Raw genomic sequence first — 43,519 nt, forward strand, 5'->3', positions numbered from 1 at the left:
ATAAAAAAGCCCTCGAGGGTGGCCAGCAACCCAAGCAGGTGCTGGTCAAGATCGACCGGGTCACGAAAAAGTTCGACGAAACGGTAGCCGTGGACGATGTGTCCCTGGAAATCCGCAAGGGCGAGATCTTCGCTCTTCTGGGGGGCTCCGGTTCCGGCAAGTCCACCTTGCTGCGCATGCTGGCCGGCTTCGAACGCCCGACCGAAGGGCGGATCTTCCTCGATGGCGTCGACATCACCGACATGCCGCCCTACGAGCGGCCGATCAACATGATGTTCCAGTCCTACGCGCTGTTCCCGCACATGACCGTGGCGCAGAACATCGCCTTCGGCCTGCAGCAGGACAAGATGCCCAAGGCCGAGATCGACGCCCGCGTGGCCGAGATGCTCAAGCTGGTGCACATGACCCAGTACGCCAAGCGCAAGCCGCACCAGCTGTCCGGCGGCCAGCGCCAGCGCGTGGCCCTGGCCCGCTCGCTGGCCAAGCGCCCCAAGCTGCTGCTGCTCGACGAGCCGATGGGTGCACTGGACAAGAAACTGCGTTCGCAGATGCAGCTGGAACTGGTGGAGATCATCGAGCGCGTTGGCGTGACCTGCGTGATGGTGACCCACGACCAGGAAGAGGCCATGACCATGGCCCAGCGCATCGCCATCATGCACCTGGGCTGGATCGCCCAGATCGGCTCGCCCGTGGACATCTACGAGACGCCTACCAGCCGCCTGGTGTGCGAATTCATCGGCAACGTCAACCTGTTCGAAGGTGAAGTGGTCGACGACGCCGAAGGCCACGCGATCATTGCCAGCCCGGAGCTGGAGCGCAAGATCTATGTCGGCCACGGCATCACCACGTCGGTGGAAGACAAGCACATCACCTACGCCCTGCGCCCGGAAAAGATGCTGGTCACCACCCAGCAACCGACCTGCGAGCACAACTGGTCGCGCGGCAAGGTTCACGACATTGCCTACCTGGGTGGCCACTCGGTGTTCTACGTCGAGTTGCCGAGCGGCAAGGTCGTCCAGTCGTTCGTCGCCAACGCCGAGCGCCAGGGCACCCGCCCGACCTGGGGCGATGAAGTGTACGTGTGGTGGGAAGACGACAGCGGCGTGGTACTGCGGTCATGAAACTGCGCAAGCTCAAGCGAGCCTTCCAGCGTATTACCCCGGAGGGGCGGCACCTGGTGATCGGCGTGCCTTTCATCTGGCTGTTCCTGTTCTTCATGCTGCCGTTCTTCATCGTGCTGAAGATCAGCTTCGCCGAAGCCGACGTGGCGATCCCGCCGTATACCGAGATCTACAGCTACGTCGAAGACAAGGTCCAGCTGGTGCTCAACCTGGCCAACTATGGCCTGTTGACCGAGGATGAGCTGTATATCTCGGCCTACCTGGGCTCGCTGAAGATGGCCTTCTTCAGCACCCTGCTGTGCCTGCTGATCGGCTACCCGATGGCCTATGCCATTGCCAACGCCAAGAAGGAGACCCAGACGGTCCTGCTGTTGCTGATCATGATGCCGACCTGGACCGCGATCCTGATCCGCGTCTATGCCTGGATGGGCATTCTCAGCAACAACGGCCTGCTCAACGGCTTCCTGCTGTGGACCGGGTTGATCGACCAGCCGCTGCAAATCCTCAACACCAACCTGGCGGTGTACATCGGCGTGGTCTATTCGTACCTGCCGTTCATGATCCTGCCGCTGTTCGCCAACCTGGTGAAGCACGACCCGAGCTTGCTCGAGGCCGCTTCGGACCTGGGTTCGAGCACCTTCAACAGCTTCTGGAAGATCACCGTACCGCTGTCGAAGAACGGCATCATCGCCGGCTGCATGCTGGTGTTCATCCCGGTGGTGGGCGAGTTCGTGATTCCTGAACTGCTTGGCGGCCCCGAAACCCTGATGATCGGCAAGGTGCTGTGGCAAGAGTTCTTCAACAACCGTGACTGGCCGGTGGCCTCTGCGCTGGCGGTAGTGATGCTGGCGATCCTGATCGTGCCGATCCTGCTGTTCAACCGCAGCCAGGCCAAAGAAATGGAGGGCAGGGCATGAAGCGCTTCAGTTTCTCCAAGCTGATGCTGGTGCTCGGCTTGCTGTTCATCTACCTGCCGATGCTGATCCTGGTGATCTACTCGTTCAACGCCTCCAAGCTGGTGACGGTGTGGGGTGGCTGGTCGGTGAAGTGGTACGTCGGCCTGCTCGACAACACCCAGTTGATGGGTTCGGTGATGCGTTCGCTGGAAATCGCCTGCTACACGGCGGTGGCGGCGGTGGCGCTGGGTACCTTGGCGGCGTTCGTGCTGACCCGGGTTACCCGCTTCAAGGGCCGCACGCTGTTCGGTGGCCTGGTCACTGCGCCGCTGGTAATGCCCGAGGTGATCACCGGCCTGTCGCTGTTGCTGCTGTTCGTGGCCATGGCGCAGATGATCGGCTGGCCGCAGGAGCGCGGCATCGTCACCATCTGGATCGCCCATACCACGTTCTGTGCCGCGTATGTGGCAGTGGTGGTGTCGGCACGCCTGCGGGAGCTGGACCTGTCGATCGAGGAAGCGGCGATGGACCTGGGTGCCAAGCCGTGGAAGGTGTTCTTCCTGATCACCATCCCGATGATCGCGCCGTCGTTGGCGGCGGGCGGCATGATGTCGTTCGCCCTGTCGCTGGATGACCTGGTACTGGCCAGCTTCGTCTCCGGCCCTGGTTCGACCACCTTGCCGATGGAAGTGTTCTCGGCGGTGCGCCTGGGCGTGAAGCCGGAGATCAACGCCGTGGCAAGCCTGATCCTGCTGTCGGTGTCGCTGGTGACCTTCTTCGTCTGGTACTTCAGCCGCCAGGCCGAAGAGCGCCGTCGCAAGGCGATACAGCAGGCGATCGAAGAGGGCGCTGCAGCGAATGCTTCGCAGCCACAGGTCAAGCGCCCGGCGCAGGTGGCTGCGTCGGCCTGATCTGGCCTCTTCGCGGGTGAACCCGCTCCCACAGGGTCATGTGCAGTCTTCAAGACCTGCGCAGTACCTGTGGGAGCGGGTTCACCCGCGAATGCCCCAGCACACATTCAAAGCCAGACTGCGTCCCAGTGCGGATAGTCCCTGACACTTCTGACCAAGCCAGCCCGCAAGGGGTTGGCGACAATGTATCTGGCAACATGCACCATGCTCTCCTCCCGCCGCAGTGCCCGGTCCTGATACCCAGGCTGCCATACCGGATCATGCTCAACCCCCGCCTGATGCAAAACCAGACTGGACCTGGACTTGAACCTGCGCATCAAGGTGCCCAACGTCGTACCTTTCAACTCGATTAGCCAATGCAGATGGTCCGGCATCAGCACCCAGGCCAATGATCGGCAGGCATGTTCCTGGTCTGATTGTCGCAGTTGGTGAATGACCAGCCGGGCATGGTGGAAATCATGGAACAGCGGCTTGCGCTGGTGGGTGACGGTGGTCAGCAGATAGAGCTGGCCAAGTTCTGAATAGCGACCACGGCGAAGCAGGTGAGACTGGGCTCGCGACATTGGCTTCTTCCTTGAAAAGCAGGTGACTTTTCAAAGGTAGTGGCTGAGATACAGGTGCTGTGTAGATCATGGTTTCTGAATATGGCAGAAGCTTGCGGATGGCAGTACCGGCCCTTTCGCGGGTGAACCCGCTCCCACAGGTATTGCGCAGGTCCTGAAGGCTGCACATAACCCTGTGGGAGCGGGTTCACCCGCGAAGAGGCCCTGAAGGCGTACGACTTTTCATCAACTCAAACCAAAGGCTTCAGTTGGATCGGCTTGGGAATTATCCTACGAGCCGTGTGGAAGCTGCTCTGTTGTAGGGGAAATGCCCCAGGGATAACGTCGTCGAGTCGCCAATCAAGGTGACCGGGTGTGAGAAACCCGCTCGATGTTGAACAGGCTTCCTGTCATGGCGGCCTTGCGTGGGCAGGCCTCGGCCTGGCCGGGTTCAATGTCCTCGGTTTTCTCACCCCGCGTACGGCTGCCACCCCTTATCCGTGAGAAAGATGAGCTGGCGGTTCCATAAACGACATTGGATTCCGACCATGACAACGCACGTTCCAAATCACCCACAAAACAGCAGCACCGTCGGTAAAGAAACCTGCATGGACCTTTTCCGCGTCCAGGCCAATATCCCCTTCAACCATGCCTTCTCCGAACTCTCCGTCATGCTCGGGTGCATTAATCACCTGACGACCGAAGCCGAGATGGAAAATGACCGGCTGGCCGGTAGTGCCGCGAGAATTCTCAGTGGCTTTGCCAAAGCATTGATTGATGACATAGAGCTGGGGTTGAACAGGGCTTCAGTTCAACTCTGACCTGTACCGGCCTCTTCGCGGGCGCGCCCGCGAAGAGGCCCTCAAGGCGTAAGACTTTTCATCAACTCAAACCAAAGGCTTCAGTTGAATCGGCTTGGGAATTATCCTACGAGCCGTGTGGAAGCTGCTCCGTTGTGAAGTATTGGTTCGGCCACCAATCAAATTGGCAGGTTATATTTAATTGCGTCTCACAGTTTGGCTTTAAGGATGTCGGTTAGTAATTCGTATTCAGAAGCATTGGGCGTGGATTTTCGGATGCCTTTCAGAATGTTTCTTAGGTGCCTGGCTTCGCGTGCGTTTTTAATGAAGCTCAGGGTCGTTTCCGAATCTGGAGGAAGATGCCGGACATTCTGGATTATAAACTGGTAGTGCTTGTTTGCAGCGCGAAGATAAGCTCTTAGCGTATTGCTGGTGCTGTCGGAAATTTCAGTGTATCCCTCAGGTGCCACATCGATGCTTTTTACGCGGGGGCGGCCTGGGTGTGGTGAATTAGGTGATGGATCATGAAGTTGCTCCCTGAATAGTTTCGTATGTAATAGCTTGTCTGGGCTGTCATCTGAGAGGAAATTTTTGGTGGTCGCTACTCCCCAGCGAAGCTTCTTTGTTACGTTGTTTCTAGATTTTAAAGTCCAGTTTTCATCGTATTTTATTACTTTCCGACGAGTGAGGAGTGGTGACTGGCCCGAGGGGTCCGAAAGGTTTACGGGGTCATTAAAACAATAACTGTATGAGTTGATGCCACCGAGTGAAAAAGGACTCAGGCTATCGCTGGAGTGGAAACGGAAAATTCTGGGATTGTATGTTCGGATTCCAATTCCAAGAAAATATAGGCCCACAATGCTGTGTAGAAGCTCTCCGTGGAATTGTAGTAACTCGGTATGCTTGCAGGGTGGCTCTGAGTATCCATAGGGGGTGACATTATAGTTATGGGTGGCGCTGTATGAATGCGTCATGTTTAAGCCCTCCTTTTGGTCTAATTTTTTTACTGCTCCGGAATTTGGGCAACTGGCATAAATATCAGGTCCCAGTTGAGTGCATTTGTGATACGCGCGCTTTTACCTGTTGGGAATGGTCCATAACACGTTCAGGTCAGTGACGTTTATCGAACCCTGATCTACGCTAACAGTCGCATCCCACGAATCATTTGCGCGCAAGCAAGGAGCCTGCATGACGTTGATACGTCCGCTGTTGGTCGTCTGCCTGGGGCTTGTGTCCCTGCTGTCGGGCTGTAGTAAGGAAGAAACCACCGAAACACTGCCTCGCGTAGGCGTGCAACAGGTATCACCTACCGATTTCGCTGCCAGAGTCACCCTGACTGGCGATGTGCAGGCGCGGGTGCAGACAGACCTGTCGTTCCGTGTGGGCGGCAAGATCATTTCGCGCAGTGTCGATGTCGGCGACCACGTAAAGGCCAACCAGGTGTTGGCGCGGCTGGACCCGAAAGACCTGCAGAACAATGTCGACTCGGCCAAGGCCGAGGTGTTCGCCGCGCAGGCGCGGGTCACCCAGACCAGCGCTGCGTTCGTGCGCCAGCAAAAGCTGCTGCCCAAGGGCTACACCAGCCAGAGCGAATACGATTCCGCCGAAGCCGCGTTGCGTAGTAACCAGAGCGCGCTCAAGGCCGCACAGGCGCAATTGGCCAATGCCAACGAACAACTGAGCTATACCGCGCTGGTCTCCGAGGCCGATGGCGTCATTACCGAGCGCCAGGCCGAGGTCGGCCAGGTGGTGCAGGCGACCATGCCTATCTTCAGCCTGGCCACCGATGGTGACCGTGATGCCGTATTCAATGTCTACGAATCGCTGCTGGTGGCTCCGCCAAGCGACGCCGGCGTGATCGTCAGCCTGCTGGACGACCCCAAGGTCCAGGCCCGTGGCTTCGTGCGCGAAATCACCCCCACGGTGTCCGCGCAAAGCGGCACGGTACAGGTCAAGGTCGGGCTGAGGGATGTGCCGCCAGGGATGCAATTGGGTGCACCGGTGACGGCCACCACCAATGCCCAGGGCCGGCCAAGTATCGAGCTGCCATGGTCGGCACTGACCAAGGCCCTGCATGAGCCTGCCGTGTGGGTGGTGGGCGAGGGTGACAAGGTAGAGCTGCGCAAGGTCGAGGTCAGCCGTTACCTCACCGGCAGGATCGTGGTCGCCAGTGGCCTGAAAGGCGGCGAGACCGTGGTGGTCAATGGCGGGCAGTTGCTGCACCCCGGCATGCAGGTGCTGAAGATCGATGCCAAGGCCAAAGGGGGTGAGCTATGAAGCGCCTGCTGCTGATGCTGTCGGCCGGCGTGCTGTTGGCCGGCTGCAGTAGCGAGGATGAAGTGCCGGAGCCGATTCGGCCGGTGCTGTCGGTCAAGGTCGAACCCCAGGTGCAGTCGCAGCTGGGTCGCTTCGCCGGCAGTATTCAGGCCCGTTTCGAGAGCACCTTGGGCTTCCGGGTTTCCGGGCGTATTGCCCGGCGCTGGCTGGATGTGGGCGCCCAGGTGAAACCGGGTGACACCTTGGCCACCCTCGACCCGACCGACCAGCAGAACCAGTTGCGCGCCGCCGAAGGCGACCTGGCCAAGGTGCAGGCGCAGTGGATCAACGCCCAAGCCGATGCCCGCCGCCAGCAACAGCTGTACGACCGTGGCGTAGGCGCCCAGGCCCAGCTGGATATCGCCCAGACCAACCTGAAAACCACTAGCGCAGCGTTGGAGCAAGCGCGCTCTGCGCTCAGCCAGGCGCGTGACCAGCTCGACTACAGCACCCTGCGCACCGACCACGCCGCGGTAATCACTGCCTGGCAGGCCGAAGCCGGGCAAACCGTCACCGCCGGCCAGGCCGTGGTAACCCTGGCCAGGCCGGATGTGAAGGAAGCGGTGATCGACCTGCCGATCGGCCTGGCCGAGCAGTTGAGCAAAGGCCTGACCTTCACCGTTGCTTCGCAGCTGGACCCGACCATCAACACCACCGCCAGCCTGCGGGAACTGGAACCCCAGGCCGACGCCACCACGCGCACCCGCCGCGCGCGCCTGACCCTGGCCAGCACCCCGGCGGCCTTCCACCTGGGCACCGCCATCAGCGTGACCCTGAGTTCGGAGGTGTCGCCGCGCAGCGAACTGCCCTTGAGTGCCTTGCTCGAGCGCGACGGCAAGACCCAGGTATGGGTGATCGATACGCAGCAGAAGACCGTGGCCACCCGTGATGTGGCCCTGATCGGTCGAACCGCCGACAGCATCGTCCTGACCTCGGGCGTACAGCCCGGCGAGCGGGTGGTGACTGCGGGCGTGAACAGCCTCAAGCCTGGCCAGAAGGTCACCTTCGACGAGGATGCGCAATGAAAGGAAGCTTCAACCTGTCCGACTGGGCACTCAAGCATCAATCGTTCGTCTGGTACCTGATGTTCGTCGGCCTGCTGATGGGGATCTTTTCCTACTTCAACCTGGGCCGTGAGGAAGACCCGTCGTTCACCATCAAGACCATGGTCATCCAGACCCGCTGGCCCGGCGCGACCCAGGACGAAACCCTGTACCAGGTCACCGACCGTATCGAGAAGAAGCTCGAGGAACTCGACTCCCTCGACTACACCAAAAGCTACACCCGCCCCGGCGAATCCACGGTCTACGTGTACCTGCGCGACACCACCAAGGCCAAGGACATCCCGGAAATCTGGTACCAGGTGCGCAAGAAGATCCAGGACATTCGCGGTGAGTTCCCTGCAGGCATCCAGGGGCCCGGGTTCAACGATGAATTCGGCGATGTGTTCGGTTCTATCTATGCCTTCACCGCCGACGGCCTGACCCTGCGCCAGTTGCGCGACTACGTGGAACAGGCGCGGGCCGAAGTGCGCGATGTGCCCAACATCGGCAAGATCGAGCTGATCGGCACCCAGGACGAAGTGCTTTACCTGAACTTCTCTACCCGCAAGCTGGCAGCTCTGGGCATCGATCAGCGCCAGGTCATGCAGGCCCTGCAATCGCAAAACGCCGTGACCCCTGCCGGTGTGATCGAGGCCGGGCCGGAACGTATCTCGGTGCGTACCTCTGGGCAGTTCACCTCGGAAAAGGACCTGGAAACCGTCAACCTGAAGATTAACGACCGCTTCTTCCGCCTGGCAGACATCGCCGATATCGAGCGCGGCTACGTCGACCCTCCTTCGCCGATGTTCCGCTACAACGGCCAGACGGCGCTGGGCCTGGCCATCGGCATGAAGGCCGGCGGCAATATCCAGGTGTTCGGCGCGGCGCTGAAAAAGCGCATGGACCAGGTGGTCGAAGACCTGCCGGTGGGCGTCGGGGTACACACTGTTTCCGACCAGGCCGTGGTGGTCAAGCAAGCCGTCGGTGGCTTCACCAGTGCGCTGTTCGAGGCGGTGGTGATCGTGCTGGCGGTGAGCTTCGTCAGCCTCGGCGTGCGTGCCGGGCTGGTGGTGGCCTGCTCGATCCCGCTGGTGCTGGCCATGGTGTTCGTGTTCATGGAATACAGCGGTATCACCATGCAGCGGATTTCGCTGGGGGCGCTGATCATCGCCCTGGGCCTGCTGGTGGATGATGCGATGATCACTGTGGAAGTGATGGTCACACGGCTGGAAATGGGCGAAAGCAAGGAGCAGGCGGCGACTTTTGCCTATACCTCCACAGCCTTCCCCATGCTCACCGGCACCCTGGTGACTGTGGCCGGCTTCGTGCCGATCGGCCTCAACGCCAGCTCGGCGGGTGAATACACCTACACGCTGTTTGCGGTAATTGCCGTGGCACTGATGGTGTCCTGGGTGGTGGCGGTATTCTTCGCCCCGGTGTTAGGCGTGCACATCCTCAGCAGTGCCAAGCTCAAGCACCATGAAGCCGAGCCGGGGCGCGTCGGCCGGGCCTTCGAGCATGGTTTGTTGTGGTGCATGCGCAACCGCTGGCTGACCATCATCGGCACCGTGGTGCTGTTCGCCCTGGCGATCTTCTGCGAACGCTTCGTGCAGAACCAGTTCTTCCCGTCCTCTGACCGCCCGGAAATCCTCGTCGACCTCAACCTGCCGCAGAACGCCTCGATCGAGGAGACGCGCAAGGTGGTCGACCGTTTCGAGGCGCGGATCAAGGACGACCCGGACCTGGTGCACTGGAGTACCTATATCGGCCAGGGCGCGATCCGCTTCTACCTGCCCCTCGACCAGCAGTTGCAGAACCCGTACTACGCGCAGCTGGTGATCGTCAGCAAGGGCTTCGAAGAACGCCAGGCCATGATGGAGCGCCTGCAGAAGATCCTGCATGAAGAATTCGTTGGCGTCGGCACCAACGTGCAATCGCTGGAAATGGGCCCACCGGTAGGCCGACCGATCCAGTATCGGGTAAGCGGTGCCAATATCGACGAGGTTCGCAAGCACGCCATCGAGCTGGCCACCTTGCTCGACCAGAACGAACACATCGGCGAGATGATCTACGACTGGAACGAGCCGGGTAAGGTGCTGCGCGTGGAAATCGCCCAGGACAAGGCGCGCCAGCTGGGCCTGTCGTCGGAGGACGTGGCCAATGTGATGAACAGCATCGTCAGCGGCGTGCAGATCACCCAGGTCAACGACAACATCTACCTGGTCGACGTGGTCGCCCGTGCCGAGGACAGCGAGCGTGGCTCGCCGGATACCCTGCAGAACCTGCAGATCCTGACACCCAACGGCACTTCGATCCCGCTGCTGGCGTTCGCCACCGTGCGCTACGAGCTGGAGCAGCCGCTGGTGTGGCGTCGCGACCGCAAGCCGACCATCACCATCAAGGCTTCGGTCAACGGCGACATCCAGCCCACCGACCTGGTGGCCCAGCTGAAGCCGAAGATCGACGAGTTCGCCAGCAAGTTGCCGGTGGGCTTCGAAGTGGCCACCGGCGGTACGGTGGAGGAGAGCGCCAAGGCGCAGGGGCCGATCCGCAAGGTCATCCCGCTGATGCTGTTCCTGATGGCGACGTTCCTGATGATCCAGCTGCACAGCGTGCAGAAGCTGTTCCTGGTGGTCAGCGTGGCGCCGCTGGGGTTGATTGGCGTGATCATTGCGCTGGTGCCCACAGGTACGCCCATGGGCTTCGTGGCGATTCTCGGCATTCTCGCGCTGGCGGGCATCATCATTCGTAACTCGGTGATCCTGGTGACCCAGATCGATGAGTTCGAAGCCCAGGGCTTGTCGCCGTGGGATGCGGTGGTGGAGGCAACCAACCACCGGCGCCGGCCGATTCTGCTGACCGCAGCAGCGGCGAGCCTGGGCATGATCCCGATTGCCCGCGAAGTGTTCTGGGGGCCGATGGCCTACGCCATGATTGGCGGGATCATCGTGGCGACCCTGCTGACGCTGCTGTTCCTGCCGGCCTTGTATGTGGCCTGGTACAAGATCCGCGAGCCACAGAAACACAACTGAAGCCCTGCACGGGCCCTGTGGGAGCGGGTTCACCCGCGAATGCGATGGTGGAACCACCGCCGCATTCGCGGGTGAACCCGCTCCCACAGGGTCTTCCGTCGCTTTCAAAATTGTATTTTGTTTTGGTTATATAAACATTCTCAAACAGTATTTTTAAGAATAACCCCGCCTCACTACTATTGCCCTCAAGCCAGGCGCAAATCCCCTTCAAACCTCAGCCCGGCACCCTCACTCCAAGGAGAACGAGCATGAGTGCATCTCTGCGTAGCATCGACGGTCAGGACGAAGCCACCATTCTGCGTGAAATCCAGAGCGCTCTGCGCGACCTGCGATTCGGTGCGGTGGAGATTACCGTGCACAACGCTCAGGTCGTGCAGATCGAGCGCAAGGAGAAGTTCCGCCTGCAGCAGCCCGGCAACAAGACCGGCTGATCGCACCACACATTCAAAACTAGAAAAATGCCAATCGGGAGCTTCACCATGTCCATCCGCCGTTATGCGCTCGCCGCCCTGGCCAGTGCTGTTTTTGCCGGTTCCGCCATCGCCAAGGACTACGAACTGCTGAACGTGTCCTACGACCCGACCCGCGAGCTGTACCAGCAGTACAACGCCGAGTTCATCAAGCACTGGCAGCAGGCCCACCCGGGCGACAAGGTGAAGATCCAGCAATCCCACGGCGGTTCGGGCAAGCAGGCCCGTGCGGTGATCGATGGCCTGCGTGCCGATGTGGTGACCCTGGCCCTGGCCGGCGATATCGATGAAGTCGCCAAGCTCGGCAAGACCCTGCCGGACAACTGGCAGACCCGCCTGCCGGATGCCAGCACCCCGTACACCTCGACCATCGTGTTCCTGGTGCGCAAGGGCAACCCGAAAGGCATCAAGGACTGGGGCGACCTGATCAAGAAGGACGTGTCGGTCATCACCCCCAACCCGAAAACCTCCGGCGGCGCCCGTTGGAACTTCCTGGCGGCCTGGGCCTATGGCCTGAAGGCCGGCGGTAGCGAAGAAAAGGCCAAGGAGTACGTGCAGGAGCTGTTCAAGCACGTCCCGGTGCTGGATACCGGCGCCCGTGGCTCGACCATCACCTTCGTCAATAACGGCCAGGGCGATGTGTTGCTGGCCTGGGAAAACGAAGCCTTCCTGGCGCTGAAGGAAGACGGAGGTGCCGACAAGTTCGAGATCGTCGTGCCGTCGTTGTCGATCCTCGCCGAACCGCCAGTGGCGGTGGTGGACAAGAACGCCGAGAAGAAGGGCAATACCGAGATTGCCAGCGAATACCTCAAGCACCTGTACAGCCCGGCCGGGCAGAAGATCGCAGCCGAGAACTTCTACCGCCCGCGTGACGAGAAGGTCGCTGCCGAGTTCGGCAAGCAGTTCCCGAAACTGGACCTGGTGACCATCGACAAGGACTTTGGTGGCTGGAAGACTGCACAACCTAAATTCTTCAATGATGGCGGTGTGTTCGACCAGATCTATCAGGCACAGTAATCGCCAAGGAAAAGCGGGGCCGCGCTGCGGCCCCAGGATTCAGAAGCTTGCACCGACCCGGGATCTGTTCCGGGTTTCGTGCGTTCAACCAGGGATATTTATGTCACGTCGCATTTCCCCCGTCATACCCGGCTTCGGGCTGACGCTGGGCTACACCTTGGTGTACCTCAGCCTGATAGTGCTGATACCGCTGGCCGCCATGTTCGTGCATGCCGCGCAGCTTACCTGGGAGCAGTTCTGGAACATCATCAGTGCACCGCGGGTGATCGCCGCGCTCAAGCTGAGTTTCGGCACCGCCCTGTTCGCCGCCATCATCAATGGTGTGATCGGTACCCTGCTGGCCTGGGTGCTGGTGCGCTACACCTTCCCTGGGCGCAAGATCATCGATGCAATGATCGACCTGCCGTTCGCCCTGCCCACCGCCGTGGCCGGTATTGCCCTGACCGCCCTGTACGCACCCTCGGGCTGGGTCGGCCAGTTCGCCACCGACCTGGGTTTCAAGATCGCCTACACCCCACTGGGCATCACCCTGGCGCTGACCTTCGTCACCCTGCCGTTCGTGGTGCGTACGGTGCAGCCGGTGCTGGCCGACATTCCGCGTGAAGTGGAGGAGGCCGCTGCCTGCCTGGGCGCCAAGCCGCTGCAGGTGTTCCGCCATGTGCTGGCGCCAGCGCTGCTGCCTGCCTGGCTGACAGGTTTTGCCCTGGCCTTCGCCCGCGGCGTGGGCGAGTATGGTTCGGTGATCTTCATTGCCGGCAACATGCCGATGAAAACCGAGATCCTGCCGCTGCTGATCATGGTCAAGCTCGACCAATACGATTACACCGGCGCGACCGCCATCGGCGTGCTGATGCTGGTGGTTTCCTTCATCCTGCTGCTGCTGATCAACCTGCTGCAGCGCCGCATCGAAACCCCTTGAAGGAGGCCGGCATGTCCAGTTCATCCCTGAATGCAACCGCCGCCGCCAACGCCGCCCGCCGGGGCAGCGCCACTTCGCGGCGTATCCTGATCGGCCTTGGCTGGCTGGTGTTCGCGCTGTTCCTGCTGCTGCCCCTGGTGATCGTGGTGTCGCAGGCGCTGAAGAACGGCTTTGGCACCTTCTTCGAGGCGATCTTCGAGCCTGACGCATTGTCGGCGCTGAAGCTGACCCTGCTCGCCGTGGCCATTTCGGTGCCGCTGAACCTGGTGTTCGGTGTCAGCGCCGCCTGGTGCGTGAGCAAGTACACCTTCCGTGGCAAGAGTATCCTGGTCACCCTGATCGATCTGCCGTTCTCGGTGTCGCCGGTGATCGCGGGCCTGGTCTACGTGCTGATGTTCGGCGCGCAAGGCCTGTTCGGGCCGTGGCTGCAGGACCACGATATCCAGATCGTGTTCGCCCTGCCGGGCATCGTCCTGGCCACCATCTTCGTCACCGTACCGTTCGTGGCCCGTGAGCTGATCCCGCTGATGCAGGAGCAGGGCACGCAGGAAGAGGAGGCCGCGCGCTTGCTCGGTGCCAATGGCTGGCAAATGTTCTGGCACGTGACCCTGCCAAACATCAAATGGGGCCTGATCTATGGGGTGGTGCTGTGCACCGCGCGGGCCATGGGCGAGTTTGGCGCGGTGTCGGTGGTGTCCGGCCACATTCGCGGCGTGACCAACACCTTGCCGCTGCACGTGGAGATCCTCTACAACGAGTACAACCATGTCGCGGCCTTCAGCGTGGCCAGCCTGTTGCTGATCCTGGCGCTCTTCATCCTGCTGCTCAAGCAGTGGAGCGAGAACCGTATTAACCGCCTGCGCCACAGCGCCGCGGAGGAATGATTCATGTCGATCGAAGTTCGTAACATCAGCAAGCGCTTCAACAGCTTCCAGGCCCTGGACAACATCAACCTGGACATCAACAGCGGCGAGCTGGTGGCGCTGCTTGGCCCTTCCGGCTGCGGCAAGACCACGTTGCTGCGCATCATCGCCGGCCTGGAAACCCCCGACCAGGGCAATATCGTGTTCCATGGCGAGGACGTGTCCGGCCATGACGTGCGCGACCGCAATGTCGGTTTCGTGTTCCAGCACTACGCGTTGTTCCGCCACATGAGTGTGTTCGACAACGTTGCCTTCGGCCTGCGCATGAAGCCCAAGGGCGAGCGCCCGAGCGAGAGCAAGATAGCCGAGAAGGTGCATGAACTGCTTAACATGGTGCAGCTGGACTGGCTGTCCGATCGCTACCCCGAGCAGTTGTCCGGTGGCCAGCGCCAGCGTATCGCCCTGGCCCGTGCGCTGGCGGTGGAACCAAAGGTGCTGTTGCTGGACGAGCCTTTCGGTGCGCTGGATGCCAAGGTGCGCAAGGAGCTGCGCCGCTGGCTGGCGCGCCTGCACGAGGACATCAACCTGACGTCGGTGTTCGTCACCCACGACCAGGAAGAAGCCATGGAGGTGGCTGACCGCATCGTGGTGATGAACAAGGGCGTGATCGAGCAGATCGGCTCGCCGGGCGAGGTGTACGAGCACCCGGCCAACGATTTCGTCTACCACTTCCTTGGTGACTCCAACCGCCTGGCCCTGAGCGAAGGGCATCATGTGCTGTTCCGCCCGCACGAAGTGTCGCTGTCGCGGCACGAGACCGAAGGGCACCATGCGGCCGAGGTGCGCGACATCCGGCCGTTGGGCGCGACCACGCGGGTGACATTGAAGGTGGAAGGGCAGAGCGAGCTGATCGAGGCCGAAGTGGTCAAGGACCATGACAGCCTGACCGGGTTGGCGCGTGGGGAGACATTGTTCTTCCGGCCGAAGGTTTGGCAGAAGGTGGCGGATATTTGATTCGCCTTTGACGATGAAAAAGCCCGGGGTTGGTCCGGGCTTTTTTATGCCTGACAGAATGGCGGCGCTAATGCTAAGCAGAAACCTCTATTTTTTATGGATAAACGATGCGTGCGCAAGATTTAGCGGTTGGTTAAGTAATCGGCTTCTCGCTGTGGATAACGGCGGAAGTCCTATATAGCTGTCGATCTAGAAGCTCTTGATTCTTGGCCTAGTAAATTTGCTAGTTTTCAATCACCGGGAATCGGCGGAGTATTGGGTTTTTGGGTGGGCCTGAATCAAGGAATTGTCGAGTGCGCTTTTCTGTGCTGTTCCCACAGCCATTGTTCTTAAGGTGTCCCGAGGTTTAAATTCATCGCGTAGAAAATCATGGGGTTTGTAATATGTTTAATTCATACTCTCCTTATGGATATTTATTCTCTGCCAGCGCTTTTGTGGGTGCATTGAATTTTAATGGTGAACACCTTGATGGTCTAAGTGATCTATATTTTCTAGGGCGCGGATACAGAGCGTTCAGTCCAGCGTTGATGCGTTTCAATAGACCTGATGAGTTAAGTCCTTTCGATAGTGGTGGGTTGAATTGTTACTGTTATTGCTTAGGGGATCCTGTTAATCGTCAAGACCCTAACGGAAACACTTCTTTCGCGACGTCGGCGTTGACCGCGATCGCGGCGCGTCGCTTTAAAAGTCTGCTCTTTGCCAAGATTAAAGGTCCCGTTGAATGGCACCCATTACGGAACTGGAAGAAAGAATCGATTGTTCCAGAGGTTAGATATGCCAGAGAAAAAATTTCATCTGGTAAAGAGAGCGTGACGCATGTGGTGAATCAGAAGGGCTTGTCGGTGTTGGACCTTTCTGAGAAAAAGCATAAATTCATTCTAAGGCAGGATGAAAATTTTTTTATCAGTACCTTTTCCGAGTTTGATGATGCTCCTCTTTCTCACGCCAGTCTTGCGGAGCTTGGTCGACGTCAGTTAAGGTCGGCCTCTCCGGTTGTAGCTGCGGGATATATATATAGGGAAAATGGTCAAACTTATGTTGATAATCATTCGGGTCATTATCTTCCTAGTTACAGAAGCTCACAGGCGGCGGTGAATTACTTGAGGTCGATAAATGTACCAGCGATGAGTGTTCGTATGGTTGGTCAAATGATGCGTCGATGAGCGATGCCCCGCGCATTTTTTAGGCATGCAAGGTATGCAGGCCATCATCTAAGAAGTAAAGCTGCGGGGGGCGAAGGGTGTCATCATGAGCCTTCTGGCATACTCTCTCGAATCGGCCTGTTCGGCACCGTCTGGGGCATCATGGAAGCGCTCAAGGGCATCAGCGCGGCCGGCTCCGCCAGCCTTGGCAGTCTTTGGCCCCTTTTTTTCAACCCGAGGCTCCCACAGGGATCGCGTCAGTGGTAGGTTTTGGTTATTAATAAATAGCTTCTTATTCCTTTACTGATATATGTCCGCCCCTATACTTGTCTCCAAGCACGCAAACTCACTGGAGGCGTCCCCATGCGCAATGAGTCGATTCGTTACCTGATTGTGCCGGGCTGGCAAGGATCGCCAGACAACCATTGGCAAAGTCACTGGCAGCGCACCTTGCCCAACAGTGCCCGGGTCGAGCAGCACGATTGGCTGACTCCGCAACGCCAGGACTGGGTGCAGGCACTGGAGCAGGCGATTGCCGCCGAGCGCTCACCGGTGATTCTGATTGCCCATAGCCTGGGCTGCATAACCGTCGCTCACTGGGCCGCGCAAGCCAGCCCGGCCCTGCTGCTGCGGGTACGTGGCGCGCTGCTGGTGGCACCCGCTGACGTAGAGCGGCCAACCTGCGCGCCGGCTCTGCGCAACTTCGCGCCGATCCCGACCGACGCACTGCCATTCCCCAGCCAGGTGGTCAGCTCGGACAACGACCCGGCCGTAAGCGTGCCAAGGGCGTTGTACCTGGCCCAGGTCTGGGGCGCCGAAGCAGGGCTGCTGACCAACGCCGGGCACATCAACGTCAAGTCCGGTCATGAGCGCTGGGAACAAGGTTTCGCCTACTTGTATCGCTTGCAGAGCCGGGTCGAGCAGCGCGCACTGCGCCGCGCCTGATCGCCCTTACTGTTTACCGTTTGCCTGACGCCCGGCCATTGAAGGCCTGGGGCGGGAGTTCGTCATGACTTTTCAAAACCCTTTTGGCCAGCCGTTGCTGACCTTCCCTGAATTGGACAAGAGCCCACTGAGCATCCGCGCCAAGGCGCTGGTGTTCATCGACCCACGTTCGCAGCAGCTGCGCGAGGAGCTCGAGCACCTGGCGCCACAATCCTTGCCGGTGCTGATCCGTGGCGAAACCGGCACCGGCAAGGAACTGCTGGCCCGGCAGATCCACCGTGCCAGTGACCGCAGCGGATTGTTCGTGTCGGTCAACTGCGCGGCCATCAGTCCCACCTACGCCGATGCCGAGTTGTTCGGCTACAGCGCCGGCAGCCAGGGTGGTACAGCCAGCAGCCGCGCCGGCTGGTTCGGCTCGGCTAACGGTGGCACGTTGTACCTGGACGAGATCGCCGACTTGCCGCTGGCCATCCAGGGCAAGCTGCTGGCCGCCCTGGAAAACCGCGAGGTTACCCGGGTGGGCTCGCAGCAGCCGCAGCCGGTGGACGTGCGCCTGGTGGCCGCTACCAGTATCGACCTGGCGCGGGTGGTGCGCGCGGGGCGCTTCAACGAGCGCCTGTACCAGTACCTGCGCGAGGGCGTGCTGGAGCTGCCGCCACTGCGCGAGCGGCCGGGCGATATCCTGCCGTTGGCCGAGTACTTCGTGGGCATCTACAGCGTGCGCCTGCAGCGGCCTGTGCCGCTGGTGAGCGAGGCGGCGCAGCAGGCGCTGGAGGCACACCCATGGCCCGGCAACACCCGTGAACTGGAGAACGTCATCCACTTCGCCTTGCTGGTGAATGACGGCGAAGAAATCCTGGCTGAAGACCTCGACCTGCCAAACCCCGCGCGCTAGACATCGCTCATAAGCAAAGTGGCTGATGGCATTTTGTTTTTGGAATAAGAAGCTAAATAAAAGATATTGTTACGGAATAAAAAATCTGGGTATTGTCCGCCTCACGCCCGCTGGTGAACCGGTTGGGCACCCGATTCGCCATCGTCGATGGCCCAGAACCAGAACAAGGATCACCATGAAGAAGACCCTGCTGACCACTGCCCTGGCCGCTGCCCTGTCGTTTGCCGGCCTGGCTACCGCTGCCGAGAAACTGGTTGTCGCCGCCACCCCGGTACCGCACGCCGAAATCCTCGAGCTGATCAAGCCGACCCTGGCCAAGGAAGGTGTGGACCTGCAGATCAAGGTTTTCACCGACTACGTGCAGCCGAACGTGCAGGTTGACCAGAAGCGCCTGGACGCCAACTACTTCCAGACCCTGCCTTATCTGCAGAACTTCAACGAAGGCAAGGGCACCCACCTGGAAACCGTGATCGGCGTGCATGTCGAACCCTTTGGTGGTTACTCGAAGAAGGTCAAGAGCCTGGGCGAACTGAAAGAAGGCGCTACCGTTGCCATCCCTAACGAGGGCAGCAACAGCGGCCGCGCCCTGCTACTGCTGCAGAAAGCTGGCCTGATCACCCTGAAGGATCCGAAGAACGCCCTGGCCACCCCCAAGGACATTGCCGAGAACCCGAAGAAGCTGAAGTTCCGCGAGCTTGAGTCGGCCATGCTGCCGCGCGTGCTGGACCAGGTCGACCTGGACATGATCAACACCAACTACGCCCTGGAAGCCGGCCTGAACCCGGCCAAGGACGCGCTGGTGATCGAAGGCAGCGACTCGCCATACGTGAACTTCCTGGTCGCCCGCCCGGACAACAAGGACAGCGATGCCATCCAGAAACTGGCCAAGGCCCTGACCAGCCCGGAAGTGAAGGAATTCATCGCCAAGAAGTACCAAGGTGCGGTGCTGCCGGCGTTCTGATGCGCTTGCATTACCTGGCATGACCCAACGCCGACACCCTTGTGTCGGCGTTTTTATGTGTGGGCATAGTTACCTGTGGGAGCGGGTTTACCCGCGAACACGGGCGAAGCCCGTGCCATCCACCCCGTTGCCTGCTTCGCGGGTAAACCCGCTCCCACAAGGGCTGCAAAGCGGCCTCGGCAATCTCACTGGTTACGCGGTAGCCAGTTCAACAGGAACTCATTCACCACCCGCGGGTTCTCCAGGCTGGAGATATGCCCCGCAAACGGAATCTGCGCCGCCAGGCAGCCAATGATCCGCGCCATTTCATTGGACTCTTCCGGCGGCCGCGGAATGTCCTGATCGCCGCACATCAGGATGGTTCTCTCGCTCGGCAGCTGCTCGAGTTGCTCCAGCAGGTCGTGTCGTCCAAAGATTATCCGCCCCATGGGATCGAGGCTCTCGCGAATGGTTTGTGCACTGCTTGCCTTCAGCTGAGCACGAAACCGCTCACGGATTTCAGGCACGGTCTGGCCGCCTGCGTGGAAAAAAATAGGCACGATGATGTCGAGCAACGGGTCGCTGAATTCGCCGGCTGCGCTGGCGGTATCCAGCAAGGCGAAATACTTGAGCCGAGTTTCCTCCGGCTCGGCGCCCAGGTAAGTGTCCATGAGCACCAGGCGATCAATTCGTTCAGGGTGGTTAGCAGCCAGCGGTGCCCCCCACATACCGCCTACCGACAGCCCGACCAGGTGGCACTTGGTAATTTCCAGTTTGTCCAGCAGCGTTAGGTGCTGGTGGACCAAGCTGTTCATGTCGATGGTCGTGGCAGGCGGAGCATCGGAGCCGCCGTGGCCCCACAGCTCGGGGACGATGACGCGGAAGTGTGCTGACAAGGCTTCGATTTGTGGCTGCCACATCTCGGCGGACCACAGGTAGCTGTGGCCGAGCAGGACCGGGAAACCCTGGCCCTGGTCGATGTAGCTCATGCGGGCGCCGTCGATTTCGATGAAGTGTCTTTGCATGGAATGGGTCTCGGCTGGGAGTGCTGTAGGGTATTCGAAATTGTCGGGGGCCGCTTTGCGGCCCATTCGCAGCACAAGGCTGCTCCTACAGGGGATCGCGGTCTCTTGTAGGAGCAGCCTTGTGCTGCGAATGGGCTGGCACCAGACGCAAGGTACTCTGCGCCGGAATCACCCCCATCTGCGCCTTCTGGTACTGCCCCTGCACATACCCTTCGGCCTGATCCGCAAAATGCCTGTCGAACGGCACACCACTCTGCCCGACCGGGTTGGTGGTCAGCGCCTGCCCGGCATCGGCAAAGTCGACCAGCCGCCGCGTCGACGGCCCATAGGTCACCGGCCATGGCGCCGGGCCGATCTTCGCCGAGAGGTTGTTCGGCACTTCGTGGGTGCCCGGTGCGGCGAACGGGCCGACGTTGAACAGCAGGTTCAGCGGCTTTTTGACCCCCAGCGGGTGGTTGTGGGTCAGGGTATGGGCCTTGCCCCACTGCCAACTGGCCGGGTCGTTGCCCAGGGTTTCCCGCAGGTGCTTCAAGGTGTTCTGCCACGCCATGCGCACCACGGCGTTACGGTCGGTGCGCTGGTTGGCTCCGCGGGTGTTCCACCACGGCGAATCGGCATCCGCCGCCAGGCGCGGCAGGGCGGCGTCGATGGCGCGGGTGCTGATAAGTACCGGGAACCAGGTGTCGCCCAGCTCGTCATGCAGGGCCGCGAATGCCAGCTCGTAGAGGAACTGGTTGAACAGCGTGGCACTGGTCGAGTCGAGCGGGTAGTCGCCGCTCCAGGCTGCCAGTTGCTCGACCAGCTCCTTCTCTTCGTCACCTTCGGCCACTGCGCGTAGCGTTGCCAGCAGTGGTGCAAGGGTGCGCGGGCCATGGTCGCTGGCGGTGTCCAACTGCAGCGCCTGGCTATTTTGGGTATCCCACTTCACATCGGGGTTGGCCAAGTGGCGATCGAGCTGGCGGCCTCGGTCCGGCAGGTTGTAGTAACCGGGTATCGGCACTGCCGCCGGAGGCTGGTAGTTGGCCGAGACAATGTAGCCGCGTGCCGGGTTCTCCTGCTGCGGGTTGACCCTGAAGGGGTAGAAGCCGAGCTTGTCCGCCTGCGCACTGGCACCATCGAGGATGAACACGGGGTCGACGCCGTCGGGGCGGATCGGCAACTGTGCCGCCGCCCACCAGCCGATATCGCCACGGGCATTGGCCCAGACCAGGTTCAGCCCCGGCGCATGCACCTTGGCCGCAGCCTCGCGCATCTTGCCCAGGGTATCGGCGCGGTTGAGCTGGTAGAAACCGTCGAGGAGCGGGTTTTCGGTTTCCAGGAACGCCCACCACATGGCGATTGGCGTGGGCCCGGCAGTGGCACCCAGCACGTCGTTGACGATCGGGCCATGGGGCGAGCGGCGGAGGCTGAGGGTGACCGGTGCTTCGCCTTTGACGGCAATCTGCTGCTCGGTCTTTTCCAGCGCCTGCCATTTGCCATCGACCATCACCTGGTTGGCGTCGGCAGGGTTGGTGCGCTCGGCGATCAGGTCGACGTCGTCATTCTGGAACATGGTCAGGCTCCAGCCGAAGTCGCGGTTGTGGCCGAGCAGGGCGAACGGGTTGAGCGCCTGGAAGTAGCCATACAGGTTGAAGCCCGGCGCCGACAGCTCGGCCTCGTACCACACCGCCGGCACCGCAAAACCGATGTGCGGGTCGCCGGCCAGCAGCGGCCTGCCGCTGCGGGTGCGGCTGCCGGCCACGGCCCAGGCGTTGCTGCCCTCGAATTGCGGGATGCCCGCATCGCCCAGCGCGTCCTGGCTGAGGCGGGCGAGGGCCTCCAGGCTTTGCCAGTCGGCAGCGGCCAGCGGTGTACCCAAGGCGCCCTCGGGCTGCCAGGCGAGATCGAAGATGTTCAGGTACTCAGGGCCCAGCTGGTCGCGGATATAGGTGAGCGCGGGCTCGGTGCGAAACGCGGCGGCGAAGCTGTAGGCCAGGTAGCCGGCGATGCTCAGGGTGTCTTCGGCGCTGAAGGGGCGTGGGGTGATGCCGAGCAGATCGAACTCCACGGGTTTTGGGTGGCTGGCCTGCCAGCTGTTCACCCCGTCGAGGTAGGCCTGCAGGGCTTGCCAGGCGGGTGACTGGCGGTCCTGACGCTTGGCCATCAGTGCTGCCTGTTCGCGAATGCGCAGGCTGCGGAACAGGGTGTCGGTGGGCAGCAGCTTGTCGCCCAGTACCTCGGCCAGCTCGCCCCGGGCCAGGCGGCGCAAGATCTCCATCTGGAACAGCCGGTCCTGGGCATGCACGTAACCGAGGGCACGGTACAGGTCCGGCTCGCTCTGCGCCTGCAGGTGCGGCACGCCGCGGGCATCGTAGCGCACGCTGACTGGCGCCTGCAGGCCGGCAATGGCCACCTCGCCCTCGCGTTGCGGCAGCTTGCCCTGCACATACCAGTATCCGGCGCCGGCGGCCACGGCAACCATCACGGCCAACAGGGTCAAGCTGCGCTTCATGCAGGCTCCTTGTGCGTTCAAGCGAAAAATGTGGTCCGATGATCGGCGGATTCGCGACCAGAGCATAGCCCCAGGAAGGAGTTTCCATGTCCCTCAGCGAAAAACAGAAAATGCTTACAGGCCAGCTCTATCACGCTGGCTGCCCCGAGCTGCAGGCCGAGCAGATCGCCAACAAGCACTGGATGCACCGCTACAACAGCAGTGTTGAATTGCTCAACGACGCACGCCATGGGCTCCTGGTAGAGCACTTTGGCCAGGTCGGCGAAGGCGCGGTGATCCGCCCGCCGTTCTATTGCGACTATGGCTACAACATCAGCGTCGGCCGCAACACCTTCATGAATTTCAATTGCGTGATCCTCGATGTGCTGCCGGTGCGTATCGGTGATGACTGCCAGATCGGCCCCAACGTGCAGATCTATACCGCCGACCACCCGCTCGACCCCGAAGTGCGCCGCACAGGGCTGGAGAGTGGCCGGCCGGTGACCATCGGCAACAACGTGTGGATCGGCGGCGCGGCGATCATCCTGCCGGGGGTGACCATTGGTGATAACGCCGTGGTGGGTGCCGGTAGTGTGGTGACTCGGGATGTGCCGGCGGGGGTGACGGTTGTAGGTAACCCGGCGCGGGTGCGTGGTTGATTTGAAAAAGCCCTGCGGTGTTGGCCGCAGGGCGTTGGGTCAGGCAGGTTTGAAGCCAGGTTTGCCGTTGGCTGCGCGCCATTCTTTAATGCGGTTGACGACGCCTTGCGGGCTGACATCTGCGCCATCTGGGGGGTAATAGATCACGTCTGACCCGTCAGGGTGCTCGGTCAACTTCTCGAAAAGAAGAACAATATCAATCCGGTGCTTTTCCAGCTCAGCACCCTTGAGGCCCGTCCGATCCGCATATAGATCCGACACCAATGCGAGAAACTCAGGCTCTGTGTACTCCGTCAAACTCTGTTTCAACGTCATTGATTGTTTCCTCTGTGATGGTTTATGTGGACTTGGGGAGTCATGAACACGAGATTATCGAAGTCGTACACTGCGCCACCCTTTGCAATTTCGTGCTTGTGGTGAATCTCTAACTTGACTCGCTTTCCTACTCGCTGGTCGCGCTTGGCGAATGGCGCTAGCCCTCTACGCATGTCGTCGAGGATTGCGGGCATGATGTGGCGACTGAATACCTCATCTGTCGCAATCTCCATCCAGATTGCCTCCTTTAGCCTATCGAATCTGGCAAACCTCCGCCCCCTGAGCCTTTCCGCAATCTTTGCTGGAATCGGCGCGCCCGCCGCAGTAGTGGCTGCATCCAGAACCCTGTCTGGTGTGATAACGCCGTTGCCGCTTGCAACCCCTGGTAAATTCCGTGGGTTGCGCAACATCACATAAATCGGCGCCAGCCCCGAGTCTGCCGGGAAGATGATGACGTAGTCGTCGATCTGCAGTTCGGGCAGTTCGGGGAGCGTACGGATATCCGGATCCGGCGGGACGATGATAGGGCCCGGAAGGTGCTTCTGCAGATCCTCGACGATAGGGGAGCCAGGGATGACCGTACCATTCTCGCCGGTGGCAGACAGCGTCGAGGGCGGCGTTGCCGGGTGCCAGAGCAGCGTTGCGCCACCTGGGCCTTCGGCGGTAAATCTGTACGCGCCTTGGGCTGCGTCCCACTGTGCCTGGCGTACGCGCACGTCGCGCAGAAGGGCGCTGCCATCCGTGGCTGCCAAGTACACTTCGGTCTGCATGCCCTGAGGGACAGCGTCCATCCGCAAGGGCAGCTCAAGCGTCTGACCAGCTTTGCGGTTTGCTTCGAGGGTAAGGTCCGCGCCGGGACTCATCAGGGCGAGCGGGACGGTCACCCCCATGCGCTCAGCATCGCCCAGACGAGCTGAATACAGCATCAGAGGAACATACCTGGCGACCGCCAGGAGCCCACCGGCGAGCAGACGTTGGGCGGCTTTGCCGAGTGCTTCGCCAAAGTCGAGCCAGATCGGTTCGAAATGGGCTATGCCACCGCGTGAGGTCGCCAGGATCAGCGGGTGGTGGATACTGGCTACCCAGGCGTTGAACGTTACAGGTGTATTGCCAGGAGTACGGCCAGACAAGACGGCCAGCGAAGTCTGCTCGTCGAAAACGGTGGCGACGGTGTTGTCTGTTTGTGCCAGTAACCGCATCACCTCCGTACTTTCAGCGGACGATGTCTGGGTATGGGCGGCAATTTGGGCTTGTAGCTGTGCCTGCACGTTTAGCAATGCCGCTTTGCGGTCTGCGGAACCTTCTGGCGCGTGGTACTGGAGCGCGGAATCGATCCAGGTAGCTTGCGACGCCAAGTGGCCTTGACTCAGGTTCATGCTGGAGTAGGTCGAGGCAAGCTGCTCGCGCGCCTTGAGCAGGTCGGACGTTTCCCGTTCTAGCTCGCGGCTATGTTCGAGTGCTGCTTGCGGGGCAACGCTTTCTTGCTGATGGCGCTCGAAGGCCGTCAGCATCGCTTTCAACGCGCTGCTGGCTTGCAGGAACGCCTGGCTGGCTGTGCCCAGTTGAGCAAGGGCCTGATGGTACTGTTGGAGCGTCCGGTCAATATCCTGATCATGACTTTCCCTCATCCTGAGAGTGGACAAGGTGCTCTGCAGCTGTTGTTGGCGTTGGGCCAACTCGCCGCTTACCTGCTCCAGGTACTTCACGTCGAACGCCGCTCGGTAAGAGTCGAGCCACGCTTGCTGAGGGTCTGCTGGAGCGTTTGGTTTTCGGGCTACAGCCAGGAATTCATGAAGGTTGCGATTTACCGGGTCACCGCCGAAGAAGCTGTAAGCCTGATCACGCGTTGCTTGCAGGCGTGTAGCGAACAATGCCTGAAGCTCATTGATGGCAGCGATGGTGCGTTCTGTCGCCTGGATTTCGCCAAGACCATTCAGCGAGCCCGCTTGATCACGTAAGGCCTGGTCGAGGTCTTGCTGTAACGTGGCGAGGCGCTGTTCATGCGCCTTTTGAACGCCTAACTTGCCGTTTTCGGTCTGTACGATCAGGTCGATATCCAGGCGCCCAGGCTCGAAAACGGATACCAGTTGAAACGATGCACCGGGATGGGTGCCCCAAAGTTGAGGGCCGACGGGAAGACGGGTGCTGTCTACATAGCTGTTTGGAAGCTCGGTGGAACCTTGTGACATACAGTTTCTCCATTGATCTGTATGTCGCTACGGTAAAAATCCTCCCTCGGGCTGAAGCTGTAGATATCTATCGGGTAGCCACTAACTACCAGGGGCAGTAACACCCTATGGCCAATGTATTGCTGGCCTGCACCGGCCGGTCTTCAAGCAAGGCCTTGATGATGGGTTCCACAAAGCTGTTGCTGGCATTGCACACGGCGCCTTCGCTGTAGGGGCCGAAGTAGGCCAGGTGGCCTTGCCGGTCCCAGATGGCCACGGCCGGGGAGGCGGGCAGGTGTTCGCTGCCGGGCAGGCTGGCGAGTGGCTTGAGGGCGGTGAGGTTGGCGCGCAGCTGGCCGTGGCTGTCGGGCTTTTGCAGCACGTGGAAGGTCACGCCCTGGCTGGCGAACTGGTTGACCAGGTCGCCCAGGTGCTGCTGGTTGCCGACGTTGCACGGGCAGGCCGGGTCCCAGAAATGCACTACCCGGATCGGGCCGGGGCCGGCCAGCTCGGGGGGCAACTGCAGCTGGCTGCCGTCGAACAGCGTGGCCTGGTTGTCGAACGGGCGCAGGTAGCGGGCCTGGAAGGTGGTGTAGGCCTGCCAGAGGATGGTCACACCGACCAGAAGGGCGATTGCTGTGCACAGCGGTTTGATGATCCGAGTCTTCATGAAGTTTCCGCGGCCCTCTGTAGGAGCAGCCTTGTGCTGCGAAAGGGCCGGCATGACTGATGGTGTTGTTGTGGCAGTACCGGCCTCTTCGCAGCACAAGGCTGCTCCTACCGGGGATACCGCTATCGGCCTGAAATCGAGCAAGCTTGCCACGACGCCAGCCAGAGCTGAATATCCCAGATCAATACTTGCTTCACTGTGGATGTACCCGATGCCCGCTGCCTTTCACCCAGACCTCCTGCGCACCAGCCTGGCGCCACTGACCGCTCGCCAGCCGTTGTCGGCGCAGGCGCAGGACTATCAGCGCTTCTATGGCCTGAACCTTTCGGCCCACAGCTGGCTGGGCGGCTTCCAGGCCGCAGGCTTCGAGCTGGTCGGGCAGGCCTGGCTACCCGAGCAGCCGAGCGCGACGCTGTTCCTGCTGCACGGCTATTACGATCACATGGGGTTGTACCGTCACGTGATCGATTGGGCGCTCAAGCAGGGTTTCGCAGTGATCAGTTGCGACCTGCCAGGCCACGGCCTGTCCAGCGGCGAGCGGGCCAGCATCAGTGATTTCGCGGTGTACCAGCAGGTGCTGGAGGCTTTGTTCGAACAGGCGCGCACGCTGCAACTGCCGCGCCCTTGGCACCTGTGCGGGCAAAGCACCGGTGGCGCCATCGCCGTGGACCACCTGTTGTACCAAGGCGCGCGCAGCCCCATCGATGGCCAGGTCATCCTGTTGGCACCGCTGGTGCGGCCCTGTGCCTGGCACTGGTCGAAGCTGAGCTATCGCGTGTTGCGTCACTTCGTGAATGGCATCGAGCGGCGCTTCAGCGAGAACACCAATGACCCGACCTTCCTGCCGTTTCTCGAAGCCGACCCGCTGCAACCGCGCCGCCTGCCTACAGCTTGGGTGGGCGCCTTGATTGCCTGGGTCAAACGCATCGAGGCCGCGCCGCGCAGCACGCGGCGGCCGTTGATCGTGCAAGGAGAAGCGGATGGCACAGTGGACTGGCCGTACAACCTCGAAGTACTCAAGGCCAAGTTTGCCGAGCCGCAGATTCTGATGCTGCCCGAGGCCCGTCACCACCTGGCCAACGAGCTGCCGGGCATTCGCCAGCGCTACTTCGACTTCATCGACCAGCGCCTGGGCTGATCACTTAAGGTCGCTGCTGCTCTGGCCAACTGCCAGGCCTGCGCGAACGGCGGCCAAGGCGGCCTGGTAGTAAGCCTTGCCGTCTGGCGACTCGGCAAAGGTAGCGAACTCTTCCAGCTCGGCATCGGACAGGTCGCGATAGACATACAGCAGGGTGTTGTTGAGGTCTTCGCCGATCTGGCCCATCAGGCGCTGGCGCTGGCCGTCGAGCAGGTTCTGGGCCTGACCGCCGCCGAACAGGCCGGGGATCATCGAGCTGAGGCTGTCGGCCGCCACGCCGGCAATGGCCAGGCTCACTTCGGCACCGGCTTCGCGCGCCGGCAGGGCCTGGGCCAGATGCCCGATTATCAGCAGGCGATCATCGCTGGCCTGGATCTTCGGCAAGCCCTTGGCATTCCTGGCCAGTTCGTCCTTGCGTGTGGCCTTGAGCTCCGCAGCCACCACCTTGCGCCCCAGCGGCGACCGGAAGAAGGCCAGCGCCGGTGCAGGGTTGGCCAAGGTTGCGCGCAGCTGCGCCTGGGCGCGACGGTCCACCGCCTGGGCCTGGAAGCGCTGGTTGCTGTTGTTTACCAGCGCCTGGTACACGGCGGGTGGCAAACTGTTGCGGTAGCGTTCCTGGGCAGCGGTCAGGGCATCATTGAAATGGGCGCGCTGGTCGGGCCAGCCGGCGGCCTTGTACAGTTGATCCAGGTTGTCTGCCCAGACAGGCACGGTGCAGATCATCAGCAGAATCAGGGAAAACAGACGGCGCATTCAGGACTCCTGTCGGCAGGTGGCTATTGTCCGTGGCCGGGCGCCGGTTTGTCGAGATATCCGCGTGCTTCTCGGCCAAGTGGCGCTGTGCGCCGGCATGGCTAATGGATATGATGCGCGCCATGCACATCTCCCCTGAACACCCTATGCTTGCGGCCGTCGTCGACGATCTGGCCTCCCATGGCTGGTCCCAGCAGGCGCTTTTTCTGCCTGCCGACCTGGTGCGCGCGCTCGCGGCCGAGTGCCGGCGCCGTGATGCCGAAGGCGAACTCAACCCTGCAGGGGTTGGGCGCGGTGCTGCCCAGGAGGTGCGCGAGGCCATTCGCGGCGACCAGATCCAGTGGATCGACCCCGGCCAGGCCGAGGCCTGCGACCAGTACCTGAGCGCCATGGACCAGCTGCGCCAGGCCATCAACCAGGGCCTGTTCCTCGGCCTGGAAGACTTCGAGTGCCATTTTGCCTTGTACCCGCCAGGGGCGTTCTATCGCCGGCACCTGGACCGCTTCCGCGATGATGACCGGCGCATGGTGTCGGCAGTCCTGTACCTGAATGAAGGCTGGCAGCCGCAGGACGGTGGCCAGTTGCGCATGTTCCTGGCGGACGGTGTCGAGCATGATGTCGAGCCGGTGGCGGGCTGCCTGGTGGTGTTCCTGTCGGGCGAGGTGCCCCATGAGGTGCTGCCGGCAGGGCGTGAGCGGCTTTCGTTGACCGGCTGGTTCCGGCGCCGTGGCAATGACCCCTTCTGACCTGCCCAAGGTGCTGGTCAGCGCCTGCCTGCTGGGGCAGCCAGTGCGCTATGACGGCCGCGCCAGTGGCCACCCCGACCTGTTGCAGCGCTGGCAGGCCGAGGGGCGCGTGGTGCCGTTGTGCCCGGAAGTGGCGGGTGGCTTGCCGACCCCACGGCCGCCTGCAGAGATACCGGGCGGGCAGGGTGGGGAGGTGCTCGACGGTGGCGCGCAGGTGCTGACGGTGGCGGGCGAGGATGTCAGCGCCGAGTTCCTGGCTGGGGCGCAGCGGGCGCTGGAGCTGGTGCACCGGCATGGCATTCGTGTGGCCGTGCTGAAGGCTGGAAGCCCTTCGTGTGGCAACCGGTTGACCTATGACGGCACGTTCAGTGGTGTGAAGGTTGCCGGGGAAGGGGTTACCACGGCATTGCTGCGGCGGGCGGGGGTGCTGGTGTTCAGCGAGCTGGAGCTGGACGAGGCACAGCAGGTTCTGGCCGGGCTTTCAGCTTGAGCCTGTACTGGCCTCTTCGCGGGCTCGCCCGCGAAGAGGCCAGTACAGGCAATAAAGAACTTACTGCCCCGATGCAGTCTCAGGCACACCCTTGAACCATTTCTGCTCAAGCTCGGCAGTCCGCCCGCTGTCTTTGAGCCGCTGCAGTGCATTGTTCACCGCGCTCTCGAACGCCGGGTTGTCCTTCTGGAACGGGATCACCAGCTGCTTCTCGCCAAACGGCAGGCTCACATCGAGCGGGCCGTCACCTTTGGGCGATTCGCTCGACGGGGTCAGTGCGATGTCGTACTTGCCACTCTCGACACCGGGCAGTACCTCTGCCGCAGGGGCTTCGATGAACTCGGCGCGCAGGTCCAGTTCCTTGGCCAGCGCCTGGCCGAAGTCGATCTCGAAGCCGGTCAGGTGGTCATTTTCCTTGAATGCGTACGGCGAGTTGTCGGCCTGTACGGCTATGCGCAGTTCGCCCCGGTCGGCAATTTCGTCTATCAGCTCGGCCTGAGCCAATGGCGTGATGAGTACCGCCAGCATTACTCCTATGGTCGAACGCATTAAAGCCCCTTTTCTCTTTGGCAGATGAATAACCTTCGCCACGGCTTTCTTCCTCGCTGTGGTCGAGCGCAGCCTATGACCTTGAAGCCTCGGCATTGTTTAACCCTGATTGAAATATTTCTGCCTGACGCTGTGAACATCCAGGCACAGATATCAACTAAGGTGAACCACCGCCGCCACTGGAATACTGGCGGCGGTCAATAAGTGAATCACAGGAGAAGTGAATGAACAGCCTATTTTCGCGTGCTGCCGTTGCTGGTCTGATGATGGGAGCGTCGATGTTCGCCAGTGCCGCAGATGCCCTGAAGAGCCAGGAGCCGCCCAAGGATGCCAAGGTCTTCATCGTTTCCCCCGCCGATGGCGCCACGGTCGACAAGACCTTCACCGTCAAGTTCGGCATCGAGGGCATGGCGCTCAAGCCTGCGGGTGACAGCACCCCGCACACCGGGCACCACCACCTGCTGGTGGACGTGGATAAAGAGCCTGTGGCCGACATGGCCCTGCCGGCCAGCCTGATGCCACAGGCCGGCACCGCGTTGCCGGACGGCCCGCAAGTACTGCACTTCGGCAAGGCGCAGACCGAAACCAGCATTACCCTGACCCCAGGCAAGCACACCCTGCAGCTGGTGCTGGGTGACCAGTATCACGTGCCGTTCAAGCCGAGCGTCGTGTCGCAGAAGATTACTGTCGACGTGAAATAGGGGTTGAGCTCTTCGCGGGCAAGCCCGCGAAGCAAGCGACACCAATGTCACAGGCAAAAAAATGGGAGGCCACCAGGGCCTCCCTTTTTCATGCCGCCAGCGAACTTAGAACAGGACGCGGGAACGGATGGTGCCCTTGACCTGTTGCAGCTTCTCTTGCGCCAGGTCGGAGTACTCGGCGTCAACGTCGATCACCACATAACCGACTTTCTCGTTGGTCTGCAGGAACTGACCGGAGATGTTGATGCCGTTCTCGGCGAAGACCTTGTTGATCTCGCTGAGCACGCCCGGGATGTTTTCGTGGATGTGCAGCAGACGGTGCTTGCCTGGGTGCGCCGGCAGGGCCACTTCCGGGAAGTTGACCGAGGATACCGAGGTACCGTTGTCGCTGTACTTGACCAGCTTCTCGGCCACTTCCAGGCCGATGTTGGCCTGGGCTTCGGCAGTGGAACCACCGATGTGCGGGGTCAGGATCACGTTGTCCAGGCCACGCAGCGGGCTTTCGAACTGCTCGTCGTTGGAGCGCGGTTCCACCGGGAACACGTCGATGGCGGCGCCGATCAGGTGCTGGTCCTTGATGGCGGCGGCCAGGTGGTCCAGCTCGACCACGGTGCCGCGTGCGGCGTTGATCAGGATCGCGCCCTTCTTCATCGCGCGGATTTCCTTCTCGCCGATCATCCACTGGGTGGACGGCAGCTCAGGCACGTGCAGCGAAACGATGTCGGCCAGGCCCAGCAGCTCGTGCAGGCTGGTGACCTGCACGGCGTTGCCCAGTGGCAGCTTGGTCAGCGGGTCGTAGAAATACACCTGCATGCCCATGTTCTCGGCCAGGACCGACAGCTGGGTGCCGATCGAGCCGTAACCGACGATACCCAGCTTCTTGCCGCGGATTTCGAAGGAATTGGCCGCGCTCTTGATCCAGCCGCCACGGTGGCAGGAAGCGTTCTTCTCGGGGATGCCGCGCAGCAGCAGGATGGCCTCGGCCAGTACCAGTTCGGCTACCGAACGGGTGTTGGAGTATGGCGCGTTGAACACGGCGATACCGCGCTCGCGGGCAGCTTCCAGGTCGACCTGGTTGGTGCCGATGCAGAAGCAGCCAACGGCGACCAGTTTCTTGGCGCAGTCGAAGATCTCTTCGGTCAGCTGGGTGCGCGAACGGATACCGATGAAGTGGGCATCGGCGATCTTTTCCTTCAGCTCGGCTTCCGGCAGCGAACCAGTGAGGTATTCGATGTTGGTGTAGCCGGCGGCCTTGAGGGTATCGACCGCGTTCTGGTGCACACCTTCAAGAAGAAGGAACCGGATCTTGCTCTTGTCGAGAGAAGTCTTGCTCATCTGCGTAAACCTGTATCCCGGAGAAAAAATGGCGAGGGTGATGCCAGGCGCAAAGGCAGCCTTAGCATGAACAGCGGGAGGGCTATGCTAGCATACGCGACACAATCTGAGCTTATCCCGACAGGTGAAGAGTGCTCAGGGTGACTATGAATAAGTCGAGAGTTCCAGCGATGACCCACCCCGCTGTAATTGATGAACTGATGACCCTTGTCGACCCTGGCAAGGTCCTGACCGACGCAGCTTCCCTGGAAGCCTATGGCAAGGACTGGACCAAGCATTACCCACCGGCACCCAGCGCCATCGTCTTTCCCAAGACGGTGGAGCAGGTGCAGGCGATTGTGCGCTGGGCCAATACGCACAAGGTGGCGCTGGTGCCGTCTGGCGGGCGTACCGGGCTTTCCGCAGGCGCCGTGGCGGCCAACGGCGAAGTGGTGGTCGCCTTCGACTACATGAACCAGATTCTCGGCTTCAATGCATTCGACCGCACCGTGGTCTGCCAGCCAGGGGTGATTACCCGCCAGCTGCAGGCCTACGCCGAAGAACAGGGCTTGTATTACCCGGTGGACTTCGCCTCCAGCGGTTCCAGCCAGATTGGCGGCAATATCGGCACCAATGCCGGTGGAATCAAGGTGATTCGCTACGGCATGACCCGCAACTGGGTGGCCGGGTTGAAAGTGGTGACCGGCAAGGGTGAGCTGCTGGAGCTGAACAAGGACCTGATCAAGAACGCCACCGGCTACGACCTGCGCCAGCTGTTTATCGGTGCCGAAGGTACCCTTGGCTTCGTGGTCGAGGCCACCATGCGTCTGGACCGTGCGCCGCGCAACCTCACCGCGATGGTGCTGGGTATCCCCGATTTCGACTCGATCATGCCTGTGCTGCATGCCTTCCAGGGCAAGCTCGACCTGACTGCCTTCGAGTTCTTCTCCGACAAGGGCCTGGCCAGGATCCTGGCGCGTGGCGACGTGCCGGCGCCGTTCGAGACCGACTGCCCGTTCTACGCGCTGCTGGAGTTCGAGGCCAGCACCGAGGAGGTGGCCAACGAAGCGCTGGCCACCTTCGAGCACTGCGTCGAACAAGGCTGGGTGCTGGACGGGGTCATGAGCCAGAGCGAGACCCAGCTGAAAAACCTGTGGAAACTGCGCGAGTACCTGTCGGAAACCATCTCGCACTGGACCCCGTACAAGAACGACATTTCTGTCACGGTGTCGAAAGTGCCAGCGTTCCTGCGCGATATAGATGCCATCGTCGCCGAACATTACCCGGATTACGAAGTGGTGTGGTACGGCCACATCGGCGACGGCAACCTGCACCTGAACATCCTCAAGCCCGAGCACATGAGCAAGGACGACTTCTTCGCCTCCTGCACCAAGGTCAACAAGTGGGTGTTCGAGATCGTCGAGCGCTACAACGGCTCGATCTCCGCCGAGCATGGTGTGGGCATGACCAAGCGTGACTACCTGGGCTACAGCCGCTCGCCCGAAGAAATTGCCTGCATGAAGGCAATAAAGGCCGTGTTCGACCCTAACGGCATCATGAATCCGGGTAAGATCTTCGCACCTGAATAGAAAGCAGTATCCAGAGGAGTCGGCCATGAGTTACCAGCATCAGTACGTAGACGGCACACGCATTCACTTCCCGCTGGGCAAGGTGGTGTGCATCGGCCGTAACTATGCCGAGCATGCCAAGGAGCTGGACAACCCGATCCCCACCGAACCGCTGCTGTTCATCAAGCCGGGCAGCTGCGTGGTGCCGGCCGAGGGCGGCTTCAAGATTCCGGTCGAGCGTGGCTCGGTGCACTATGAGGCGGAAATTGCCGTGCTGCTGGGCAAGCCGCTGTCGACTCATCCGAGCGAGGAAGAGGTGCTGGACGCCATTTCCGGCTATGCACCGGCGCTAGACCTTACCCTGCGTGACGTGCAGGCCAAGCTGAAAGAGAAGGGCCTGCCCTGGGAGTTGGCCAAGTGCTTCGATGGCGCCTGCGTACTGCCGCCGTTCGTGTCGGCCGCCAGCTTCGAGGATGTGACCGACATCCCGGTGCGCCTGACCGTCAACGGCGAAGTTCGCCAGGATGGTAACAGCGCGATGATGCTCAACCCGATCGTGCCGATGATCCAGCACATGGCCGCGCATTTCTCGCTGCAGGCGGGGGATGTGATCCTTACCGGTACCCCGGCGGGTGTGGGGCCGTTCAATGTCGGTGACGAATTGGTGCTGGAGTTGCCGGGTGTGAGCCGCTTCGAAAGCCGGGTGCTCTGACTCGAGACCGCGTCGCCTTCTTCGCGGGTAAACCCGCTCCCACAGGTACTGCGCAACCCTCAAGGGCGACGCTATGCCTGTGGGGGCGGGTTCACCCGCGAAGAGGCCGGTCCTGTTTACCGATTTTTCACACCTGATCCGGATAATGCGCGAATCTTCGCCCATTTCCCCAGGACCCCTGCATGCCATCTCCCTCCAGCGCCCCGGCAACCCTCAAGCGTCGTTTCTTTCTACGCTGGCCCTTCGGCCTGGCTGTGGCGGCGGTAGTCGGCTATGGCGTGGCCGTAGCCATGCATTGGGATGACCGCGGTGCGCTGTGGGTCAAGGAAAGTTTCGAAAGCGCCGCCGAGCGCAGCGAGAGCGTATGGCTACCAGACTACAAGGTCGACATCGATGCCAAACCGTTGCCGGGCATGGACGACGATGAGGCTTCGGATGTTGCCTTCAACCCGCGTACCCGCACCCTGTTCGCAGTCATGGGCAAGAACCCGATCCTGGTCGAACTGAGCCTGAATGGCGATGTACTGCGCAAGATCCCCCTCAACGGCTGGAACAACCCGGAAGGCGTCGCCGTACTGGAAGACGGCTACCTGGCAATCACCGATGAGCGCCTGCACGACCTGACCGTGGTCAAGGTGGATGCGCAGACCACCTCGTTGAACCATGATGATTTCCAGAGCCACGACCTGGGCCCGTCGGTGAAGAGCAACAAGGGCTTCGAGGCGGTGGCCTGGGACCCGCTGCGCCAGCGCCTGGTAATCGGCGAGGAGCGCCCGCCCAGGCTGTATACCTGGAATACCGACGGCCGTAGCCCGCTCACGGGTGAAAAACAGCTTTTGCCCAGTGATGAACTGGACCTGCGCAACCTATCGGCGCTTGGCGTGGATCCGCGTACCGGCCACTTGCTGGTGCTGTCGTCCGACTCCAACATGCTTCTGGAACTGGACGAGCAGGGCCAGCAAGTCAGTTTCATGACCCTGCTCGGCGGTTTCAACGGCCTGCAGGACACCATCCCGCGTGCCGAAGGGGTGGCCATGGACGACAAGGGCAACCTGTACATGATCAGCGAGCCGGCACTGTTCTATCGCTTCAGCAAAAACTGACTCAAACATCCGACTTTTCGGATGCTGGCATTAAGCTTTACTTCAGTTGTTCGTGATTAGATTCGTCACCCCTGTGTCGAGTCTTCCCTCATGCGCCGTTTTGTTCGTCCGTTCCCTGTTCTGGTCGTTATCGGCCTGATCCTGCTCGGCTTGGCCGGGCAGGAGTTTCGCCTGTTCGAGCGTGGCTGGTTCAACCTCAAGGCCTGGTGGCAGCCAGCCGAGCAAAGCATCGGCCTGGACCGTTACCGGGTGGTGGTGGAGGGGCAACTGATCGAGGGGCTGGATGACGACATCTCGGCGCTGACCTACGACCCCGACCGCAAGACTCTGTTTACCGTTACCAATGCACGCTCGGAGCTGATCGAGCTGTCGCTGGACGGGCGCATCCTGCGCCGAGTGCCGCTGACCGGCTTCGGCGACCCGGAAGCCGTGGAGTACGTCGGGCCCAACAGCTATGTGATCACCGACGAGCGTCAGCAGCGGCTGATTCGCGTGCGCCTGGAGGACGACACGATGTTCCTCGATGCCGGCGATGCCGAGCAGCTGACCCTGGGCATTGGCCTGAATGGCAACAAGGGCTTCGAGGGGCTGGCCTATGATTCGGCGGGCAAGCGCCTGTTCGTGGCCAAGGAGCGTGACCCAATGCTGATCTACGAGGTGCATGGCTTCCCGCACGACAATCCTGAGCAGCCCTATGCGGTGCATGTGGTGCAGGACCGCAAGCGCGATTCGCGGCTGTTCGTGCGGGACCTGTCGAGCTTGCAGTTCGATGAGCGCAGCGGGCACCTGCTGGCGCTGTCGGACGAGTCGCGGCTGGTGCTGGAGCTGGATGTGGAGGGCCGGCCGCTGAGTACCTTGTCGTTACGCAAGGGGTTCCAGGGGTTGCAGGCGACGGTGCCGCAGGCGGAGGGGATTGCGATGGATGAGGCGGGGACCATCTATCTGGTCAGTGAGCCGAACCTGTTCTATGTGTTCAAACAGCCAGCGGAGTGAGCAGGTGGGGCTGCTTTGCAGCCCATCGCGACACAAGGCCGCTCCTACAGGAAATCGCGTATCCCTGTAGGAGCGGCCTTGTGTCGCGAAACGAGGGCGAAGCCCTCGCAGAAGGTTATTCGACCTTGAGGCTCTTCACGCCCTCAGAGGTACCCAGCAGCAGCAAATCCGCCGGACGCGCCGCGAACAGGCCGTTGGTCACCACGCCAACGATGGCGTTGATCTGCGCTTCCAGCTCCACCGGGTTGGTGATCTGCAGGTTGTGCACATCGAGGATCACATTGCCGTTGTCGGTAACCACGCCCTCACGGTACACCGGGTCGCCGCCCAGTTTGACCAACTGGCGCGCCACGTGGCTGCGGGCCATCGGGATCACTTCGACCGGCAGCGGGAACGCGCCCAGCACCGGTACCAGCTTGCTGGCATCGGCGATGCAGATGAAGGTCTTGGCCACGGCGGCGACGATCTTCTCGCGGGTCAGGGCTGCGCCGCCGCCTTTGATCAGGTTCAGGTGCGCGTCGCTCTCGTCGGCGCCGTCCACGTAGAACTCCAGTTCGCTGACGCTGTTCAGCTCGTAGACCGGGATGCCATGGCCCTTCAGACGCTGGGCAGTGGCTTCGGAGCTGGCGACCGCGCCGTCGAAGGCGGTCTTGTGCTGAGCCAGGGCGTCGATGAAGAAGTTGGCGGTCGAACCGGTGCCGACGCCGACGACGCTCTTTTCATCCAGCTTGGGCAGAATGAAGTCGACAGCGGCCTGGGCGACGGCCTGTTTGAGTTGGTCCTGGGTCATGCGGGCTCCGAGAGGGGCAGGGCGGATTTGAAAAGAGCCTAGTATAACGGCTCGGGCGGCTTTGCTGTGGTCGCCCGACGTAGCGCTGGGGTAGACTCCCAGCCCTTGTCCCGCGGCCCAGTGATGCATTCCCGATGCTCGAACAGTACGTCAAGAAGATCCTCACCTCGCGCGTCTACGACGTCGCGGTCGAAACCCCGCTGCAGAGCGCCGGGCAGCTGAGCAAGCGCCTGGGCAACCAGATTCTGCTCAAGCGCGAAGACCTGCAGCCGGTGTTCTCGTTCAAGATCCGCGGGGCCTACAACAAGCTGGCCCAACTGACCCCGGAAGAACTGGCCCGCGGCGTGGTCACCGCCTCTGCCGGCAACCATGCCCAGGGCCTGGCCCTGGCTGCGCGCGAGATGGGTATCAAGGCCACTATCGTGATGCCCAAGACCACCCCGGAGATCAAGGTCGAGGGCGTGCGTTCGCGGGGCGGCAAGGTGGTGCTGCATGGCGACTCGTTCCCCGAGGCGCTGGCCTATTCGCTGAAACTGGTCGATGAAAAGGGCTTCGTCTACGTGCACCCCTACGACGACCCGCACACCATCGCCGGGCAGGGCACCGTGGCCATGGAGATCCTGCGCCAGCACCCAGGCCAGCTGGACGCGATCTTCGTGCCGGTGGGTGGCGGTGGCCTGATCGCCGGCATTGCTGCCTACGTGAAATACCTGCGCCCGGAAATCAAGGTGATTGGTGTCGAGCCGGACGACTCCAACTGCCTGCAGGCGGCCATGGCGGCCGGCGAGCGCGTGGTGCTGCCGCAGGTCGGGCTGTTCGCCGACGGTGTGGCGGTGGCGCAGATCGGCCAGCACACCTTCGACATCTGCCGCCACCATGTGGATGAAGTGGTCACCGTCAGTACCGACGAAATCTGCGCGGCTATCAAGGATATCTACGATGATACCCGCTCGATCACCGAACCTGCTGGTGCCTTGGGCGTGGCGGGCATCAAGAAGTACGTCGAGTTGTACGGCGTGACCGGGCAGACCCTGGTGGCCATCGACTCCGGTGCCAACGTCAACTTCGACCGCCTGCGCCATGTGGCCGAGCGTGCCGAGCTGGGTGAAAAGCGCGAAGCGATCATCGCCGTGACCATCCCTGAGCGCCCGGGCAGCTTCAAGGCCTTCTGCGAGGCTATCGGCAAGCGCCAGATCACCGAATTCAACTACCGCAAGCACACCTCCGACGAGGCGCATATCTTCGTCGGCGTGCAGACCCACCCGGAAAACGACCCGCGTGCGGCGCTGGTACAGCAACTGACCGAGCAGGGCTTCCCGGTTACCGACCTGACCGACAACGAGCTGGCCAAGCTGCATATTCGCCATATGGTTGGTGGTCATTCGGCCGGTGCCAGTGACGAGATGGTGCTGCGTTTCGAGTTCCCCGAGCGGCCGGGGGCGCTGTTCAACTTCCTCAACAAGCTGGGCGGGCGCTGGAACATCTCGATGTTCCATTACCGCAACCATGGCGCCGCTGACGGGCGCGTGGTGGCGGGGTTGCAGGTGCCGGAAGACGAGCGTCACCTGGTGCCGGCGGCGCTGGCCAAGATCGGCTACCCGTACTGGGACGAAACCGACAACCCGGCTTACAAGCTGTTCCTGGGCTGAGCGGCTAAGCTGGGGCTGATGGCCCTTTCGCGGGCTTGCCCGCTCCCACAGGTACTGCGCAGGCTTCAGGGCCTGTGATATCCCTGTGGCAGCGGGCAAGCCCGCGAAGAAGCCTGCACAAAATGGCCTGCTTAAGGACAACCGAGACATGGAACACCTGACCACCCTCAAGACCCTGCACATCATCGCCACCGCGCTCCTGCTGCTGGGTGCTCTGGGCCTGGCGCTCTGGACCGTGCGCGCCCGCCGCCAGGGCGATGCCGAGGCTTACGCCAAGCTGCTGCGTCGGCCGCTGGTGTTCGTCTGGCTGGTGATGGGCCTGTGCCTGGTGAGCATGCCGTTCACCGGCTGGTGGCTGGTGCACCTGGTGGGCTGGCCGCTGGGGCAGACCTGGGTGCTGGCGTCCAGCGTCATCTATACGCTGGGCGCGTTTGCCGTGTGGTGGCTGCTGGTGCGGTTGAACCGGCTGCGCAAGGCCGAGGTGGTGGGGTTGCGCTTTACCCTGGCACTGGCGGTGTTCAGTGGGGTTTGCTTCCTGTCCATCGCCGGGCTGATGGGGGCCAAGCCGGTCTGACAGCTTTGTGCTGTATGTGCTGGCCTCTTCGCGGGTAAACCCGCTCCTACAGGGTCTGAGCAAGGCTTGAGGGCTGTGCAGTACCTGTGGGAGCGGGTTTACCCGCGAAGAGGCCGGTACAGGAAAACCTCAAACCCTGAGCGAAACCACCGGCCACCCACGCATCTCGGCCTCCGTCCGCAGCTTCGGGTCGGGGTCCACCGCCACCGCATGCGCCACCCGCTGCAACAGCGGCAAATCGTTCATCGAGTCGCTATAGAAATAGCTGTCCTCAAGGTCGAAGCCGTTCTCCAGCATCCAGCGCTCCAGCCGCGTCACCTTGCCTTCACGGAAACACGGTATATCGGTACTACGCCCGGTATAGCGGCCATCACGCGTTTCGCATTCGGTCGCCAGCAACACGCGAACCCCCAGGCGCCGGGCAATCGGTGCGGTGACGAAGCGGTTGGTGGCGGTGATGATCACCAGCTGGTCGCCGGCCTCGCGGTGCTGCTGCAGCAAGGTCAGCGCCTTGGGCAGGATGATCGGCTCGATGCAGGCGCGCATGAAGTCGCGGTGCCATTCGTCGAGCTGGGTTACCGGTGTTGCCGCAAGGATTTCCATGGAAAAGGCCAGGTAGGCCTGCAGGTCCAGGGTGCCGTTCAGGTATTCCTGATAGAAGCCATCGTTGCGTTGCTTGTAGGTAACCGGGTCGAGGATGCCGCGCTGGCAAAGGTAGTCACCCCAGGCATGGTCGCTGTCGCCACCGAGGAGGGTATTGTCCAGGTCGAATAAAGCCAGGCGCATCGCGGTCACTCGCATAAGCCACAGGGTAGGCCCGCAGAATACGGAGTTTTCACGCTGCTGCACATAAGCTTGGCGGGCGCGTTGCTGCGCTCGCAAGCTTTGTGGAACAATGCGGTGACATGCGTTTGCGAGGTTGCTGCCGTGATCGACCCGGATGGTTTTCGCCCCAATGTCGGGATCATTCTCACGAATGATGCCGGGCAGGTGCTATGGGCTCGACGGATCAACCAGGATGCCTGGCAGTTTCCCCAGGGTGGCATCAACCCTGACGAGACGCCGGAAGATGCCCTGTACCGCGAGCTGAACGAAGAAGTTGGCCTTGAACGCGATGATGTGGAAATTCTTGCCTGCACCCGTGGCTGGTTGCGTTATCGTTTACCCCAGCGACTGGTGCGTACGCATAGCCAGCCGCTGTGCATCGGCCAGAAGCAGAAATGGTTCCTGCTGCGTCTGGTCAGCAACGAACAACGGGTGCGGATGGACCTGACCGGCAAGCCGGAATTCGACGGCTGGCGTTGGGTCAGCTATTGGTACCCGCTGGGCCAGGTTGTGACATTCAAGCGCGAGGTCTACCGACGCGCCCTGAAAGAGCTAGCACCGCGTCTGCTGACGCGCGACTGACGACGGAGTTCGACCCCGAGCCATGCTCAATACGCTGCGCAAGATCGTCCAGGAAGTAAACTCCGCCAAAGATCTCAAGTCGGCGTTGGGGATCATTGTCTTGCGTGTCAAGGAGGCCATGTGCAGCCAGGTCTGCTCGGTCTACCTGCTCGACCCGGAAACCAACCGCTTCGTGCTGATGGCCACCGAAGGCCTCAACAAGCGATCCATCGGCAAGGTCAGCATGGCCCCCAACGAAGGCCTGGTCGGCCTGGTCGGTACCCGGGAAGAGCCGCTGAACCTGGAAAACGCTGCCGACCACCCGCGTTACCGCTACTTTGCCGAAACCGGCGAGGAAAAATTCGCCTCCTTCCTCGGTGCGCCGATCATCCACCACCGCCGCGTGGTCGGGGTATTGGTCATCCAGCAAAAGGAGCGCCGCCAGTTCGACGAGGGCGAAGAGGCCTTCCTGGTCACCATGAGCGCCCAGCTCGCCGGGGTTATCGCCCACGCCGAGGCTACTGGCTCGATCCGTGGCCTGGGCCGCCAGGGCAAGGGTATCCAGGAAGCGCGCTTCGTCGGCGTACCGGGCTCGCCCGGTGCCGCCGTGGGGCGCGCAGTGGTGATGCTACCGCCAGCCGATCTGGAAGTGGTACCGGACAAGACCGTCGATGACATCGACGCCGAACTGAAGCTGTTCCAGAACGCCCTCGAAGGTGTGCGCGACGATATGCGCAAGCTGTCGGCCAAGCTGGCCACCCAGCTGCGCCCGGAGGAGCGTGCACTGTTCGATGTGTACCTGATGATGCTCGAAGATGCGGCCCTGGGCGGTGAGGTGACCGAAGTCATCAAGACCGGCCAGTGGGCCCAGGGTGCCCTGCGCCAGGTGGTGGGCGAGCACGTCAACCGCTTCGAGCTGATGGACGATGACTACCTGCGCGAGCGCGCCTCCGACGTCAAGGACCTGGGCCGGCGCCTGCTGGCCTACCTGCAGGAAGCCCGCGCGCAGTCGCTGGTGTACGCCGACAACACCATCCTGGTCAGCGAAGAGCTGACCCCGGCGATGCTCGGCGAAGTGCCTGAAGGCAAGCTGGTCGGCCTGGTCTCGGTACTGGGCTCGGGCAACTCCCACGTCGCCATCCTGGCTCGCGCCATGGGCATCCCCACGGTGATGGGCCTGGTCGATCTGCCTTATTCCAAGGTCGACGGCATCGAGATGATCGTCGACGGCTACAAGGGCGAGGTGTTCACCAACCCCAGCGAAGTGCTGCGCAAGCAGTACAGCGACGTGGTCGAGGAGGAGCGCCAGCTGGCCCAGGGCCTGGATGCCCTGCGCGAACTGCCGTGCGTTACCCCGGACGGCCACCGCATGCCGCTGTGGGTCAACACCGGTCTGCTCGCCGACGTGGCCCGTGCCCAGCAGCGTGGAGCTGAAGGGGTGGGGCTGTACCGCACCGAAGTGCCGTTCATGATCAACCAGCGCTTCCCCAGCGAGAAAGAGCAGCTGGCCATCTACCGCGAGCAGCTGGCGGCCTTCCACCCGTTGCCGGTGACCATGCGTACCCTCGACATCGGTGGCGACAAGTCGCTGTCGTACTTCCCGATCAAGGAAGAAAACCCGTTCCTCGGCTGGCGCGGCATCCGTGTCACCCTCGACCACCCGGAAATCTTCCTGGTGCAGACCCGCGCCATGCTCAAGGCCAGCGAGGGGCTGAACAACCTGCGTATCCTGCTGCCGATGATTTCCGGCATCCATGAGCTGGAAGAGGCGCTGCACCTGATCCACCGCGCCTGGGGCGAGGTGCGTGACGAAGGCACCGATGTGCCGATGCCACCGGTTGGCGTGATGGTGGAAATTCCGGCGGCGGTGTACCAGACCAAGGAACTGGCGCGGCAGGTGGACTTCCTGTCGGTTGGTTCCAACGACCTGACCCAGTACCTGCTGGCGGTGGACCGCAACAACCCGCGGGTCGCCGACCTTTACGACTACCTGCACCCGGCGGTGTTGCAGGCGCTGAACACGGTGGTGCGCGACGCCCATGGCGAAGGCAAGCCGGTGAGTATCTGCGGTGAGATGGCCGGTGACCCGGCAGCGGCGATCCTGTTGATGGCCATGGGCTTCGACAGTCTGTCGATGAACGCCACCAACCTGCCGAAGGTGAAGTGGATGCTGCGCCAGATCAACCTGGGTAAGGCCAAGGAATTGCTCACCGAGGCCCTGAGCCATGACAACCCGCAGGTTATCCACAGCTCGCTGCAACTGGCCCTGAAAAACCTTGGGTTGGCGCGGATGATCGGGCCTGGGGCCAATAAAACCCTCTGAGTGTGAGGTGGCCTGTTCCGGCCTCTTCGCGGGTAACCCGCTCCCACAGGTACAGCGCAGCCTTCAGATGCGGCGCAATCCCTGTGGGAGCGGGTTTACCCGCGAAGAGGCCGGAGCAAGCACCGTCAAATTATCAGGCCAGCAACTCAACTTCCCCCAAATGCCCACCAAAGGGCCCGAAACTGCGTTCAACCAGTCGCCTTTTCCCCTGATCATCCACAATCAGCACCGTGCTCGCCCGCGTCCCGTAGTTCTGGCTGGCAATGAACACGCTCGACAGCAGCTTCTCGGTCGCCAACCCCACGCCCGTCTCCGGCAACTCGCCCTCCGGCGCCGGTTCGGCATCGGCCAGCAACGCCAGCAAGCGCTGTGGCTCTGGCGTTTCCAGTAACCCTTCCAGCCCACTGCGCGCCTTCACCAGCTTAGGCCAAGGCGTATCCAGCCCGGCATTGGAAAGCCCGTAAACCCCGGCCTCCAGCAAGCGCGGCGCCGCGTCTCGGGCATGCAGATAGCCCAGCTGCAGTCCATCGCCCACCAGCAGGTTGAACCCTGAATAT

42 protein-coding genes and 1 pseudogene are annotated in these 43,519 nt (G+C 61.6%); 30 read left to right on the forward strand and 13 right to left on the reverse strand.

Annotated elements, in window-relative coordinates:
- The 3 genes from potA to RR51_RS24915 form a co-directional block, all read left to right on the forward strand.
- On the forward strand, window positions 1-1,121 hold a 1,121-nt coding region (gene potA, locus RR51_RS24905), incomplete at its 5' end, for a polyamine ABC transporter ATP-binding protein (RefSeq protein WP_039614988.1).
- Entirely contained in the window at window positions 1,118-2,038 is a 921-nt protein-coding gene (locus tag RR51_RS24910; protein ID WP_015272217.1) for an ABC transporter permease subunit, read from the forward strand. The genes potA and RR51_RS24910, both read left to right, overlap by 4 nt.
- Window positions 2,035-2,928, forward strand: coding sequence for an ABC transporter permease subunit (locus RR51_RS24915; protein ID WP_003258560.1), 894 nt, complete (start codon window positions 2,035-2,037; stop codon window positions 2,926-2,928). The genes RR51_RS24910 and RR51_RS24915 overlap by 4 nt, the downstream gene beginning before the upstream one ends.
- A gap of 107 nt (window positions 2,929-3,035) precedes the next feature.
- Here the strand turns inward: RR51_RS24915 and RR51_RS24920 are convergent, their stop codons facing one another.
- Window positions 3,036-3,491: an REP-associated tyrosine transposase gene (locus RR51_RS24920; RefSeq protein ID WP_039614989.1), complete on the reverse strand. Its 456-nt coding sequence runs from the start codon at window positions 3,489-3,491 to the stop codon at window positions 3,036-3,038.
- 527 nt (window positions 3,492-4,018) lie between these two features.
- Between RR51_RS24920 and RR51_RS24925 the strand changes: the two genes are divergently transcribed.
- Complete coding sequence (locus tag RR51_RS24925) at window positions 4,019-4,291, forward strand: DUF3077 domain-containing protein (protein WP_052261106.1); 273 nt, start codon at window positions 4,019-4,021, stop codon at window positions 4,289-4,291.
- Window positions 4,292-4,479: 188 nt separating this feature from the next.
- Here the strand turns inward: RR51_RS24925 and RR51_RS29715 are convergent, their stop codons facing one another.
- A complete protein-coding gene (locus RR51_RS29715) occupies window positions 4,480-5,244 on the reverse strand; it encodes an RHS repeat-associated core domain-containing protein (protein ID WP_082044756.1) in 765 nt (254 codons plus the stop codon).
- Between the two features lie 214 nt (window positions 5,245-5,458).
- Here RR51_RS29715 and RR51_RS24930 point away from each other — a divergent pair, with 214 nt between their 5' ends.
- The 13 genes and pseudogenes from RR51_RS24930 to RR51_RS24980 all read left to right on the forward strand — a co-directional run bounded on the left by RR51_RS24930 (window position 5,459) and on the right by RR51_RS24980 (window position 18,887).
- The gene (locus RR51_RS24930) at window positions 5,459-6,547 is read left to right on the forward strand and encodes an efflux RND transporter periplasmic adaptor subunit (RefSeq protein WP_024087886.1); all 1,089 of its coding nucleotides are present in this window, start codon (window positions 5,459-5,461) and stop codon (window positions 6,545-6,547) included.
- On the forward strand, window positions 6,544-7,611 hold the full coding sequence (locus tag RR51_RS24935) for an efflux RND transporter periplasmic adaptor subunit (protein WP_013974699.1): 1,068 nt from the start codon (window positions 6,544-6,546) through the stop codon (window positions 7,609-7,611). The genes RR51_RS24930 and RR51_RS24935 overlap by 4 nt, the downstream gene beginning before the upstream one ends.
- On the forward strand, window positions 7,608-10,661 hold the full coding sequence (locus RR51_RS24940; RefSeq protein ID WP_013974698.1) for an efflux RND transporter permease subunit: 3,054 nt from the start codon (window positions 7,608-7,610) through the stop codon (window positions 10,659-10,661). Before RR51_RS24935 ends, RR51_RS24940 begins: the two co-directional genes overlap by 4 nt.
- 248 nt (window positions 10,662-10,909) lie before the next feature.
- Entirely contained in the window at window positions 10,910-11,092 is a 183-nt protein-coding gene (gene oscA / locus RR51_RS24945) for a sulfur starvation response protein OscA (protein WP_003258557.1), read from the forward strand.
- A gap of 48 nt (window positions 11,093-11,140) precedes the next feature.
- Window positions 11,141-12,148: a sulfate ABC transporter substrate-binding protein gene (locus tag RR51_RS24950; RefSeq protein WP_039614991.1), complete on the forward strand. Its 1,008-nt coding sequence runs from the start codon at window positions 11,141-11,143 to the stop codon at window positions 12,146-12,148.
- Window positions 12,149-12,248: 100 nt separating this feature from the next.
- Window positions 12,249-13,067: a sulfate ABC transporter permease subunit CysT gene (gene cysT / locus RR51_RS24955; RefSeq protein ID WP_013974695.1), complete on the forward strand. Its 819-nt coding sequence runs from the start codon at window positions 12,249-12,251 to the stop codon at window positions 13,065-13,067.
- Between the two features lie 11 nt (window positions 13,068-13,078).
- Window positions 13,079-13,951 carry a sulfate ABC transporter permease subunit CysW gene (gene cysW / locus RR51_RS24960; RefSeq protein WP_015272212.1) on the forward strand — a complete coding sequence of 291 codons (873 nt, stop codon included), beginning with the start codon at window positions 13,079-13,081 and terminating at the stop codon, window positions 13,949-13,951.
- 3 nt (window positions 13,952-13,954) lie between these two features.
- Window positions 13,955-14,944 (forward strand): sulfate/molybdate ABC transporter ATP-binding protein, encoded by a 990-nt coding sequence (locus RR51_RS24965; protein WP_039614992.1) that lies wholly within the window; start codon window positions 13,955-13,957, stop codon window positions 14,942-14,944.
- A gap of 383 nt (window positions 14,945-15,327) precedes the next feature.
- A complete protein-coding gene (locus RR51_RS29720) occupies window positions 15,328-16,107 on the forward strand; it encodes an RHS repeat-associated core domain-containing protein (protein ID WP_082044757.1) in 780 nt (259 codons plus the stop codon).
- 111 nt (window positions 16,108-16,218) lie between these two features.
- A pseudogene (locus tag RR51_RS31665) lies at window positions 16,219-16,293 on the forward strand (MotA/TolQ/ExbB proton channel family protein); the annotation flags it as partial.
- Window positions 16,294-16,449: 156 nt separating this feature from the next.
- Window positions 16,450-17,031, forward strand: coding sequence for an alpha/beta hydrolase (locus tag RR51_RS24970; RefSeq protein WP_039614993.1), 582 nt, complete (start codon window positions 16,450-16,452; stop codon window positions 17,029-17,031).
- Window positions 17,032-17,095: 64 nt separating this feature from the next.
- Window positions 17,096-17,926 (forward strand): sigma 54-interacting transcriptional regulator, encoded by an 831-nt coding sequence (locus RR51_RS24975; protein ID WP_039614994.1) that lies wholly within the window; start codon window positions 17,096-17,098, stop codon window positions 17,924-17,926.
- A gap of 175 nt (window positions 17,927-18,101) precedes the next feature.
- A complete protein-coding gene (locus RR51_RS24980) occupies window positions 18,102-18,887 on the forward strand; it encodes a MetQ/NlpA family ABC transporter substrate-binding protein (protein ID WP_039614995.1) in 786 nt (261 codons plus the stop codon).
- Between the two features lie 185 nt (window positions 18,888-19,072).
- On the opposite strand, the gene RR51_RS24985 is transcribed toward RR51_RS24980, so the two are convergent.
- Entirely contained in the window at window positions 19,073-19,891 is an 819-nt protein-coding gene (locus tag RR51_RS24985; protein ID WP_039615013.1) for an alpha/beta fold hydrolase, read from the reverse strand.
- 85 nt (window positions 19,892-19,976) lie between these two features.
- Window positions 19,977-22,382, reverse strand: coding sequence for a penicillin acylase family protein (locus tag RR51_RS24990; protein WP_039614996.1), 2,406 nt, complete (start codon window positions 22,380-22,382; stop codon window positions 19,977-19,979).
- Window positions 22,383-22,468: 86 nt separating this feature from the next.
- Here RR51_RS24990 and RR51_RS24995 point away from each other — a divergent pair, with 86 nt between their 5' ends.
- A complete protein-coding gene (locus RR51_RS24995; RefSeq protein ID WP_039614997.1) occupies window positions 22,469-23,020 on the forward strand; it encodes a sugar O-acetyltransferase in 552 nt (183 codons plus the stop codon).
- A 39-nt stretch (window positions 23,021-23,059) separates the two neighbouring features.
- Here RR51_RS24995 and RR51_RS25000 read toward each other — a convergent pair whose 3' ends face one another.
- The 3 genes from RR51_RS25000 to RR51_RS25010 form a co-directional block, all read right to left on the reverse strand.
- Window positions 23,060-23,335 carry a bacteriocin immunity protein gene (locus RR51_RS25000; RefSeq protein WP_039614998.1) on the reverse strand — a complete coding sequence of 92 codons (276 nt, stop codon included), beginning with the start codon at window positions 23,333-23,335 and terminating at the stop codon, window positions 23,060-23,062.
- Complete coding sequence (locus RR51_RS25005; RefSeq protein ID WP_039614999.1) at window positions 23,332-25,524, reverse strand: S-type pyocin domain-containing protein; 2,193 nt, start codon at window positions 25,522-25,524, stop codon at window positions 23,332-23,334. The genes RR51_RS25000 and RR51_RS25005 overlap by 4 nt, the downstream gene beginning before the upstream one ends.
- Before the next feature lie 85 nt (window positions 25,525-25,609).
- Window positions 25,610-26,173, reverse strand: a complete 564-nt coding sequence (locus RR51_RS25010) for a DUF6436 domain-containing protein (RefSeq protein WP_039615000.1) — start codon at window positions 26,171-26,173, stop codon at window positions 25,610-25,612.
- 211 nt (window positions 26,174-26,384) lie between these two features.
- Here RR51_RS25010 and RR51_RS25015 point away from each other — a divergent pair, with 211 nt between their 5' ends.
- On the forward strand, window positions 26,385-27,311 hold the full coding sequence (locus tag RR51_RS25015) for an alpha/beta hydrolase (RefSeq protein ID WP_039615001.1): 927 nt from the start codon (window positions 26,385-26,387) through the stop codon (window positions 27,309-27,311).
- On the opposite strand, the gene RR51_RS25020 is transcribed toward RR51_RS25015, so the two are convergent.
- The gene (locus RR51_RS25020; protein WP_003258544.1) at window positions 27,312-28,064 is read right to left on the reverse strand and encodes a DUF2059 domain-containing protein; all 753 of its coding nucleotides are present in this window, start codon (window positions 28,062-28,064) and stop codon (window positions 27,312-27,314) included.
- A 113-nt stretch (window positions 28,065-28,177) separates the two neighbouring features.
- Between RR51_RS25020 and RR51_RS25025 the strand changes: the two genes are divergently transcribed.
- The gene (locus tag RR51_RS25025) at window positions 28,178-28,810 is read left to right on the forward strand and encodes a 2OG-Fe(II) oxygenase (protein ID WP_039615014.1); all 633 of its coding nucleotides are present in this window, start codon (window positions 28,178-28,180) and stop codon (window positions 28,808-28,810) included.
- Window positions 28,797-29,300 carry a DUF523 domain-containing protein gene (locus RR51_RS25030; protein WP_039615002.1) on the forward strand — a complete coding sequence of 168 codons (504 nt, stop codon included), beginning with the start codon at window positions 28,797-28,799 and terminating at the stop codon, window positions 29,298-29,300. The genes RR51_RS25025 and RR51_RS25030 overlap by 14 nt, the downstream gene beginning before the upstream one ends.
- Window positions 29,301-29,360: 60 nt before the next feature.
- Here RR51_RS25030 and RR51_RS25035 read toward each other — a convergent pair whose 3' ends face one another.
- The gene (locus RR51_RS25035; RefSeq protein ID WP_039615003.1) at window positions 29,361-29,849 is read right to left on the reverse strand and encodes a substrate-binding periplasmic protein; all 489 of its coding nucleotides are present in this window, start codon (window positions 29,847-29,849) and stop codon (window positions 29,361-29,363) included.
- 224 nt (window positions 29,850-30,073) lie between these two features.
- Between RR51_RS25035 and RR51_RS25040 the strand changes: the two genes are divergently transcribed.
- Window positions 30,074-30,550: a DUF4399 domain-containing protein gene (locus RR51_RS25040; RefSeq protein WP_039615004.1), complete on the forward strand. Its 477-nt coding sequence runs from the start codon at window positions 30,074-30,076 to the stop codon at window positions 30,548-30,550.
- 105 nt (window positions 30,551-30,655) lie between these two features.
- On the opposite strand, the gene serA is transcribed toward RR51_RS25040, so the two are convergent.
- Window positions 30,656-31,885: a phosphoglycerate dehydrogenase gene (gene serA, locus RR51_RS25045; RefSeq protein ID WP_003258542.1), complete on the reverse strand. Its 1,230-nt coding sequence runs from the start codon at window positions 31,883-31,885 to the stop codon at window positions 30,656-30,658.
- A 170-nt stretch (window positions 31,886-32,055) separates the two neighbouring features.
- On the opposite strand from serA, the gene RR51_RS25050 reads away from it, so the two are divergent.
- From RR51_RS25050 to RR51_RS25065, 4 genes are all read left to right on the forward strand, one after another.
- Window positions 32,056-33,453 carry an FAD-binding oxidoreductase gene (locus RR51_RS25050; RefSeq protein ID WP_039615005.1) on the forward strand — a complete coding sequence of 466 codons (1,398 nt, stop codon included), beginning with the start codon at window positions 32,056-32,058 and terminating at the stop codon, window positions 33,451-33,453.
- A 25-nt stretch (window positions 33,454-33,478) separates the two neighbouring features.
- Window positions 33,479-34,144: a fumarylacetoacetate hydrolase family protein gene (locus RR51_RS25055; RefSeq protein ID WP_039615006.1), complete on the forward strand. Its 666-nt coding sequence runs from the start codon at window positions 33,479-33,481 to the stop codon at window positions 34,142-34,144.
- Window positions 34,145-34,326: 182 nt separating this feature from the next.
- Complete coding sequence (locus RR51_RS25060) at window positions 34,327-35,247, forward strand: SdiA-regulated domain-containing protein (protein ID WP_039615007.1); 921 nt, start codon at window positions 34,327-34,329, stop codon at window positions 35,245-35,247.
- 90 nt (window positions 35,248-35,337) lie between these two features.
- A complete protein-coding gene (locus tag RR51_RS25065) occupies window positions 35,338-36,240 on the forward strand; it encodes an SdiA-regulated domain-containing protein (RefSeq protein ID WP_039615008.1) in 903 nt (300 codons plus the stop codon).
- A 115-nt stretch (window positions 36,241-36,355) separates the two neighbouring features.
- Here RR51_RS25065 and rpiA read toward each other — a convergent pair whose 3' ends face one another.
- A complete protein-coding gene (rpiA, locus tag RR51_RS25070; protein WP_039615009.1) occupies window positions 36,356-37,030 on the reverse strand; it encodes a ribose-5-phosphate isomerase RpiA in 675 nt (224 codons plus the stop codon).
- 134 nt (window positions 37,031-37,164) lie between these two features.
- Here rpiA and ilvA point away from each other — a divergent pair, with 134 nt between their 5' ends.
- Both ilvA and RR51_RS25080 read left to right on the forward strand, forming a co-directional pair.
- Window positions 37,165-38,679, forward strand: a complete 1,515-nt coding sequence (gene ilvA, locus RR51_RS25075) for a threonine ammonia-lyase, biosynthetic (protein ID WP_013974671.1) — start codon at window positions 37,165-37,167, stop codon at window positions 38,677-38,679.
- A 148-nt stretch (window positions 38,680-38,827) separates the two neighbouring features.
- The gene (locus tag RR51_RS25080) at window positions 38,828-39,253 is read left to right on the forward strand and encodes a DUF2269 domain-containing protein (RefSeq protein WP_015272187.1); all 426 of its coding nucleotides are present in this window, start codon (window positions 38,828-38,830) and stop codon (window positions 39,251-39,253) included.
- A 129-nt stretch (window positions 39,254-39,382) separates the two neighbouring features.
- Here RR51_RS25080 and RR51_RS25085 read toward each other — a convergent pair whose 3' ends face one another.
- Window positions 39,383-40,039 (reverse strand): HAD family hydrolase, encoded by a 657-nt coding sequence (locus RR51_RS25085; protein ID WP_039615010.1) that lies wholly within the window; start codon window positions 40,037-40,039, stop codon window positions 39,383-39,385.
- Window positions 40,040-40,180: 141 nt separating this feature from the next.
- Here RR51_RS25085 and RR51_RS25090 point away from each other — a divergent pair, with 141 nt between their 5' ends.
- Window positions 40,181-40,660 (forward strand): RNA pyrophosphohydrolase, encoded by a 480-nt coding sequence (locus tag RR51_RS25090; RefSeq protein ID WP_003249017.1) that lies wholly within the window; start codon window positions 40,181-40,183, stop codon window positions 40,658-40,660.
- A gap of 22 nt (window positions 40,661-40,682) precedes the next feature.
- The gene (gene ptsP, locus RR51_RS25095; RefSeq protein WP_039615011.1) at window positions 40,683-42,962 is read left to right on the forward strand and encodes a phosphoenolpyruvate--protein phosphotransferase; all 2,280 of its coding nucleotides are present in this window, start codon (window positions 40,683-40,685) and stop codon (window positions 42,960-42,962) included.
- A 133-nt stretch (window positions 42,963-43,095) separates the two neighbouring features.
- Here ptsP and RR51_RS25100 read toward each other — a convergent pair.
- Window positions 43,096-43,519: NRDE family protein (locus tag RR51_RS25100; protein ID WP_039615012.1), on the reverse strand; the 424-nt coding region annotated here is incomplete at its 5' end.

The organism is Pseudomonas sp. C5pp (assembly GCF_000814065.1).
GTDB classification, from domain to species: domain Bacteria; phylum Pseudomonadota; class Gammaproteobacteria; order Pseudomonadales; family Pseudomonadaceae; genus Aquipseudomonas; species Aquipseudomonas asiatica.

Bases quoted from the DNA above. Each gene is read 5' to 3' on its own strand.
- RR51_RS24925 (WP_052261106.1), top strand. From the start codon at position 4,019: ATGACAACGCACGTTCCAAATCACCCACAAAACAGCAGCACCGTCGGT.
- RR51_RS24975 (WP_039614994.1), top strand. From the start codon at position 17,096: ATGACTTTTCAAAACCCTTTTGGCCAGCCGTTGCTGACCTTCCCTGAA.
- RR51_RS25030 (WP_039615002.1), top strand. From the start codon at position 28,797: ATGACCCCTTCTGACCTGCCCAAGGTGCTGGTCAGCGCCTGCCTGCTG.
- RR51_RS29720 (WP_082044757.1), top strand. From the start codon at position 15,328: ATGTTTAATTCATACTCTCCTTATGGATATTTATTCTCTGCCAGCGCT.
- cysW (WP_015272212.1), top strand. From the start codon at position 13,079: ATGTCCAGTTCATCCCTGAATGCAACCGCCGCCGCCAACGCCGCCCGC.
- RR51_RS25035 (WP_039615003.1), bottom strand. From the start codon at position 29,849: ATGCGTTCGACCATAGGAGTAATGCTGGCGGTACTCATCACGCCATTG.
- oscA (WP_003258557.1), top strand. From the start codon at position 10,910: ATGAGTGCATCTCTGCGTAGCATCGACGGTCAGGACGAAGCCACCATT.
- RR51_RS24970 (WP_039614993.1), top strand. From the start codon at position 16,450: ATGCGCAATGAGTCGATTCGTTACCTGATTGTGCCGGGCTGGCAAGGA.
- RR51_RS25020 (WP_003258544.1), bottom strand. From the start codon at position 28,064: ATGCGCCGTCTGTTTTCCCTGATTCTGCTGATGATCTGCACCGTGCCT.
- RR51_RS25005 (WP_039614999.1), bottom strand. From the start codon at position 25,524: ATGTCACAAGGTTCCACCGAGCTTCCAAACAGCTATGTAGACAGCACC.
- RR51_RS24990 (WP_039614996.1), bottom strand. From the start codon at position 22,382: ATGAAGCGCAGCTTGACCCTGTTGGCCGTGATGGTTGCCGTGGCCGCC.
- RR51_RS24910 (WP_015272217.1), top strand. From the start codon at position 1,118: ATGAAACTGCGCAAGCTCAAGCGAGCCTTCCAGCGTATTACCCCGGAG.
- ptsP (WP_039615011.1), top strand. From the start codon at position 40,683: ATGCTCAATACGCTGCGCAAGATCGTCCAGGAAGTAAACTCCGCCAAA.
- RR51_RS24935 (WP_013974699.1), top strand. From the start codon at position 6,544: ATGAAGCGCCTGCTGCTGATGCTGTCGGCCGGCGTGCTGTTGGCCGGC.
- RR51_RS25040 (WP_039615004.1), top strand. From the start codon at position 30,074: ATGAACAGCCTATTTTCGCGTGCTGCCGTTGCTGGTCTGATGATGGGA.
- RR51_RS25080 (WP_015272187.1), top strand. From the start codon at position 38,828: ATGGAACACCTGACCACCCTCAAGACCCTGCACATCATCGCCACCGCG.
- RR51_RS25055 (WP_039615006.1), top strand. From the start codon at position 33,479: ATGAGTTACCAGCATCAGTACGTAGACGGCACACGCATTCACTTCCCG.
- RR51_RS29715 (WP_082044756.1), bottom strand. From the start codon at position 5,244: ATGACGCATTCATACAGCGCCACCCATAACTATAATGTCACCCCCTAT.
- cysT (WP_013974695.1), top strand. From the start codon at position 12,249: ATGTCACGTCGCATTTCCCCCGTCATACCCGGCTTCGGGCTGACGCTG.
- RR51_RS25050 (WP_039615005.1), top strand. From the start codon at position 32,056: ATGACCCACCCCGCTGTAATTGATGAACTGATGACCCTTGTCGACCCT.
- RR51_RS24920 (WP_039614989.1), bottom strand. From the start codon at position 3,491: ATGTCGCGAGCCCAGTCTCACCTGCTTCGCCGTGGTCGCTATTCAGAA.
- RR51_RS25015 (WP_039615001.1), top strand. From the start codon at position 26,385: ATGCCCGCTGCCTTTCACCCAGACCTCCTGCGCACCAGCCTGGCGCCA.
- serA (WP_003258542.1), bottom strand. From the start codon at position 31,885: ATGAGCAAGACTTCTCTCGACAAGAGCAAGATCCGGTTCCTTCTTCTT.
- RR51_RS24995 (WP_039614997.1), top strand. From the start codon at position 22,469: ATGTCCCTCAGCGAAAAACAGAAAATGCTTACAGGCCAGCTCTATCAC.
- RR51_RS24940 (WP_013974698.1), top strand. From the start codon at position 7,608: ATGAAAGGAAGCTTCAACCTGTCCGACTGGGCACTCAAGCATCAATCG.
- RR51_RS24950 (WP_039614991.1), top strand. From the start codon at position 11,141: ATGTCCATCCGCCGTTATGCGCTCGCCGCCCTGGCCAGTGCTGTTTTT.
- RR51_RS25065 (WP_039615008.1), top strand. From the start codon at position 35,338: ATGCGCCGTTTTGTTCGTCCGTTCCCTGTTCTGGTCGTTATCGGCCTG.
- RR51_RS25025 (WP_039615014.1), top strand. From the start codon at position 28,178: ATGCGCGCCATGCACATCTCCCCTGAACACCCTATGCTTGCGGCCGTC.
- RR51_RS25010 (WP_039615000.1), bottom strand. From the start codon at position 26,173: ATGAAGACTCGGATCATCAAACCGCTGTGCACAGCAATCGCCCTTCTG.
- RR51_RS24930 (WP_024087886.1), top strand. From the start codon at position 5,459: ATGACGTTGATACGTCCGCTGTTGGTCGTCTGCCTGGGGCTTGTGTCC.
- RR51_RS24980 (WP_039614995.1), top strand. From the start codon at position 18,102: ATGAAGAAGACCCTGCTGACCACTGCCCTGGCCGCTGCCCTGTCGTTT.
- RR51_RS24965 (WP_039614992.1), top strand. From the start codon at position 13,955: ATGTCGATCGAAGTTCGTAACATCAGCAAGCGCTTCAACAGCTTCCAG.
- RR51_RS25000 (WP_039614998.1), bottom strand. From the start codon at position 23,335: ATGACGTTGAAACAGAGTTTGACGGAGTACACAGAGCCTGAGTTTCTC.
- ilvA (WP_013974671.1), top strand. From the start codon at position 37,165: ATGCTCGAACAGTACGTCAAGAAGATCCTCACCTCGCGCGTCTACGAC.
- rpiA (WP_039615009.1), bottom strand. From the start codon at position 37,030: ATGACCCAGGACCAACTCAAACAGGCCGTCGCCCAGGCCGCTGTCGAC.
- RR51_RS25060 (WP_039615007.1), top strand. From the start codon at position 34,327: ATGCCATCTCCCTCCAGCGCCCCGGCAACCCTCAAGCGTCGTTTCTTT.
- RR51_RS24915 (WP_003258560.1), top strand. From the start codon at position 2,035: ATGAAGCGCTTCAGTTTCTCCAAGCTGATGCTGGTGCTCGGCTTGCTG.
- RR51_RS25085 (WP_039615010.1), bottom strand. From the start codon at position 40,039: ATGCGCCTGGCTTTATTCGACCTGGACAATACCCTCCTCGGTGGCGAC.
- RR51_RS24985 (WP_039615013.1), bottom strand. From the start codon at position 19,891: ATGCAAAGACACTTCATCGAAATCGACGGCGCCCGCATGAGCTACATC.